Origin of the sequence: Halobacillus sp. BAB-2008 (assembly GCF_000328325.1) — a bacterium.
Taxonomy (GTDB): Bacteria; Bacillota; Bacilli; order Bacillales; family Halobacillaceae; genus Halobacillus.
The window spans coordinates 114004-171674 of the sequence record NZ_ANPF01000027.1; the positions used below are offsets into that span (position 1 = coordinate 114004).

A 57671-nucleotide genomic window follows, 5' to 3' on the forward strand; every position below is an offset into this window, starting at 1 on the left:
CTCATTGACTATAGCAATGGCCTCTATGGGAGCCGTGTGATAATTCTCGTAAAGCATTTCCACCACAAGCGCTTCCCTGCCCGTAAACATTTCTTCTTTCAGCTCTTCTATCACTTCCACTTCTATATCGGGAAGTTCCGTCTTCGCTTCGGATTCTCCTTCTTCCCCTTGAATGCGGGAAAGCAGGGATTGAAATCCAAGGTCTTTAAAGAAGTTACTGACTGCTTGGGAGGGATATCCCTCATACGCAATATCCTTAAGACCCACTTCAATCGGCGCTTGTCTCTCAATCGTCACAAGCTGCTTACTCATGAAAGCTTCTTCCTTATTGTCCTCCAATTTTTCTTTCAGCTTCTTCCCGCTCACCTGATCTATGTTCTCATACAGGTTCTCGAGCGTTTCAAACTGCTTCAACAACTTGACCGCTGTTTTTTCACCGACACCCGGTACTCCGGGGATATTATCAGAGCTGTCTCCCATAAGCGCTTTTAAATCAATGATCTGATCCGGTCTGACCTCCATTTTGTCCAGAAGGAAAGAAGGCGTATATGTATCGACATTTGTAATCCCCTTCTTCGTAAGACGGACCGTAATCTGTTCGTTGACCAATTGCAGCAGGTCTTTGTCACCGGAAATGACTTGGACATCCATTCCCTTCTCGCCGGCTTCTGTGGCAAGCGTACCGATGATATCATCCGCCTCATAATTTTGCAGCTGGTAACTGTGAACCCCGAATGTCTCGAGCAGTTCTTTCAGTACAGGAAACTGTTCCGAGAGCTCCGGCGGTGTCTTCTGACGGCCGCCCTTGTATTCTTTATACGTAGCATGGCGGAACGTGGTCTTCCCTGCATCAAATGCAACAAGTAAATGATCCGGTTTATCTTCTTCCAGTATTTTTAGCAGCATCGTCGTAAAACCATAGACAGCGTTCGTATAAACTCCCTTATCATTGTTCAGTAAAGGGAGAGCGAAGAATGCCCGGTAAGCTATACTATTTCCATCAATTAAAATGACCTTCTCAGCCATGAACTCACTCCTATTCTTAAAAACGGCGATCCGGGATCACAGGGGGCGACGTCATTCGTCCTGTCATCTCCATCCTATGTTACCCCATGGGCATGAATAAAACGCCTTTTTCTTCATTCTACCATGTTTATAGCAGAGAAGAAAAAGACGCCACCTTCCTGTTATTCGATATAACCCTGCAAGAGATCGGTATAAGGAGAATCCTGAGGGAGAATAATCGTCGTTTCTCCATCAATTGTCGTTTCATAGGATTCAAGGGTTCGGTAGAGTCGGTAAAACTCAGGGTCTTTGGAGAAAGATTCATTGTAAACAGCCGCTGCCTGCTGCTCTCCTTCCGAACGGATTTTCTCTGCATTTGCTCTGGCTGTCGACAACATCTCCTGTACTTCCCTGTCGACTTCCGCCCTGATTCTGCTCTTATCCGCTTCCCCCTCCGACAAATACTGTTGCGCTATCTTTTCTCTGTCCGTAATCATTTGGTTGAAGACAGCTGCTTCATTCGATTCGGGAAGGTCCGACCGTTTAATCCGGACGTCGTCCACGACAATTCCATAGTTGTCACGAGCCAGATATTCATTTACTTTCGATGTAATTTCATCATTGAGCACACCTCGGGAACTCTCTTCTTCGTTAATAATTTCCGAAAAGTCCATCTTTCCAAGCTCCGAGCGGACAATGGAGAAGATGAACTCACCCATTCTTGCTTCCGCACCGATTACCGTCCTGGCATTGGCAATCATTCTCTCCGGATCTTCAATGCTCCAAACGGCGTAATTGTCGATGATCATACGCTTTTTATCCAATGTGGTAATCTCTTTCTCTTCTACGTCGTACACCATCTTCTTTTTTGACAATGTCGATACTTCCTGAACGAAAGGAACCTTGAATTTGAGTCCGGGTGTTTCATGGATCTTCACAATATCACCAAATTGCCGGACTACTTTGTACTCCCCTTCCTTCGCAATAACAACAGAGCTTATTCCTGTTAAGAGAAGAAAGATGATGACAAGCAGAGCAACCCCCGCCTTCACGTATTTCCTTATATCTCTATTCTTCGTTTTCTTTTCGTCAAATATATCGTCCGTCAAGATGCACCCTCCTCTTCAGACTGATCCGCTTCCGGACTTTGCTCCTGCTTTTTCTCCTGTTGGACAGACCCATCAAGGACCGGTTGCTGCTGTAGCGGCAAATGCTTCATGGTATCCCCATCGTCGTTCATAATATATACGTTTGCGTCCGGTAATACACTTTCCAACGTCTCCATGACCAGCCGGTCTTTGGTGATATTTTCGTGACTTTCATACTCCGATAATAAAGCCTCGAACCTGGAAACGGCCCCGTTTGCATTTTGGATTCGTTCTACCTTATCCCCTTCGGCACGTTGAATAATTGCATCTTTCTCCCCGAGCGCTTCCTCTCTCATCTGATTGGCATACTTCTCCGCTTCGTTGACTTTGCTTTGTTTTTGTTCTCTGGCATCTGTAACTTTCGTGAAAGCTTCTCTCACTTCTTCATTCGGCAGATCCACCTCCTGCAGACGGACATCAATGATCGAGATGCCGACATCGTATTGATCCATCAAGGAAACGAGATTTTCACGCACTTGGTTCTCAATCTCGGCTTTCCCGGAAGTAAGCGCCTCATCAATTTGGCTGCTTCCGATTACCCCTCTTAACGAAGAAGAGGTGGCATTGAAAAGTACCTGCTCCGGATCTTCGGACGCGAATAAGTACCCAGTGGGCTCGGTAATCTTCCATTGAACGACAAGGTCTGCCTGTACGATCATGTCATCCCCTGTAATCATCGTAACTTTATCTGCCTCTTCTCCATCATTAAAACCGAAGTCCAGACTGAACGTTTCCTTCGATAATTTTTCGACCTCTTGTATCGGCCACGGCATCTTGAAATGAAGTCCTGGTTCGATGACCCCTTCTTCCGCCTTACCGAAGGTTAAAACGACCGCCTGCTCCGACTCATCCACCGTGTACCACGTAGTAATAAGTACAAGAATTAATAGACATCCGGCCAGTCCGAGACCAACCCATGTATAGAACTGCTTCATACTCATCCGGAATCCCCCTCACCTATGTATATTTTAGTTACGTTTTTGTTACAAAAAGGTTTCAAAACTAGTATATTTTTACCAAAAATTACAAAAAAAGCAGAAGCGAGGGAAGCTTCTGCTTAAAAGAGAAAACACCTTGGATGAAAGGGTTTCACTGGTATTATATCTAGATATTGTTAAAGTAATCTTATGCTTGTATTAATTTTCCGTAAACTTCTTCGGTATTTCTACATAAAAAGTCGTTCCTTCATCGACAGCACTTTCCACGCGGATATTTCCACGATGAGCTTCAATAATATGCTTCACAATGGCAAGCCCGAGACCGGTCCCCCCGGAATTTCTGCTTCTTGCTTTATCCACCCGGTAAAACCTTTCGAAAATCCGCGATATTTCCGACTCAGGAATTCCCACACCCGTATCCGATATAATTACGGTGACGGATTCCTCCTGCTCCTCCACGGAAAGTGCTACCCGGCCGCCTTCTGGTGTGTAGTTGACAGCATTGGTGATCAGATTCATAAATACTTGCTTAAGCCGGCTTGAATCACCTTCGATGAGAACTCCGTCTTTCCAATCCATAGATAAAATGTTCCCTTTTCTTCCAGCATGCTGTTCGACAATCGGACCTAAGTCCTGGAACAGCCGACCGACATCTACCTGTTCAATATTCAAGTGAAAGTCTTCGCGTTCGAGCTTAGAAAGGTCCAATAAGTCTTGGATCAAGGACTGCAGCCGGCCACTTTCCTTCAGGATAATCCTCAAAAACTGCTCCAGCATCTGCTCATCTTTCATCGCTCCATCTAAAAGGGTCTCCGAAAATCCACGAATGGATGTAATCGGAGTTTTCAGTTCATGAGAGACATTGGCTACGAAGTCCTTCCTTGTCTGTTCTAACTGCTTTAAGTCTGTTATATCATGGAAGACAAGAACGACACCCTTCCATTTCTGGTCCTCACTCAAAATTGGTGCACCGGTAACCTCCAAGTGCTTTCTGCTTATGTTAACCGGAAGAACGAAGGTCTCTCTCACGGTTTCTTCAAACATATATACACGCTGCACCGTTTCATGTATCGCCGTATATGGGATCGCATCATGGTACAGGTAGCCTACATATTGCTGTTTTTCACCACCGAAAGTTTCAAGGAACGCACGATTCTGCAAAAGAATATAGCCTTTTTCGTCTATCAGCACTAAGCCGTTCCCCATGTGATTGATAACAGCCTCCAGCTGATTTTCCTGCATGCCTTTCGTCTGGTTCACTTCTTGAAGATTGCGGGCAAGGATATTGATTGCCTGACTAAGTTCTCCCGCTTCACCGAAGTAACCTTCATATGTTCGAGCCCGGTAATCCCCTTTAGCCAGCTTTTTCGCAGCAGTAGTGGCCGCCCTTATCGGCCGAACATACTTACCAAACACATTAAATCCTATGATAAAGATGACCAAGAGGCCGAGAAACATCGTACAGCTGATCAGGAGCCATATATTCCGTGTAATGCTTGATAATGAATCGACTGGTGAAAGCAGCACGAGTGTGCCTTCCAAGTTGCTTACTTCAATAGTAGTAGGGTAGAAGAAAACATCCCCTATCAGACGACCGCTGTTGCTTATTTCTCCATTTGAAGGAACAGCTGAAAGAATCTTTTCCTTCTCCGCATTGGAAATAGAGTCTACGGCGTCAACGGTATCGATAATAATCTCCTCTGACTCATCCAGAAAGACGATGCCGGTGTCTAATTGTGAACTAAATTCTTCCAACTCATCCCGAGATACCTCACTATTTTCTGTAAAGCTCTCCAAATACGTTACAAAATAGCGGCTCTCCACTTCCACCCTGTCTTCCAGAATATTGACGAAGTATCCCCTGGTCAACTGAGCCAGCAACACGCCTAAACCGATCATGACGATGACAATTAAAATCGCATACGTCAAAAGCGGACGAGTACTGGAGGACATTTACTTCGGTTCCTCCATTTTATAGCCGAGCCCACGGATGGTTTTAATATAGACCGGCTTTTTCGTATCCGGCTCAATTTTCTCTCTCAGATGACTCACATGGACATCAACGATCCGTGTATCTCCCGCAAAATCGTAATTCCAAACAGAACGTAACAGCTGATCTCTCGACAAAACTCTGCCCAGATTCTTAGCCAGGTGCAGAAGTAGTTCAAATTCTTTAGGTGTACACGTCAATGCTTCCCCGTTCATAGTCGCTTCGTATTGTTCAGGGTAGATTGATAAGCTGCCTACCTTTATTTCATCATATACCTGGGTTGGTGTATCCCTGTCCATCCTTCTTAAAATTGCTTTTATTCGGGCAACTACTTCCCGCGGACTGAATGGTTTCGTCAAGTAATCATCCGCCCCGAGTTCCAGTCCCAGGACTTTATCAAACTCATCATCTTTGGCCGTCAGCATAAGGATTGGTGTTTGTACCTGCTTTTGCCTCAGCTGCTTGCAAACTTCCATCCCATCCATACCCGGCAGCATGATATCCAGAACAATAAAGTCGAACGCCGTATTCGATGCTTTTTCCAAAGCTTCGGTACCGGAGTAAGCAACCTCCGTCACATAACCGGCCTGCTCTATGTTATATTTCAATAAAGTCACAATCGATTCTTCATCATCCACTATCAATATTTTTTGTTCCAAAACCCTCACCCCAACCAGCATTTTTCTTCATCATACAACGAAGTTTACATTTTGAATACAGATCCTTACAAACTTTACTTAATCTTAATATACTCTTTGACACCTTTTATACTCAAAAAGAAAGAGCAGCCATGTAAAGGCTGCTCTTTCTGTCTTGATGAGAATAGCAAGACATCGTTTCCTTTTTCCTATTCTCAATAAAAATTTTCTAAAGACGTGGCATTCATAGAATGTGGTTCAGAAGGGGGGCGGACGACAAGCGAACCTTTGACGACTTCCTCCCCGTCCGTATCGTATCCATTCACGTGAAGCGTTATCGCTTCGCTGCGTTTGTCGATTTCCGTAATTTCTAATTGGAAGCGTACATCCGCATAATGGTAGACCGGTTTCGGATATTCGATGGAGTGACTAAGAATGTGGCTCCCAGGCCCGGGAAGGTGCATGGAAACAATCGACGATACCATACCAAACAGCATCACAGCAGGTACAATCGGTTGTTTGAACGGTGTTTGTGAGGCATAATCGTGCTGAACATATAAAGGGTTGGCGTCGTCGGTCAAGCCGAGGTATATCAACAAATCACGGTCTTCGATAGTAAAGGCGGCATTGTAGCGCTCCCCTACTTTTAGATCCTGAAGTTTCTTTCCAAGCTTTCTCTTTTTACCAAGCATCAGCAAACCTCCTCGTAAGCGTTTTCTTAAATGGGTAAAAAAAGGATCCGAGGGTTGGCCTCGAATCCCTTTGTGTTTATTCTAATACATTCAGCACACTTTTAACAGAATCCGCAGATTTATCAAGCTGCTGCTTTTCCTCATCCGTCAGTTCAAGTTCAAGAATTTCCTCAATCCCATTTCCTCCAAGGATAGTAGGAACACCAAGGTAGATACCGTCGTATCCATACTCTCCTTCCAGGTAAGCAATGGACGGAAGAATTCTTCGCTGATCTTTCAAGATAGCTTCTGCCATTTGCACCAAAGATGCGGCTGGAGCATAATAGGCACTGCCGTTTCCGAGCAGGCCGACGATTTCTCCCCCGCCTTTGCGCGTCCGTTCAACGATGGCATCCAAGCGCTCTTTCGAAATCAATTTTTCAAGCGGAATACCTCCGGCGAAAGAATATCGAATCATCGGGACCATATCATCCCCATGACCCCCAAGGACAAAGCCGGTAATGTCCTTGATGGACACGTTCAGCTCTTCCGCTACGAATGTACTGAAACGGGCAGTATCCAGCACACCCGACTGACCAATGACCCGGTTCTTAGGAAATCCTGCTTCCTGAAAGACGGAATAAGTCATAGCATCGACCGGATTGGTCAAAACGACGATAAAGCAATCCGGGGAATGCGCCACGATTTCCTTAGTGACGCTTTTCATTATCTTGGCATTCGTGCTGACAAGATCATCACGACTCATGCCCGGTTTACGGGCAATTCCTGCGGTGATGATAACAAGGTCAGAACCTTTCGTGTCCTCATAATTGGAGGTACCCGTAATGTCGGCATCAAACCCCTGAACCGGACTGGCTTCCAGCATATCCAACGCTTTTCCTTTCGTCGGATCTTCCATATCGGGGATATCCACGATGACGACATCACCCAGTTCTTTCTGCGCGAGCATCAAGGCTGTCGTCGCGCCGGTGAATCCCGCACCTATCACAGATATTTTATTTCTACGAATGGCCATAACGATCCCCTTCCTTTATGAGAGATTAACCCATATTCTTGATAAGCTCATCACCAAATGCAGAGCACTTCACTTCTGTAGCGCCATCCATCATACGTGCAAAGTCATACGTGACAACTTTGCTTGCAATCGTCTTATCCATAGACTTGGTAATCAAATCAGCCGCTTCTCTCCAGCCAAGGTGCTCAAGCATAAGAACACCAGACAGGATGACAGAAGACGGGTTCACTTTGTCCAAACCGGCATACTTAGGGGCTGTCCCGTGAGTCGCTTCAAAAATAGCATGTCCTGTTTCGAAGTTGATATTAGCTCCAGGTGCGATTCCGATACCGCCAACCTGGGCAGCAAGTGCATCAGAGATGTAGTCACCGTTCAAGTTCATAGTCGCTACGACATCAAACTCTTTCGGACGCGTAAGGATCTGCTGAAGGAAGATGTCTGCAATGGCATCTTTCACAATGATTTTACCTTCTGCTTCGGCAGCTTCCTGGGCTTTGTTGGCAGCTTCTTTGCCATCTTTCTCCACAATACGGTCATACTCAGCCCAAGTGAATACTTTATCAGCATACTCTTCTTCTGCTACTTCGTATCCCCAAGCTTTAAATGCACCTTCTGTGAACTTCATGATGTTTCCTTTGTGCACAAGTGTGACGCTCTTACGTCCTTCGTTCAATGCATAATCAATCGCTGCACGGACCAGACGCTTCGTACCTTCTTCCGATACCGGCTTGATACCGATTCCGGACGTTTCAGGGAAACGAATTTTATGTACACCCATCTCATTCTGAAGGAATTCGATGACTTTCTTCACTTCTGGAGAACCTTTCTGCCATTCAATTCCTGCATAAATATCTTCCGTATTTTCACGGAAAATAGCCATGTCTGTATCTTCCGGACGTTTCACTGGAGATGGTACTCCTTCAAAGTAGCGGACAGGGCGAAGACATGTGAATAAATCAAGTTCTTGACGAAGTGCTACGTTCAAGGAACGGATTCCGCCTCCGATTGGTGTAGTTAATGGACCTTTAATGGCAATTTTATAATCACGAATCGTTTCCAGCGTTTCAGCAGGAAGCCATTCGCCCGTGTTATCAAATGCTTTCTGACCAGCAAGAACTTCTTTCCATTCAATAGACTTCTCACCGTTGTACGCTTTATCTACTGCAGCTTCAATTACACGGCTGGCTGCTGCCCAAATATCCGGTCCGATGCCGTCTCCTTCGATGAATGGGATTACTGGTGTGTTTGGTACGTTCAAAGTTCCGTCTTGTTCTACTGAAATTTTCTGTGCTTGTGTCAAAATAAACCCTCCTAAAAATTTGTAACAATTTATGGATGGATCATCCATTTCTATCATACGTTAAATTAAGTTGAATAAAAAGTAGCGGGAGGCCGGTATTTAACCGGCATGCCTGATTATCTCTCTGCAATCGGAGTGTACGTTTGTCCTTTAGGACCGGTATATTCCGCGCGAGGACGGATCAAGCGGTTGTTGGAGTATTGCTCCAGAATATGTGCAAGCCATCCGGATACACGGCTTACAGCAAAGATCGGTGTGAAGATATCATGATCGATACCGAGGCTGTGGTAGACAGATGCAGAGTAAAAGTCTACGTTTGCAGGCAGGCCTTTGTTCTCCTTGATATATTCTTCAATTTTAATAGACATGTCATAGTATTTGGATTGACCGGTCAATTCAGTTAATTCCCGGGACATTTCCTTCAAATGTTTGGCACGAGGGTCTCCGGAGCGATACACGCGGTGTCCCATACCCATGATCTTTTCTTTGTTGGCAAGCTTCTCTTCAATGGCAGGAATGGCATTCTCAACACTGCCGATCTCTGTAAGCATCTTCATGACACGCTCGTTAGCTCCGCCGTGAAGAGGACCTTTAAGTGCACCAATGGCAGCTGTTACGCCTGAATAAACATCAGAGAGAGTAGCCACACACACTCGTGCAGTGAAAGTGGACGCGTTCAATTCATGGTCGGCATGAAGCACCAACGCTTTATTAAATGCGGTAACTTCCAACTCCTCGGGTTCTTTTGCGTTCAGCATATAAAGAAAGTTCCCTGCAAAACTGAGGTCTTTTCTAGGGGAGACAGGTTCCTGGCCGTTACGGATGCGTGAGAACGCGGTCACGACTGTAGGGATTCTTGCCTGGAGGCGGAGCGCTTTACGATTGTTCGCTTCCTCTTCCATGACGTCAGATTCAGGATCGAATAGTCCAAGCATCGATACAGCAGTACGAAGAGCTGCCATAGGATGAACCGTTGATAGATCATACGATTTAAGATGGTCAACGATCTCGGATGGAATATCCATGCTAGAGATCAGTTCTGATTTAAATGCATCTAATTCTTCTTGTTTCGGAAGCTTTTTGTTCCAAAGAAGATAAATAACTTCTTCAAAGCTGGAGTTATTCGCTAAATCATCGATATCATAGCCGACGTATGTCAACTTATCATCGATGATGGAACTGATGGAAGATTCCGTTGCGGTAATTCCTTCAAGACCTTTGGTTGATGATGACATATAATCTCTCCTTTTAAAAAAATTCCACTTGTCGAAAAGACAAGAAAACGCTTAAATTACTGTTGTCCCCTATGATTGGAAATCAACCCCAAGGCTAATTATAAAGTATTCTGAAGAGAATGTGAATTGAAACCGTTTAATTTGAAGGAATTTATCGAAATTTTATTCTTCATTTTATGGATAATTATGTAACAAAAAGGCTGAATTCCTCTGTATAACGGGTGTAGAGGAAGATTTAGGGAAAGGAGTGTTTTCTATTCGAAATCAGACTTTTCTCCTTGGTTTTATCCGATTCATCGTCGTCCTTCTTCTTGCTGCCGGGTTTGTGTACGTGACAACTTTCGTCTGGACATACTTATACCCCTTCCTGTTTGCAGTCCTGCTGTCCATAATACTACGCCCGTTCATCCTTCTCCTTCAAAGGAGACTTAGATTACCACGTGCTGCAGCGGTTCTGATTGTACTTGCCCTTGTAGGAAGTTTAGCGGCAAGCCTTGTTGCCTTGGTTATCGCCGAATTGATTAAAGGGATGCAGTACATCGCAGCCGGATTGCCGGAGTATTTCCATTTATTCTCTACTTATCTGACAGGCAAAGCCGTTCAATTATCCAAACAAATCATTGGTTCCTTCGAATCCCTTACCGGAAATTTGAATATGGATCAGCAGTTGAGTTTGAATACCTACTTGGATACCGTTCAGGAAAAGGTTACGGAGGGAGGGTTGACGGTCCTTAATGAGATTTTGGAAAGCCTGGGCGTATTATTAACAAGTCTCCCCACCTCTATCGCCATGGTCTTTATTACGTTTCTGGCAACTTTCTTCTTATGTAAAGATTGGGAAACCATCAGAACAGCTGTCTATACATGTACCCCCCCGGTACTCACCGCCAAGGCCTTTGCTTTTCGTAAAGAGTGGCACTATACTTGGACCGGGCTGATCAAAGCTCAATGTACACTTGTCCTAATATCGTCTGTTCTCACAGGTATTGGACTAACCATCATCGGTGCTCCCTATGTTTTACCGATTACACTCTTCACTGCTTTTGTAGACTTCATTCCTTACATTGGTACAGGTGTCGTTTTTCTCCCTTGGATAATCTTTCAGTTCTTCACAGGTTCCTATGGAATGACCATCGGTTTGATCATTGTCTACATGGTGGTCATTATTACAAGACAGGTACTTGAGCCGAAGCTCCTCGGCGATCACTTCGGCGTGCCCCCCATAATTTTATTAGCTGCGATGTTCACAGGTTTCCAGCTCTTTGGAGGGTATGGAATCATATTGAGTCCGCTGGTTCTAATGATCGTACAGACCTTGAATAAAACAGGACTGACTAAGGAAATAACCGCATTCATTAAAGGAGATAGACCTTGAATTTTTTCTTATAAAAAAACGGACGCCTGCAGCTTCTAAAAACACACTGCACAAACGTCCGAATATATATTTCAAAACTATGCTGTTATCGTCTGTATATCGTTACGGTACCTTTTTGAAGTGCTTTTTGAATCGCACCTCGGATGATGTGCTTGATCGGCCCTCTCGTCACGGGAAGCAGTAGACCGAAACCTGCTGCATCCGTAATAAAGCCGGGCGTTAACAAAAAAGCTGCGCCGATAAGAATACAAGCCCCGTCTAACAAGGCATCCTGAGGCATCTGACCTCTCGACATGGAAGTCTGGACGTTCCGGATCGTTTCAAGGCCCTGCTTTCTTGCAAGCCAGGCCCCAACGACACCTGTAGAGATGATAAGCAGAATGATCCACCAAGGTCCGATATAGCTGCCTGCCCAAACGAATAATCCGATTTCCAGTGCAGGAACAATTATTATTAATAGAAATAACCAACGAAACATAGGATCCTTCCCTTCTTCCCGACTTATACTTCTATTATACCGGGAATGATCTCCTCTATAAAAAGAAAAGGCAGAGAAGGTGTCTTCTCTGCCTTTATCTTCCTTTTACAGGACGCTTGCATGTCCTTCGTAAATGTCCCCGCGGGAACTGTCAATTGTAATATCAGAGCCATCTTTGATGATGTTCAATGCGTCTTGAACACCAACGATGACAGGAATGCCCAAGCTCAAGCCGACAACCGCTGCATGGGAAGTCAAACCACCTTCAAGGGTAACGATTCCTGCTGCTTTTTCTATAGCAGGCATCATATCTTTATCTGTACCATGAGTAACGAGGATATCGCCGTCTTCTACACGATCCAAAGCTTCTTTGGCATTGTTGGCTACGACAGCACGGCCATAGGCACTTTTCTGTCCTACACCCTGCCCTTTGACGAGAACGTCACCGATAACATGAACCTTCATCAAGTTCGTCGTACCACTTTCACCAACAGGCACACCGCCGGTGATGACAACGCGATCTCCGCGAGATGCAAGACCGGAGGCCAGGCTGTTTTCAACAGCTACATCAAGCATTTCGTCTGTGGAATAAGCACGGGATCCCATGACGCCATACACGCCCCAGACAAGAGATAGCTTACGGTGTACTTTTTCATCAGAAGTAATGGCTACAATCGGTGCTTTCGGACGGTATTTAGAAATCATACGAGCAGTATGGCCACTCTCCGTCGGTGTGACGATTGCAGCTGCATCCAAATTAATGGCTGTGTGTGTAACCGACTGACTGATCGCATCCGTGATCGTCATGTCACTGTGCTTGGAACGCTCTTGAAGCAGTTGGAAATGGTTAAGCGCCGTTTCCGTTTTGCTTGCGATATTGTGCATCGTCTGCACAGCTTCTACAGGGTAGTCACCGGCAGCTGTTTCGCCAGAAAGCATGATTGCATCCGTACCATCGAAAATGGCGTTAGCTACGTCAGAAGCTTCTGCACGTGTCGGGCGAGGGTTACGCTGCATAGAGTCAAGCATTTGAGTAGCTGTAATGACTGGTTTACCTGCTTCATTACACTTACGAATCAGCTGTTTCTGTACAAGTGGAACATCTTCGGCTGGAATTTCCACACCTAAATCTCCACGCGCAACCATCAGACCGTCACTGACTTCAAGAATATCGTCGATGTTGTCGACACCTTCCTGGTTTTCGATCTTAGGAATGATTTGAATATGAGAAGCATCGTGCTTTTCAAGAAGCTCTCTGATTTCCAGTACGTCGGAAGCACGACGCACGAAGGATGCCGCAATAAAATCTACACCCTGCTGAATTCCAAATTCGATGTCATTGGCATCTTTTTCTGTAATTCCTGGAAGATTCACGCTGACATTCGGAACGTTTACGCCTTTTTTATTTTTAAGAAGCCCGTTGTTAAGGACAGTCGTCTTGATTTCATTGTTTTCTTTATCTATTTCTTCTACCTCTAGTTCTACCAGTCCATCATCCAAAAGGATTTTGGAACCAGGGTGAACATCGTTGATCAAGCCTGTATAAGTGACGGAAAAGCGCTCTGCATCGCCCTCAATATCCTCCATCGTCACGTAGACCGTCGCACCTTTCTCAAGGTATGCTTCGCCATCTTTAAGCGTACGGGTACGAATTTCAGGACCTTTCGTATCCAATAGGATCGCTACTGTTTTGCCTGTAGCTTTGGAAGCTTCACGGATGTTGATGATTCGTGCTCCGTGCTCATCAAAGTCACCGTGTGAAAAATTCAGACGGGCGACGTTCATACCTGCTTCCATAAGCTGAGTTAATTTCTCTACTGATTCCGATGCAGGACCGATCGTACTCACGATTTTGGTTTTTCTAAACATATTTATTTCCTCCTCAGATGCCTCTTGCAAATTATATAGATAGTTCTTTGGAAAGGCGGTACATATCCATGTCGATAACGTGCTTTTGACCTAAGATATCTACGATATCATGATCGACCAATTGGTTCTTTTGAATACCTACCATGCGGCCTGCTTTTCCTTGAAGAAGCAGATCGACAGCGTACGCCCCCAGACGACTGGCAAGAACACGGTCGGCAGCACTTGGTGCTCCTCCACGCTGCGTATGTCCAAGAACGGTCACTCGGGTCTCGAGATCGGCAGCTTCATCAATTCGTTTACCGAACTCCATTCCGCTTCCTACTCCTTCAGCCAGCAGAATGATGGAGTGTTTCTTGCCCCGCTCATGTCCACGCTTAAGACGATCGATAACATCATCGAATTCATCCTCCACTTCGGGAATAAGAATACTTTCCGCTCCGTCGGCAAGACCAGCCCAAAGGGCAAGATCTCCGGCGTCACGGCCCATGACTTCGATTACATACGTACGCTCGTGAGAAGTCGCTGTATCACGAATTTTGTCAATTGCGTCTATAATCGTATTCAGAGCCGTGTCAAAACCAATAGTAAAATCCGTTCCCGGAATATCATTATCGATTGTCCCAGGCACACCGATGCAAGGATATCCTTTTTCGGTTAATTTTTTTGCCCCCATAAAGGTACCATCACCACCGATAGCTATCAAGCCCTCAATGCCATGTTTCTTCAATTGCTCAATACCTTTCAATTGGCCTTCTTCTGTCTTAAACTCTTCACATCGGGCAGAGTACAGTTTCGTTCCACCACGTTGGATGATGTCTCCGACCGAACCGAGTTCCATCTTCTCGATGTCTCCATCAATCAGGCCCTGGTAGCCGTATTTGATGCCGTACACTTCTACTTCGTGGTAGATAGCTTTCCTTACGACCGCCCTGATCGCGGCGTTCATACCGGGAGCATCTCCTCCACTGGTAAGCACTCCAATTCTCTTCATTCTTTCATCACCTCAAAAGTTCTTAGTTCTGTCCATAAACGCACATGGAAGGAAACATCCGTCCAAACGGACATGCACAGGCTATCCTCTAGTCTATACAACTGATTGGATCATCAACAATCCGACCATATGGTAACGTTACCATTCAGTTAAGATGTGAAAAGCCGCACATACGTGCGACCTTTTACATACGGACATGTTTTTCAACCATATCATTATAAATCAAGATGAGTGTAATCGCCAATATTTTTATACTTCACAAATCTTTCCTCCAGCAGATCTTCTTCCGATTTTCTGGATAGCTCCTCCAGCTCTTGCTTGAGGACGGCTTTAATTTGCTCTGCTTGTGCAGGAATGTCACGATGGGCTCCACCCCTGACTTCCGGAACAACACCATCAATCACTTCTAATTTCTTCAAATCATAGGAGGTAATTTTCATGGATTCAGCTGCTTCCTGAGCGAGACCCGAATCCTTCCAAAGAATAGAAGAAGCGCCTTCTGGAGAAATAACGGAATAAGTAGAGTTCTCAAGCATGAAGATACGGTCTCCAATTCCAAGCCCAAGTGCTCCACCGCTTCCACCTTCTCCGATGACGACACAGATGATTGGGACAGTGAAACCTGCCATTTCCATCAAGTTCCTGGCAATGGCTTCGCTCTGGCCGCGCTCTTCCGCTGCTTTACCGGGATAAGCACCTTTTGTATCAATGAAAGTAATGATCGGACGGTGGAATTTATCCGCCTGTTTCATTAAGCGAAGCGCTTTACGGTAGCCTTCCGGATGCGGCATTCCGAAGTTGCGGTGGATATTCTCTTTCGTGTCCTTCCCGCGCTGGTGGCCGATTACCGTTACGGGGGTCCCATCAAATTTGGCGATCCCACCAACGATGGCCGCATCGTCTCCATACGTACGATCCCCGTGCAGCTCGATGAAGTCTGTAAACAAATGATCTATATAATCTGTCGTCGTCGGGCGCTCCGGATGACGGGCCATTTGGACACGGTCCCAGGGAGCCATGCGATCATAAACGTCGCTTTCCAACTTCTCCAGCCGCTGTTCAAGTGTATCGATTTCATCGGTCAGATCCATTTCGCTGTTCTCCGTAAGACGTTTCAGTTCAGCGATTTTTTCTCTTAATTCAATAACGGGTTTTTCAAATTCTAAAACGTGCTTCACGATTCTTCGCCTCCTGCAGAATGGATGTCCAACACAGTTGTCAGTGTTTTCCTTAAATCGTGACGGTGCACGACCTTATCCAACTGGCCATGTTCCAACAGGAATTCTGCTGTTTGGAAATCTTCCGGAAGTTTTTCCCGTATCGTCTGCTCAATAATTCTTCTGCCGGCGAAACCAATTAAGGCTCCCGGTTCTGCAAAATTATAGTCTCCGAGGGAGGCAAAACTTGCAGAAACACCACCAGTAGTCGGGTGAGTCATGACGGATATGAATAAACCTCCATCTTTATGAAGCCGCTGAAGGGCTACTGAAGTTTTCCCCATCTGCATCAGGCTTAAAACGCCTTCCTGCATTCGAGCTCCACCGGATGCCGTAAATATGACGAAAGGAATTTTTTCTTTCCGTGCCTGCTCAATGGCATTCGTTATCTTTTCACCGACGACAGAACCCATGCTTCCCATTCGGAAACGGGAGTCCATGACCGCCACAGCTGTATGGAAACCGTTAACGGATGCTTTACCGGTGACTACCGCTTCATTAAGATCGGATTTTTTGCGGTCTTTTTCCAATTTATCTTCATACTCAGGGAACCCTAAAGGGTTATTGGATATCATATGCTTGTCCCATTCAACAAAACTTCCTTCATCAAACAAATGCTCAATTCTTTCATAAGCACTGATACGGTGATGATGGTCACAGTGTGGACAAACGTTCATATTTCGATTCAGTTCTTTTCTGTAGAAGATCTTCTGGCAGTTTGGACATTTCTGCATCAGACCTTCCGGTACATCCTGCTTTGCTTCCTGTCTGGGAATGGATGCGTATCTTTTTTTCTTGCTGAATATATCTCGTAGCAAGGTGATTCCTCCTTTGGGACAAAGCTTCCTCTTTACAATATACTGAAAGTCCCTTACGTAATATCACTGATTCTGTCGAAGGGAGTTCGACAAAATCATTACCTGAATAACTTAAGAATTTCTAAGGTGTCTTTACTCCGGAGAGCCTTAAGCAGGGCCAGGTACCAATCTTCCTTGAAATGCAGGTCATGGACCGTTCGGGTGAATCCGGAAATGAATTGCCACATGGAAAGCAGCAGCGGATGTTCACACCTTTCAAACAAATAAAGGAACAGAGCTTGATGGCGGGTTTCCAGGGATTGTATGTTCAAAATTTCTTCCATCTCAGCATAATGAATATGTGTAAGCCTGTCCTTCACGAGACATAACACTTCTTTCTCCAGCATCTGCTTCGCTGTAACGAGTTCATCTTTCGTTCTCGTCTCATTGAGTAAAAAATTGGATAATAGCTCTACCATATGATAAGGACGATAAGCTCTCATGAACGTGCCTTCGCCGCGTCTGGTTTCAATCAACCCAAGGAGCTCCATCGCCCGGAAAGCTTCTCTGATCGAAGACCTTCCTACATGGAGTTGTTCGCTTAACTCCCGTTCAGACGGCAACTTATCTCCGGGGCCCAGTTTATGCTCTTCGATGTAGGTTCTCAACTGATGAAGGACACCTTCGTAGACTTTTCCATGCTGCACTCGGGTCACGTTTCACGAACACCTCTCTTTAGCTTTCCCTTAGAATTCTATGTAACAGGAGAAAAGTTTACACTTTTCTCCTGTCCAAATCAATCTTCGTCTATTAAGGTGAGTTGTCTCGTCTTGTCTGCCACCTCTTCAGGATCGACGTGATGACGGGCTACACCGGACTCCATTGCCGCCTTCGCAACAGCTGCAGCAACAGCCGGTGCAACACGCGGATCAAATGGGGCGGGGATGACGTAGTCTTCACTTAATTCATCTTCACTGACAAGGGAAGCAATGGCTTCCACAGCGGCAATCTTCATCTTCTCGTTAATTCTTGTAGCTCGCACATCCAAAGCTCCACGGAAGATTCCCGGGAAGGCCAGCACATTGTTCACCTGGTTAGGGAAATCGGAACGGCCAGTCCCGATGACACGGGCCCCGGCTTCTTTGGCATCCTCCGGCATAATTTCCGGATCAGGGTTCGCCATTGCAAAAATGATGGCATCATCATTCATACGAGAGACCATCTCTTTAGACAACAGTCCGCCAACAGATACACCAATAAACACATCGGCATCTTCCATCACTTCTTCAAGACTGCCGTCCATACGATCTTTATTCGTAATCTTAGCAATTTCATCTTTCACATCATTCATACCGTACTCACGGCCTTCATATACCGCGCCTTTAGAATCACACATAATGATATCGCGCACACCGAAATGGTAAAGCAGTTTAATAATAGCTATTCCGGCGGCTCCTGCACCATTAGCAATCACCTTGATGTCAGAGAACTTCTTGCCGGTGATTTTCAGAGCATTCACCAGTCCGGCAACGGTAACGATGGCAGTGCCGTGCTGGTCATCATGGAAAATCGGGATATTGGTTTCTTTCTTAAGACGATCTTCAATAATGAAACAGTTCGGAGCAGCTATATCTTCAAGGTTGACGCCTCCGAATGTCGGTTCCATAAGCTTAACCGTCTGCACGATTTCATCAATATCGTTCGTACTTAGACATATAGGGAACGCATCTACTCCCGCGAAGCTTTTAAATAATGCAGCCTTCCCTTCCATGACAGGAAGAGATGCTTCTGCCCCGATATTCCCCAATCCGAGCACCGCTGAACCGTCACTTACGACAGCCACCATATTCCCCTTCATGGTATAGTCGTAAACTGTTTCCTTATGGTCGTAAATTTCCTTACAAGGTTCTGCTACCCCTGGAGAATACGCCAGGCTTAAGTCTTTGGAATTTCTTACAGGTACTTTAGAAGTGGTTTCCAGCTTCCCTTTGTTTACACGGTGTATATGCAGTGCTTCATCTCGCAAATTTGACACGTCGACACGCTCCCTTTAACTATTAATTGTACCGATCCAGGTGGTCAGACCACCATTAACTCCTTAATTATAACAGATGAATTTGGCGTGTAAAGAACTTCAAAACTTCGGACTGAGTTTTTAATTTTTCGTATCTTTGCTGTACTCTTTCAACGCTACGGAATCATCCCCGAAGTACCCCGTCAAGATCTCCATGCACTCAGGAGACGCAGACAGGTTGTACAATTCCCCCAACCTGTATGTCTTTCTTTCCTGTGATTTAAATATGAAGACCGGAATATTCCCCGGGAAATAGCCGGACACTTTTTTCAGTTTCTCCATTGCAATCGGTTCTGTCTCTTTGGTTACTTTAATGAACAGACGTTGCTCGGAAGCTGTCGGTTTCTCTTCGACATTGAAAACAGACGCTTCGTTGATGATCAACTGCTTTCTGCCGTTCCTTTCCTCGACTTTACCTGTAACCGTTACAAGCATCTGCTCTTGCAGCCATCGCTTTATATTACGGTAAGAATCAGGAAAAATAACCGCCTCCAGCTCTGTCGTTTCATCACCGAGCGTGGCAAATGCCATCGACTCTCCCCGTTTAGTCCTGATTTCCCTTATCGTCTCTACTACACCTGCTGTCTTGACCGTTCCTTTGATGTTAACGACCTTATTCAAAGAATTGATCCCTCTCTCCTGAAGCAGCTGCCGGTGGTGTTCCAAGGGGTGTTCTGACATATAAGTACCCAGAACTTCTTTTTCCATAGCCAAAAGTTTTAATGGAGGAAACGGGTCCACTTCTATCAGTTCCATTTCGAATTCATTTCCGAAGAAGCCGGGCTGGTCCTGGAATTCTTTAAATAACTCTCCCTGTTCCAGTGCCTGGTCGATACTTGCAAGCAGCGCCGCACGATTCTCATGGGTTTCATCAAAGGCACCCGCAAGTATTAACGACTCTATCACCCCGCGAGTGACGATCTTCGTCCGAACACGAAGACAGAAGTCATTCAAGCTGCGGAATCTTCCATTGCCTCTTTCTTCTACAACAGCCTGGGCCGCTTGATAGCCTACCCCCTTCACGGAAAGGAGGCCGATGCGGATGGCACCTTGTTCATCTTTTGCAACAATGTGACTGCGGTTGATCGAAGGAGGAAGTACCTTCAGTCCACTTTCTTTCGCCTCTCGCAAGTAAAGGGTGAGCTTATCCCTGTCACCTACATAAGAGTTGATCAGCTCTGCAAGGAAGTAAGAAGGGTAATGTGCTTTCATATACGCGAGACGATAGGATATCAGACTATAGGCGACCGCGTGACTTCGGTTAAATCCGTAGTTGGCAAATTTGACAATCCATTCGAACACCTGCCGGGCGACCGCCTCGGTGTAGCCGCGATTTCTGCATCCTTTTACAAACTTCTCCCGTTCGTCTTCTAGTATTCCGGACTGCTTTTTACTGATTGCTCTTCGCAGTAAATCCGCCTCGCCTAAAGAATATCCGGCGACCAGTTGCGCAACCTGCATAATCTGTTCTTGATAGACAAGGACACCGTACGTCTTGTCCAGAATCCCTTTCAAATCGGGATGTGGAAGTTCCATTGCCTGGTTCCCTTGTTTCCGCGATATAAAATCCGGTATATAATCCATAGGGCCGGGCCGATAAAGAGCGTTAACAGCTACGACATCCTCGAAATGAGAGGGACGAAGACGACACAGCACACCTTTCATTCCCTGGGATTCCAATTGGAAGACCCCGTTTGTACGTCCTTGTTCGAGCAGCTGGAACGTTTTCTCATCATCAAGCGGTATACGCTCTACAGAGAAACTGGAATCCCGGAACCGCTTTATTTTCCCCTCCATCTTCTCGATGAAGGTCAGGTTCCGCAGTCCAAGGAAGTCGATCTTCAACAATCCGACTTTTTCCAAGTCCCCCATGGCCAGCTGCGTCAATGGAATCCCGTTATGTCCGTCCATGAGTGCTGTATATTCCTGGAGCGGCCGCTCGCTGATCACAACACCTGCCGCATGGGTGGAAACGTGCCGCGGCAGCCCTTCCAACTTCGTAGCAATTTGAAAGAGTCGCTGCAATTTCGGTGAATTTCGGATGTAGTCACTCAATTCTTCTGAATCTCTCACGATTTCCGTGATCGTGGACGGTGCCGTTTTTGGTATTTGTTTTAATATGAAGGCTGCATCACTTTCATCAACCGCGAGAACTTTGAAGAGCTCCCTCAGGACACTTCGGACGGCGAATGTGCCGAACGTACAAATTTGAGCAACATGATCCGCTCCATATTTTTCAGCAACGTAGGCGATGACTTCATCCCTGCGGTGATCAGGGAAATCGATATCAATATCAGGCATAGTGATCCGTTCAGGATTCAAAAACCTTTCAAAGAGTAAATCATACTCTAACGGGTCGACTTGAGTAATATTAAGAAGATACGCCACCAATGATCCTGCTGCGGATCCACGTCCCGGGCCTGCGTGTATGCCCTGCTTCTTCGCATAAGCAAGAAAGTCCCATACAATTAGAAAATAATCGCTGAAATTCATCGATGTGATAACGGACAACTCTTTATGTAAGCGCTCTTCCGCCGCCTTGTAAGTTGCCGGGTATTTCTTTGCTAAAGCTTTTAAACAAAGTTCCTCCAGATAACGATCCGCACGGACGCCTCCAGGTGTTGGGTACGTGGGCAGAAGCTGCTGGTCGAACGAAAGTGCAAGGTTTACCCTCTCTGCAATCTCCTCCGTCGCTCTCAACACTCCCGGCCACCATTCTTGAAAATAGTTTTCCATTTCCTCCGGTTTTTTTAGATAGAAGCGCGCTCCTGCTGTTTCCCCTGAGAAGCGGGTATTCGCTTCTATAGCCTTCAAGCTTTCATATGCCGCAGCATCCTCTTTTTTCAGGTAACGGACGTCTCCAATTGCTACGACCGGGACCCCCTCCCTCTTTGACCACTCCTGGAGCGGTTGATGAAGCTGTCTTTCTTCATGAAGATCGAGATCCTGGATTGCCAAATAGAAATTATCCTCTCCTACCATATGCCGCCACCGGTTTAAGGAGTCCTTTATATGGTCAAACATACGACTGGCAATCGTCTGCGCCCAGGGGGACTGAGAGGTCAGCAGAACGACGATCAGACCGCTGCGCTTCTGTTCAAGCAGGTCCAGGGATACCGGCCGCCCTTCCAGCTGGATAGCGGAACTGAGCTGCAAAAGATTTTTATAGCCTTCGTTATTCTCTGCGAAAAGAAGGACAGGGTAGTGAAGGTCCTGATCCTCGATTCTCGTTTTAAGCCCGATTAGAGGTTTGATCCCCTTCTGCTTGCAGGCCCGGTAAAAGGAGACCGATCCACTCATCGTATTCTCATCCGTCAAAGCAAGCGATTGAAACCCCAACCTTTTTGCTTCATCTACAAGTTCGGGAATTTTCACCGTGCTTTCCATTAAGCTGAAACCGCTCTTTACATTCAAATGAGTAAAAGTCATTCACGAACACCTTCTTTCCACTAAATTATATCGATAAGAACAGGAGGATGAAAGCCTCCTGCATAATTGGACGGGCCGGGGAATATTTTTCAATATATGGATACTATTGCGTCTTTGAAATGAGGGACAAAATGGAAGATCGTCTGGTTATTTCGATGATACAGTGCTTCTTTATCGCTTTTGGAGTTATTGTAGGAGGGACAATCATCGGCAGCATCGGGAGTTATCTGACCGGAGAAGCTCCTCTTACCTCCATGTTCCGGATTGCAAAAGGGCTCAGGATATGGGCCATAGTCGCCGCTATTGGTGGAACATTCGATGCCATCAGCAATTTTGAAAAAGGGATATTCGATGGTTCTACCTTCGATATCTTCAAGCAAGTGATGATAATCGTCGCTGCCATGGGTGGAGTGAAAGCCGCTCTCCTTTTATTTGAATGGCTGCTAGGTGAAGAGGTGACGTGAATGCAGTTTCCTCCTTATCATAAAAAAAAGGAGTGGAGGCGTTTATTTGCCGGCATTGTATTAGGAGCGGTCATCGGCTATTTGTTTTTCCTTTATGTACATGGACAGCTCCAAGAAAAATATACAGAAGAATATATTGAAATGAATGCCAAGATGAACGAAATGGAAGCAAAGTATGAAGGGCTTCTAAAAAACCAGGAAGAAGATCCACAAGCGAAGCCGCTGAGCGTCAAAGACATCGCCGTATCCTACACCAATGCAAAGAAACTGAATATTGATTTGTTGACACAGCACGAATTAACAACCCTTGTTAAACAACAATTAGCGTCCATCCCCGGGAAAGATATTAAAGTCGTGGGTAGTCAAGTCGATCTGATGATCGCATCAGTGGAAAGTAAAAGTTATGCTGTTGACGACCTCTCCTATGAACTTAAGGTAGAACGCCTGGTCGTCTACGAAACCCTTTCGTTGAATCTAGAAATCATCATATCCCCATGAAAAGACAGGCAGATACAAAGAAGAGCAGCAAATCACTGCTGCTCTTCTTTGTATTGCCGGCATACGGATTCGAGCTCCGCTGCCAATTGTTCTGTTTCCTCCCAGGATGAAGCAGAAGCACCGGAAGCCATCGGATGTCCTCCGCCGTTAAATTTGGCTGCAACCCCATTTATGACAGGACCTCTGGAGCGAAGACGGACACGGATCGTATCTTCCTCTTCCACAAAGAAGGCCCATGCAAGAATACCTTCAATATCCCCGAGCAGGCCGACAAGCTGACTCGTCTCTGTGACTGTTACATCAAACTTTTTCAGTGTTTCCTTATCCAGGCGGATCGTGGAATAACCAGAAGCATGCCGTTCAAAATTTTGCAGGACATACCCTTTCAATCGAGCTACATTCAAAGGAGTTTTGTACATTTCCTTAAATAAAGCTGGTCTGTCAAAGTCAAATCGAACCAGTTCCGCCGCATAGCCGAGCGTCTTGTTTGTTGTACTGGGGAACAGGAATCGGCCGGTATCTCCGACAATCCCCGCGTATATAAGCCGGGCTGAATTGTCATTTAACCGCAGACCTTCCTCTTGATTCTCTTTATATAATTGATAAATCATTTCGGAAGTAGAGCTGGATGACGTATCAACCCACTGTATGTCGCCATATTTATCCACTTCGGGATGGTGATCGATTTTAATAAGCGCCGCCCCGCTGTCGTATCTAGCATCGTCGATTCTCGCTTGATTGGCAGTATCACACACGATTACCAGTGCTTCCTCAAACGCTTCATCCGGAACAGCATCCATCGTTTGGAGATAGTTAAGAGACGGTTCACCCGTTCCAGTCACATAGACTTTTTTCTCCGGAAACGATTCTTTAATAATCCCGGCAAGCCCTCCTTGAGAGCCGTAAGCGTCCGGATCTGGGCGGACATGACGGTGAATAATGATGGTTTCATATTTCTTAATCTGTTCGACTATTTGTTTTGGCTTACTCATAAGCGCCTCCCTCTCTATCTTCCTCACAATTAAACCATAGATTTCCACCTGACAGGTAGCTATTCCCAACAAAAAACGCTACAATAAAGACAAATTAATCTAATCAGGAGTCGATCATGGATGATTATTTTTCCGATTCTCATATTGGTTTCCTTTGTTCTTTACCTGTACTACAAAGTGATGATATTCCGGACAAAAGACCCGCTGACCCAGGAATACTTGAACAGCAAATCCCGGGTTTTCCTCGGAAGTTTCATTTTCTTTTTCGGTATTAACCAGTATGTATTTTATCAGACCAAGCTGTCCTTGTTTATAGGAATCGTTTTTCTTCTACTCGGTATCTTTCAAACGAGACTCGGCTGGAAAGCAAGTAAACATTACCAGGCGGAATACCGAAAACATGAAACACCAACCGCCCCTTGAGCCAAGGCCGCTGTCAACATACAGCGGCTTTTTCTCATCTATCAATTAATTGGGCCATGAGCAAGGCTTTTCCAACAATTGCCTTCCCTTGGTGGACCTCTACATCCACCTTAGCGAATTTCCGACCGACTTCTAATATCTGCGGACTTATTTCAATTTCGCTATCGATCTGAACCGGTTTGATGAAATAAACGGATATATTCTCAACGACAAGGTCCCCTTTTTTATGTTTCCGAAGCAGCCTTGAGGAGGACTCTGTAATAAGCGATATAAAGACGCCATAGGACATCGTGCCGAGCTGGTTGGTCATTTGGGGTGTGACTTTTGTCTTCCACTTTACAGGCTCACCTTCTTCCGCCTGTACTTCCATACGGTTTGTGGCAAGGTCGTCGATGGTTTCACCAACCTGTGGCTGCCGTTGTATATGCTGGAGAGCCTTCAGCACGTCCTGCCTGGAGATGATTCCCTGCAGTTTCTGAGCAGCATCTACGACAGGCATCAACTCGATTCCTTCCCATACCATTACGTGAGCAGCATTGGCAAGCGATGTTTTCGGATGGACGGTCATAGGGTTCTTCGTCATCACCTTGTCAATTTTCGTATCGGCACTCTTTCCTATTACGTCTTTGGAAGTGACGATGCCGACCACTCGATTTTGAGAATCCACGACGGGGTAACGGCTGTGTTTTGTTTCTTCGTTCAGGTCATGCCAGTGATCAACGCTGTCCGTCGTCTTTAAAAACTTAGAATCCTCGTAGGCTGTATAAATATCATCCACCAATACGATTTCCTTTTTGATCAGCTGATCGTATATCGCCCTGTTGATCATCGTTGCGACGGTAAATGTATCGTAACTGGTTGAAATGACAGGCAGCTTCTTTTCATCTGCAAGCTTCTTAACCGCATCGCTCGTATCGAAACCACCGGTTACCAATACTGCAGCACCCTCCTGGACGGCCAGTTCATGAGCATTCGTACGGTTCCCCACGATAAGAAGAGACCCTGCTTCTGTGTATCGCATCATGGCTTCCAGCTTCATCGCGCCTATAACGAACTTATTTAGTGTCTTGTACAGCCCTTCTCTGCCACCAAGCACCTGACCATCTACAATATTTACAATCTCAGCAAACGTGAGCCGCTCGATGTTTTCTTTCTTTTTCTTCTCGATTCGGATTGTACCCACGCGTTCCATTGTGCTGACAAGATCCTGGTTTTCCGCTTCTTTAATTGCCCTGTATGCCGTTCCTTCACTTACGTTCAATGCTTTAGCGATTCCGCGCACGGATATTTTGCTTCCAACGGAGAGTGATTCGATGTGTTCAAGAATTTGTTCGTGCTTTGTAGCCATAACTCACCATTCTTTCTAACTGTACCAGTCATTTGTTTATTATTGTTATTATACAACTGATACAGTACTTCCGCAATTTTTCCCACAAAAATCCAAATAAAAAACCCGTTGCACAAACTTCTAACTAAAACAGCCATCTGTCCGAAAAGTCGACAGATGCTGTTTTACGGCCTTTATATTGTAATTTCATCTCCAGGTTCAAGCACTGTTCCTTTTCCAGGTTGCACCTTGTTCGCAAAACCTTTCCCATCCTGCTCAATTAACTCAAACGTGTTGTAATGGATTGGAACGACCTGTTTTGCTTGGATCCACTCTGCTGCCGTCAACGCATCTTCCGGCCCCATGGTGAAATTATCACCGATTGGAAGAAAAGCCAAGTCGATATCATTTCTTTCACCAATCAATTTCATATCAGAAAACAAGCCGGTATCACCTGCATGGTAGATCGTTTTCCCGTCAATCGTTAATAAAATCCCCATCGGCATTCCTGTGTAAACGATCGTACCGTCTTCTTCCGTATAGGAAGAACCGTGGAAGGCTTGCGTGAACTTCACATGTCCAAAGTCGAATTCATGACCTCCGCCGATCGACATTGGATGGGTGTCGACTCCTTTATTCCCCAAATACTCTGCTAACTCAAAGGGAGCCACGATTTTAGCACCGGTGCGCTTTGCTATCTCCACCGTATCCCCGACGTGGTCGTTGTGCCCGTGCGTCAGAAGGATGACGTCTGCTTCTACTTCGTCTGCCTTTAAATCTGTATTCCCGTTCCCTGAAATGAATGGGTCGAACAGGATCGTCTTTCCATTCGCTTCAACCTTGATAACTGAATGTCCATGATAGGATACTTTCATTCTCCAACACTCCTTCACCATTATTGTTAAGTCGGATTACAGTCAGGCCTACTACCTCACGGGGGATTTTCCCTTTCTCTTTCCTTTCAAAACACCAGGGATCCCTGGGTGGAAAGTCAGCGCTCCCTTATGTAATCGAAGCTCCAATGACAAGCGCCAGTCCTATAGAGACCCCTACAGAAATGATCCCCACTGCCGTATTATTATTCTTCAACTGCGTCTCTACAGAGAACTTTCTAGTGAAAAGCTCGAATAACACATATGCGACCATTTGCAATACGACACCGAACGCTCCCCATATCAACGTATCCCATACAGTAAGGCTGTGATAAATAGCGAACGAAAGAACGATACAGATTCCGATCACTTTTCCAGCAATGGACAACGCCACTGCTTGATTTCCCTCTTTCACTTCATCCCAGTCCTTGTATTGTCTGGTCATCCATTCAAAGATGACTAACCCTATGACTACGACTGCAATGGCAATTGCAAAGTAACCCAGTGTAATTAAAAATGGCTCCATGAATATCTGCCTCCTTTTATTTCCCTACTCCGGGGCCGCCCCCGCGATTATTCGAACTTCTGATTGATCCGGCGCCGGAACCAGAATTGTAGCTTCCATAACCGCCATAACAATCTCCAGCTGCCTGACAGGAAGAACGGCGCTGATCATACCAATTATTTGAACCCAGCATCCGATTAAGAAGGTATCCGGCGAATAATCCATTGAAGAAGCTCGGTGAGTAATTATTCCTTACGAACTCATCGGAAGCTATTTCCATGGTTACAACCCCTGGTTCTTCTTCACTCTCTTGTATGATGACAAAGTCATCATCATATACAAGAACCTGTTTCCCATCCTGCCTTTCACTAATTTCCTCCGGGGGAATCGCTTCTGACAAGGCATCTGCTGTTTCCGGCAAGGATAATTGGCGGGTCGCATACACCTCTGACGTACCTTGATCCGTATTCACTACATCCAATAAAGGAAAATTGTTTCGAATCAATACTTCTGCAGACTGCGCATCCGAATTTTCAATATCTTCCAGAATTTCCGAACGATCCGGTTCTTCAGGAAGGTTCTCATAAGTACTTTCGGCAACAGACCCCGACATCCCTCTTTGTGCATCCCCGCTGTTAAAAAGATTAATAATGACAGCAAGTGCGATGATACCAATGAAGATGAGACCGGTATAATTCTTCACCCTATCTCCTCCTTTCACAAAAAACAGCCGTGCCTAACTAAGATTCAGTTAGGCACGTTCTGTCTTATTCTTTATTCATTTTACGCTTCAAGGCTTCGAGTTCGCTATCCACATTACCCTTATCATCAAGCGCTTCGAATTCATCATCAAGAGAACGGCTGGCAGATGTCATGTCATCGCTCGTTTCCGCCTCCGCCTCAAACTGCATGACCTTCTCTTCCATACGCTCAAATCCCTGACGTGATTCGTCCCCTCCGATACTGGACATCGTACGGTTCATCTTTGTCCTTGTCTTCGCCGATTCTGCACGTGCTTTCAGTGAGTCTTTCTTCAATTTCATTTCCTGATATTCTTTCTTCATGTCATCGAGCTTTTCTCTAAGCGTATTGGCATCCTGCTGCGCACGTTCCCAGGAAGCTTTCAACTGCTCTGCTTGTTCCTGGTGGTTGTTCTTATCTTCTAAAGCGCGTCGTGCCAAATCTTCGTTACCTGCTTCCAGCGCTTTTTCCGCCTGCTTCATCCGCTTATCAGCTAATGCCTGAGAGTCATCGTACTTACGCTTTAACATTTTCTCGTTCGCAATCTGCTTGGCTACAGCACTCTCGGCTTCCCGAATATCGTTCTCCATATCGCGCATGAACTGATCCAGCATTTTCACCGGGTCTTCTGCTTTATCCAACATCGCATTCAATTCCGATCCAACCACTGTTTTCACTCGCTTGAAAAATTTAAACATTCTAGTTCCTCCTTATTATTTCGAACCTGCAATAATTTTTATTTCGTATGGTTCAATATCATATCCTGCACTTGCTTCCACTTCGCTGCCCCAGGACTCCAGACTCAAGTAAGTCTCCTCATCTTCCGAAACATACTCCGCATACCTCGTCGTCCTTCCGTTTATGTTTTTACTTCTTCCTTCACCGGTGACACGCGCTTCGCCTTCCTCGTCCTTATAGAAAGTCTTCCCCTCATGTGTCAGCTGCTTCGGGTAAGGCATTTGAACGGGCATCTGAACGGTTTCATAGATCCCCAGTTCCAATTCATCATCCATTTCAGCAGCGAGCCATTTGGTCGTATCCCCTTCGAGAAGTTGATAAGAGAACCATTCATATGATCCATCTCTATACGTGATTTTACCTACTACTTCATAGTCTGCCAAATCGTAGGTGATGATATCCCCGACCTGTATGTTTAAGACCGTTCTTTCTTCTACGCTTGATTGCTGTTTTTCTGTTTTTGAAAAAAGCCTTGAAAAGAAACCCAAATCCTCACCTCTCCTTCTTGCTTTGCTCCTGTGTACTATACGTACGAATGAACGTTTCAAAGGTTTCACTCTTTTTAAATATTTTATCGTATTTCCGTCTTTATCTAAATCAATAACTGCTCTTCATTTTTTTTTCGTTTTTTTCCCCTTCTTCAACCTTTGTTTTTTCTGAAAAGAGCGTATAATCAGAAAATATATTTCTACTTGAGGAGCTGACATTAAATGAGAGCATTAGCAAAAGCAAGTCAATTCGTAAGCAGTACCTTCGCCCTCTGGGTCGTTTTATTTGCGGCATTATCCTTTTTTCTGCCTTCCGGTTTCACATGGATCGCTCCTTATATCGTTCCGCTTCTCGGAATCATCATGTTCGGAATGGGGCTGACCCTCTCCAAAAAGGACTTCCAAGAAGTGTTCAAGCGTCCCAAAGACGTTGCCATCGGAGTCGGGGCTCAGTTTGTACTCATGCCGATCCTTGCATTCCTACTTGTAAACATTCTTCCTGTTTCTCCGGAAATCGCGGTAGGAGTCATCCTCGTCGGATGCTGTCCTGGAGGTACATCCTCCAACGTCATGACTTATTTATCCAAGGGGGATACCGCACTTTCTGTAGCCGTCACCTCTGTATCGACGCTGCTGGCACCATTCCTGACTCCGTTTTTAATCTGGGTCTTCGCAAGCCAGTGGCTGTCCGTATCGGCGTCTGACTTGTTTATATCCATTGTAAAGGTGGTACTCGTACCTATTCTGCTGGGATTGGTAGTGAAGGCTGTTTTGAAAGAGAAGGTGGAAGCGGGGGTTAAAGCACTGCCGCTCGTATCTGTCGTCAGCATCGTAGCCATTGTCGGTGCGGTCGTGAGCGTCAACCAAGCACAAATCGCTCAAACCGGAGCTGTCATTTTTGCTATTGTTTTTCTTCACAATATACTCGGGTACGCGGCAGGTTACGGGCTTGGCAAGCTGTTCCGCATGAAAGCACCTCAAAAACGCGCCATCGCTATTGAAGTCGGAATGCAGAATTCCGGACTCGGAGCATCGCTCGCAGCTGTCCACTTCAGTCCACTTGCAGCTGTACCTAGTGCCATCTTCAGCGTATGGCATAACATTTCCGGACCGATCATTGCGACGATTTTTCGGAAACAACAAGAGAAGAAAGAGCCAAAGGCGGAGAACTTTCACAAATCAGCGTAAAAAAAAGAAGCAGGGAATGGTAAATTCCCTGCTTCTTTTTTATTATGCATGCAATAGATCCTCTGGCGGCGTATAATCCAACCCCTGGGAGTCAGCTACGGCTTTATAAGTAAGATATCCATCCACTGTATGCAGGCCCTTCTTCAACGCTTCATTCTCTCTCAAGGCCTGCAAATATCCCTTACCTGCCAGTTGGAGCGCATAGGGAACCGTGACGTTCGTCAACCCGATTGTAGATGTTCTGGGAACTGCTCCAGGCATGTTCGCAACGGCATAATGCAGCACGCCGTGCTTTAGATAGGTTGGATCGTCATGTGTCGTAATTCGATCCGTCGTCGCGAAAATACCACCTTGGTCGATAGCTACATCAACGATTACCGACCCTTCCGGCATCGCCTTAACCATTTCCTCCGTTACCAGCTTAGGGGCTTTCGCTCCGGGAATTAATACAGCTCCAATGACTAAATCGGACACTGCCAGGGATTCCTGGATGTTCAGTGGATTGGACATGAGTGTCTGAATTGAATCCCCGAATATATCATCCAATTGGCGAAGGCGCTCGGGATTGACATCAATAATGGTTACATCCGCTCCCAGACCAAGGGCGATTTTGGCAGCATTCGTGCCGACTACGCCTCCTCCGATAACCGTCACCCGGCCCCTTGGGACTCCTGGTATTCCACTTAAGAGAATGCCCTTGCCTCCGTGGGATTTCTCAAGAAACTGAGCACCGATTTGGGAAGCCATTCTTCCTGCAACCTCACTCATCGGAGTCAGTAAAGGGAGGGAGCCGTTTGCAAGCTGGACAGTCTCGTAAGCGATGGAAATGACCTTGCTGTCCATTAAAGCACGAGTCAGCTCCGGTTCCGGCGCCAAATGCAGGTAGGTGAACAAGATAAGGCCTTCTCTGAAATAATGATACTCTGCAGGCAGAGGCTCTTTCACCTTCATCACCATTTCCTGATCCCATGCTTCTTTTGCAGACGGGACGATCGTCGCACCTGCTTCCTGGAACTGTTCATCCGTGAAGCTTGAGCCATACCCTGCTCCTGTCTCGACGTAAACGTCGTGACCCGCTCCTGTCAAACTGACGACACCAGCAGGAGTCATTGCAATCCGGTTCTCATTATTCTTCGTCTCTTTTGGTATTCCGATCTTCATAAAGATCGAACCTCCTGTCTAAATTAAATACTTCCCCTTTCTTACCGATGTCGGTGAATGACATCTAAACCACCAGTCACTTCGTAAATGGATCCTGTAATCATATCTGAATCTTCCCTGCAGAGAAAATCAATGGTTCTGGCTATATCTTCTCCTGTACCCGGTCTGCCGATCGGTGTTTCTTCGTCCGAAACTTTCCTGCTTTCTTTTATAGAAGCTTCCTTCCATTCTCCCACAATGTTACCGGGACAAATCATATTGGATGTGATGCCGTATTCCGCTTCTTCAAAGGCGATGGTCTTTGTTAAAGAAACAAGTCCGACTTTTGCTGCAGCAAATGCAGAACGATAAATCCACCCAGATGCTGCATTCGCACCTTGAAAACCATAATTTATAATTCGACCGAATCCTTGATTCCTCATGTGCGGAACCGCTTCTTTCATCAAATAGAAGACAGCATCAAGATTCCCTCTGATCATAGCATCCCACTCTGCCTCTGAATAATCCATCAATTTCTTTCGCTCAAAAATATATGGACCTGCATTATTGATTAAAAAATCGATTCTTCCAAATTGACTAAACGCTTCCTGAATAACAGACTTTACATCTTCTTTATGCGTAACATCAGCCCGAATCAGTTGTATTCTCTCTTCCCATTCTTTAAAGTCATTCCGTAACGATTCGGCTTTTTCTGTGTCATTTAAATAAGTGACTGTCACACTATGACCGTTCTCCAGCATCTTTTCTGTGACTTTCCGCCCTAACCCTTTCGTTCCTGCTGTAATGACTGCATGTCTCCTAACCATATTCCTTCCTCCTCTTCCGTCAAAACGTTCTATGTAAGCCATTTATATGACTTCGACTCAGGGGATGAGTAAAATGTTTGTGAACCCTGATCGCACTGCTTACAGAGTTCTTTCCAGCAGGGGATATCTTTTGCGGGGCACCTTACCTTTAACAGGTGCTTACCTTTTACTTTACTATAAATACCCCCATCCCATCATTGTTAATGCTTCCGAGCAGGTTGAAATTTCTTTTTCCTACTCTGTACCCTTTTGCTGACAGAGATAAATCCCCCGCAACTAAAGTGCGGGGGATTGTTTCTGTTTATTTACCTTTTCTACCCGATTGATACGTTTCATTAAGTGGCGCCGTCTCTTCCTGCTGTCTTTCATTCTCGCGTTCCAATGGATTGATCGGTTTTTTCTTCACCTTTATCACCTCGGTAAATAATGTTCGCAAAATTCACATTTTTATACATGGAAGAATGGTCTAGAGAAGCTTCCTGCGTGATATAATGAAAATAATTACAAGGAAGGGGGCATCAAGGCATGACGTTTGAATATAAAGATATTGTGGTTGCAGTGGATGGATCGGAAACGGCAGAGGTGGCATTCAAAAAAGCGATCGACATCGCAAATAGGAATGATGCAAATCTCGTTTTGTCCCATGTTGTAGATACAAGGGCTTTTGCGACTGTGGAGGCCTATGACAGATCATTGGCGATCCGAGCAGAAAAGTATGCTTCCGAGCTTTTGGAAGAATATCGGGAAAAAGCATTGAAATCCGGTGTAACCAATGTAGTCGTCCATATTGAATACGGATCACCAAAGGTGAAGATTGCCAAAGATGTCGCTCCCAAATTTCATGCGGACTTAATTATATGCGGCGCTACAGGATTGAATGCCATGGAAAGGTTTTTCATCGGTAGTGTTTCCGAACATATTACTCGGTATGCAAAATGTGACGTACTGGTCGTACGGGCAGATGAAGATAAAAAATAGACAAAAGAGACCGGTAGTAGACCGGTCTCTTTTCCTTATGTATCTTTCTTCAACTCATTTACCACGTGATTTAACTCAGGAAGAATCAGGCGTTCCATTGCAAGCTTCACAGCACCTGTCGAACCAGGCATCGCAAAGACCGCTGTTCGCTTGATAACTCCCGCCGTTGCACGGGACAAGATGGCGGCGGAACCGATATCATCCGTAAAGCTGAGCATCCGGAATATCTCTCCGAATCCCGGCATCCCCTTATCAAGCAATCCATCCACGACCTCTACCGTGACATCGCGCCCGGCAATACCGGTCCCCCCGTTCAAAAGAATGACATCGATGGAAGTCTCTTCCACGCCTTTATGAATCCAGGAAGCGATCGCTCTTTTTCATCCTTCACGATTCCATAGTCAGAAGTAACATGTCCTGCCTCTTCCAGTCCTTTCATGATCAACTTCCCACTTTTATCCGTTCGCTCATCTCTCGTATCACTTACGGTGAGCACAAGGCAACGGATAGATTCTTCCGTTTTTCTCCTATGTTCATGTACCGCCATCTTCAATCCTCCTCCTTCTCCAGAATAAATCTGTATTGATAGAACTTCATCGCAAACTCCGTCACCTGCTTCGTCAAGTGAAAATTGGAATATGCGCCGATTGCGATACTGATGAACGGAAGACCCTGGATCAGCTTTTTACGGAACATGAGGATGAACAAGGACTTAAAACATTGTTTTAACGGCTGCTCCAGCCATCCCTCATCCGTCAGGCTGTCATTTCCCTCGTAAATGTAAGGATGTCCCTTGCTTTTTATTTCTTTCACAAGATCGTCCCAGGCGGCCGCCTTCAACCGTTTGGGCAGCGTGGCTGCATGGAAGACCTTAAGGGAGACCATCATTTCATACGGATGATTCATTTCATGACCGAATGTCAATCCAATTAATTGAACCGCCCGAAGGTTCATGAACATCATGAGTGGATAATCCACTCCTAAAAAAAGCCATCCCCCGGTCCCGGTCAACCCACCTTGCGCGAAAGAATAAAAACGGCCTCGTGTCGTTTGCTGTTCAGCGATATACGTCAGCTGGTCAACGGTAAGCCGCTCCTTCATGTCAGAAACGCGTTCAATATTTTCATCGAATACACGCCCCACGGTCAGAATGCGCTCCCTCGCTTCATGCTGATAAGAGGTACCTTGAAGAAAGGCATGCGTGTGAAAGAACCAAGTATCCAGCTGCGTAAAGAACTTCCTGCGCACAACCGGATTCAGCGATAAGAAGCTCTGACGGATCCACTCGTCATAGATACTCTCAAAATCATTAGGTTGATATTGTTCATATTGGGCAAGCCAACTATCCAGTTCAGAAGAAATTCGGTTATAGGACACGACGACACCCCCTGTATTTTCACTACTTTCCATTTATTGTAGACCTAAAGGATAAAAAAAAGCAACGGCTCTTCTAGTCATAGAAGGACCGTTGCGAAAAAACATTATAGACCTTTTTCAACCGTGTCACGTGCAATCATGACTTCCTCGTTCGTAGGAATGACCATGACTTTTACTGGTGAGTGTGGATAGTTAACGAAAGCTTCCGAACGTGTCTGGTTTAAGGATGGATCCCAGTATACGCCCATGAATTCCAGCCCTTTCAGGATACGTTCGCGCATCGTAATACTATTTTCTCCAACACCGGCAGTGAAAATGATTCCGTCTACTCCATGCATACGCGCAGCGTAAGAGCCGATATATTTATGGATACGGGTAACGAATACTTCCAGCGCCATTTCTGCACGCTCGTCTCCTGCATTCGCACGCTTCTCCACATCACGAAGGTCGCTGGATACACCGGAAAGTCCCAGCAGGCCACTTTCCTTGTTCAGGACGTTCATGACTTCATCCGCAGTTTTACCTGTCTTTTCCATAATAAACGGAATCAAGGCAGGGTCGATGTTACCGGAACGCGTTCCCATCGTCACCCCTGCAAGTGGAGTGAAGCCCATAGATGTATCGATGGATTTCCCGCCTTCGATAGCGGCAATACTTGCCCCGTTACCTAAGTGACAGGAAAGCAGGCGAAGTTCCTCAACAGGACGACCGATCATCTCTGCAGCACGCTCGGATACGTATTTGTGAGAAGTTCCATGGAACCCGTACTTACGAATGCCGTAATCTTCATAGTATTCGTAAGGAAGGCTGTAAAGGAACGATTGCTCCGGCATAGACTGGTGGAACGCCGTATCGAATACAGCTACGTGAGGCACGTTTGGAAGTACTTCACGGAACGCCTTAATCCCCGTAAGGTTTGCCGGGTTATGAAGTGGAGCCAAATCAGTAATATCTTCAATTTCCTTAACGATTTCATCTGTGATCAGAATGGACTCGTTAAAACGCTCTCCACCGTGAACAACTCGGTGACCAACACCGTTAATTTCATCCAATGATTTAATGATACCGTTGGCTGTCAATTTATTTAGAAGAATCTTAACTGCTTCTTCGTGGTCAGGAATATTCGTGACCGTTTTATCTTTTTCCCCATTGAATTCAATAGAGAAAATCGCATCATCCAGCCCGATACGTTCAACAAGGCCGACAGTGATGACTTTCTCTTCAGGCATTTCAATCAATTGGAACTTCAATGATGAGCTACCTGCGTTAATAGCAAGAATGTTATTACTCAATGTTGCTCAACCCCTTAAATTTAGGTTCGTAACTTTCTACCATTACTATTTAATCACCCGATCCTGCCAATTTCAAGGCGGTTACGTGATGATAACGTTTACTTCATATATTCATTATTTTCTCACAATTCTCCGGCTTTATAAGCATCAAACCACCCGTTCATCTGAGAGAGGATATCCGCCATGGCGTTCGGATTCTTGAAGGAAGGCAGCTTCGCAAGCAATGCCTGCTTCGGTGCTTTGGTTTCTTTCCCTTTCTTCTGAAGAATAAGGATGCTCTTTCCGTGTTTTTCGTCTTTGAATAAGGAATCAGACAGTTGCAGCATCCCGACGATATGGGCATGTTCACGCAGATAGGCGTTCAAGGATTTGGACTGATCGCTGTCAAACAGGAAGTTTGGAACGATAAACATGAGATAGCCGCCGTCTTTTGTATAGCTCATTCCCTGCTCGATAAATAGGTGATGGGCATAGGAATGGCCCTCCTCGGCTTGGAGTTCGAACCTTTCTGCGTTAACATCATCCGGATAATATCCGACAGGCAGATCTGCTAACACAAGATCGACCGGTTCCATTAAGAAAGGTTTGAGACTGTCCTGGTGGAAAAACTCAATTTCATTCTCCTGAAGGTTGGCATTAGCGACAGCCAGTTGGACCAATGTAGGATCCACTTCACTGGCATAAGCCGTCAAAGGCATACCGAGCTGATTCATGACGGATGTAAGAAGGTTCCCGCTCCCTGCGGCCGGGTCAAACAGCTTTAATGCTTCTTCCCCATCAAATAACTTTGTAGCAAGGTACCCGAGGAACATTGCTACAGAGTCAGGGGTAATTAAATGCTGCTGCTGGGTAGCACCTTTCATCCCTTTCAAAATGGCTAGTTGGACCGCTTTGCGGACTTCCTCTTTTTCAAAATCCTCTTTTTTCACCTTCACCAATTCATTGGTAAGAAAGGTTTGCAGACTGTCCCCCATATCATCGAAGGGTTTGCCATTGAAAAGGACGTCCATTGTTTCCGCAATGGCTTCAAGGTACGTAATGTTCATATCTTCAGAAATGGTCGTAGCCGTATCATCTACCCATTGAAACAGTTTCTCCACTTGTGCTTGCTTCATCATCATTCTCCTTAACTATCAAGAGTTTTCACAGAAAATCGGCGCACCTTCTTTCAACGATCGAGAAAAGTGCGCCTCCCTTCTACCAACGTATCCACTTTCATGGTTGTCTATATCAACCATATCGAAATATGGCCGGCAATTCAACAACGAGAAACTTTACGGATTTGCGCGAAAATTGTGTACGTTTTCAAGAATGAAATGATAAAATATAGGCAAGGTTACTACATAGAAGGAGGAAGTTCCATGACTGATCAAAGAAGAAATCTCTATTTTTATTATCATAAAAAGGAAGAATTAACAGATAAACTGGAGAAACTGTTCCAGTTGGCGAGAGACAACGCGTTTCATATCGTGGAAGATTCCAAAGACGCCAACATCATCATTTCTGTCGGGGGAGACGGCAATTTCCTTCAGGCGGTCAGGAAAACGGGCTTCCGTCAGGATTGTCTTTATGTAGGGATTCGTACGAAGAGCGAAGCTGGTTTGTACTGTGACTTTCACATCGACGATCACGACGAAATGATTGCTTCTATGAAGAACTCGGAAGTAGAAGTAAGAAGGTTTCCTCTCATTGAAACGACCGTCAATGATGAATCGACGTTCCTTTGCCTCAATGAGTGCAGCGTACGTTCCACACTTATTAAATCGATTGTTATTGATGTTCACATCGACGATCTACACTTTGAAACATTTCGAGGAGACGGGCTGATCATCGCTACCCCTACCGGCAGTACAGGATACAATAAATCGACAAAAGGAGCGGTCGTCGATCCGAAACTTCCCTGTTTCCAAATCAGCGAGCTTGCTTCTTTAAACAACAACCGCTACCGCACCTTAGGCTCCTCATTTATCCTCAGCGGGGAAAGAACTTTGCGGCTGGATGTACGCCAGGACGGGAACGATTTTCCGATTATCGGCATGGACAACGAAGCATTCTCGATTCGCAACATCCAAGACATTACCGTAAGTTTAAGCGATAAAGTTGTTAAAACAGTGAAACTGAAAAATAATACCTATTGGGACCGCGTCAAACGCACGTTCCTAGATTGACCAAAGAAAAAAGAACGATCAGAAATCCCTGATCGTTCTTTTCTTATCTGTCGATTTTTTTCGTCACCTTTGATACATGATCTCCCCGTCAACGACCGTCATCATTACGTTCGCGTCCGCCAACTCATGCGGTTTCAATGCGAACAGGTCTCTATCAAGAATGGTGAAATCCGCTACAAAACCCTTCGCAATCATTCCCTGACTATTTTCTTTATGAATGGCCTGGGCACTGCCCTTCGTATATAAAGAGACCGCTTCATATACAGATAGCCTTTCTTCGGTTTGATAAACCTCGTGATCATAAGTCGCGCGGCGATCCACTGCTGCTCGAATCCCAAGCAAGGGGTTGATCTCTTCAATCGGTGCATCCGAGCCGCCGGCACATTTGATTCCTGCATCAATCAAGGTCTTCCAAGCATACGAAGTCTTCATACGCAGGTTTCCAAGACGATCGATCACCCACGGAAAGTCCGAGGAAACGAAAGTCGGTTGTAAATCAAGGACGACATTCAATGACTTCATCTTCTCAATGATTGCAGCATCTAAAATTTGAGCATGGATAATCCGATCTCTTTCTCCTGTCTTCAGCGGGTTACGCGCAATAGCGTCGACTACAGCTTCCACAGCTCCGTCCCCGATAGCGTGAACGGCAACAGGCATGGACCGCTTTCTTGCTTCTGCCACCAATCCATCCAACTCTTGTTCCGAATGGATGGCTACTCCGTAATTTCCGGGATCATCTGCGTACTCTTCCTTGAGCCATGCCGTTCTGCCACCGAGAGCACCGTCTGAAAAGATCTTCAACGCACCAAGCTCCACGAAGTCTGTCCCTTTTTTAAAGCCGAGATTCTCTTCATCCACCTGTTCAATGACGCCGTGATGAATAAGCAGGTGAGCGCGGAATTTTGTTTCCTCCCCATCGATAACGTGAAGGAAAGCATCGAACGTTTTACGGAAGCCTCCGTAATAGTTCAAATCTTCACTGTGACCACCAACCAGACCATTCGCATGCATATCACTTACAGCAAGCTGTGTTGCCTTCTTTAAATATTCAGGGCTGACTGCAGGCATAGCTCCTTTAATCAGCTCCTGCGCTTGATCGTGAAAATACCCGGTCGCCTTTCCGTCCTTATCCCGGACGATGACACCCCCCTGAGGATCAGGAGTCTTGTCATCGACGCCGGCCGTATCCATGGCATACGAATTAGCAAGTAACGCATGCCTGCAAACACGCGTTAACATGATCGGGTGATCCGAAGAAACCTCATCCAGCTCGTCTCTATGTATAATTCGTTTGTCTTCCCACTGGTTTTCGTTCCAACCATCACCGATGATCCATTCTCCTGCCGGTACCTGCTCCGAGTGAAGCTTCAACGCTTGCTTCACTTCTTCCGCCGACTTCATAAATGAAAGATCAAGCCGCATTAACCTTTCCCCGTGACCGATAATATGAAGGTGGCTGTCCGTGAATCCAGGATACATCACCGCACCTTTCAAATCGTGCTCTGTCTCAATCTTGTCTTGATACGATCCATAAAGATCCTGCGTATCGCCAGCTGCAACGATAACGCCATTATGACTAATAACGGCTTCCACCCATTCGCCTTCTTGTTCCATCGTATAGATTTTCCCACCATACCAAAGTTCCATCAGATCACTCCTCCTGTTCTATTACTATCTATATCGTCCCGGAAGAAAACGAGAACTCCCCCTTATAATAACCCCCGCTTTACAGAAGCGGGGGAAGGTGCAGAGGTCAAAATAGTTCATCGAATTCTTCCAATTCCTCATGCTTATATTGAGCTGTATCTATGACATAAGACTCGGTGAGGGCTTTCTCAATATCCTCTGTGAAGTCGACATTCGATTCATAATAATTCGCCTTCTGGCGATTCGGTTTCGTCTTTGGTGCTTTCGGTACAAAGACGGTACAACAATCTTCAAATGGACGGATGGAGATATCATACGTGCCTATTTTTCGTGCAATGTCTATGATTTCGAGTTTGTCCATCGCTACGAGCGGACGAATAACAGGATAATTCGTCACCTCATTAATAGCACTCATGCTTTCCATCGTCTGACTCGCGACCTGACCAAGACTCTCTCCTGTCGTGATAGAAAGAATATTATTCTGCTCGGCCACCCTCTCACTGATCCGCATCATCATTCTACGCATGATTGTCATACTGTATCCTTGTGGCATCTCGCGTTGAATTTTCTGTTGGATAGCAGTGAAAGGAATCACATGTATCTTGATGTTTGTCCCGAATTTGGATAGTTCCTGTGCAAGTTCAATCACTTTTTGTTTAGCTCGATCACTGGTATATGGAGGGGAGTGGAAATGAATCGCGTCGATAGCTACTCCACGCTTCATCGTCAGGTACCCGGAAACCGGGCTGTCAATTCCTCCAGACAGCATCAACAAACTTTTCCCTGTCGTTCCTACAGGCAAACCTCCAGCCCCAGGATACACCTGGGCTGTAATATACGCTCCTTCATGGCGGACTTCTACTTTAATATCCACATCCGGGTCTCGCACATCCACGGTGACACCTTCTGTATTTCTTAGAATATGACCACCCAGGAGCGGATTAAGCTCCTGAGAGGGAATCGGAAAGGTCTTATCCGTCCTTTTGGATGAGATCTTGAATGTACTCGCATTTTCTGCATCTTGGAAAGCAAGGAGGACAGCTTCTTTTAACTGTTCTTCATCCTTCTCGACTTTCACGGCGAAACTTAAGCTGTGGATGCCGAAGACCTGTTGACAGGCCTGCATCACTTCCTGGGGATCAGCACCGTTCAATAGAACATACATACGCCCCTGCGTCTTCTCTATTCTAGTCACACGAAAATCTTTCAACTTGCTGATTAAATTCCTTTGGAGCTTCTGTTCAAATGCCCGCTTGTTCTTTCCTTTTAACGCCATCTCTCCGTACCGAATCATAATCCGATCAAAGTTCATGGATGCTCACCTCATCGTTGCTTTTAATTTATCTATCGTAGTAAATAATGCTGTCAAAAACGTTTCCACTTCCTGCAATGTATTCAAATAACTTAAACTTACCCGTAAAGCCGATGTCGTCCGTTCATAATCCATGTTGCACGCTTTTAACACCGCACTAACGTCCGGCTGCTTGGAAGAACAGGCTGACTTAGTGGATATAAATATATCCTGTTCGCCGAGAGCATGGATCACTACTTCCGGCTTGAATCCCGGGATGGAGAAATTAATAATGTGTGGAGCGCCATCCTCCGGGGAATTCACCTTGCAGTCATCCCTTTTGGAGAGCTCATTAACGATCTTCGTTCTCAACAAGGAAAGCCGTTCCGATTTACTGTCCCGGTCTTCCATCAACAATCGTAATGCCTTTACAAAGGATACAATTCCTGGAAGGTTCTCGGTTCCAGCCCGGAATTCCACCTCCTGACTCCCACCATGGAGGAGTGGAAAGAGAGTGACATGACTCCTCACCACAAGGGCACCGGTCCCTTTCAAACCATGGATCTTATGTCCGGAAACCGTACAAAGGTCAATCCCCCATTGCTGTATAGGCATATCTACCTTGCCCAGCCCCTGAACATGATCGACGTGGAAGAACGTTTTCGGACGATCCTTAAGCAAGGCTCCTATTTCTTTTATCGGCTGCACTGTTCCAAGCTCATTGTTCACAGACATAATACTGACTAGAATTGTATCGGACCGCAGGCTCTCTTTCAGTTCCTGCACGTTAACCTTCCCGTCCCGCCCTACATTTATATAAGTAACGTCAAAACCCAAAGATTCCAAGGAACGGAATGCTTCCAATACAGAAGGGTGTTCAACCTTCGAAGTAACCAGGTGTCTTCCACGAGCCTGGTGTTGAAGCGCTATACCTTTGACCGCCATATTGTTGCCTTCCGTGCCGCCTGAAGTGAAAACAACTTCGTTCTCCCCTATTCCCAGGAGAGAAGCGGCCTGCTTCCTGGAATGATGGAGCAGACGTTCGGTTTCACTACCAAAACGGTGGACAGAGGACGGATTAGCGTAGTATTGATCTGCTACTTTCCGATAACTATCCAATACATCCGGCAGTGGATGAGTAGTCGCGCTATTGTCTAAATAAATCATGGGAATTGACTCCTTTTTATCAAATTGCAGTCCATAATTGTACCATAATCTCAGGGTAATGAAAACCGCTGCACCGTATCATCCCATCACCACAAAATAAAAGCACCCGCTTCAGCAGGTGCTTCGTCAACTGTTATCTGCAACAGAAACTTGCAGTTCCAATGAGTTCAATACTGTATCGATACTGACCTTACCGTCTTTCTGCATATCTTCTGTCCACTCTTTCGTGAGCATCTGTTTTCCGAGAACGGTGTTGTGCTCGACCGCCTCCTCGCCGGAACTTACATACCGCCGGGCAAGCTCTTGAGAGCTGACCGCTTTATCCTTCATTTGCGGTGCATGCATGCTGTGATTGCTCGCTGTCCTATCATCTGCGCTTTCAGGCATCCAAAGATAAACAGCCAGAACACCGAACCAAACGAGGCACATTCCGGCGCCCAGTCCGGCAGCCAACCACTTCTCTTTCATAGGCTCCACATCCTAAACCATCACTTCTTCTTCCGCGTCGATTTTAGCCATTGCCTGAGGATCGACCTCTTTCACTGCTCTCGCAGCCTCGTTCAAAGCTTCTTCGTAATGATACGTTCGGAACTTCTCCTCCGCTTCCAGCAGCTTGGCAGCGAGGAGCGGGTATTTGCTTCTGTAGCGGTTGCCGTATTGAATCACACGTTCAGCCAATGCAGCTTTCTCCATCACCGACTCGGCATCTTCATTTAATCGTTCTGTCATCTGGACTGCCTCCTCCAGCTTCTCAAGAACGAGCGGCATATCCAACGGCTGTTGTTCAAGATTCAGAAAGACCTCATCGATCTTCTCACTTGCAGCCTTCATATCTGCATAAATAGACGTCGGTATTCCAGGTATATTGCTCCGCTTCAAGCGTCGATGTGTCTCCAGGAGCAGATCTTCCATCCTGCCGAGTTTCTGCTTCGCCTCACGTTCATCTTTACGAAGCGTTTGGACCCGTTCATCAAAGGATTCATGCTGCTCTTTTAACTCCTTCAACTGCTCCTGAACCTGCTTCAACTCATCACGAAGTTCAACGAAAGCTGTTTCCCCGTCATCCCTCTTATAATCAATGCTCATCATCTTCTTAGCAAGCTGACTAAAAGCATGCTTCAGCCCGCGATATGTTTCCGTATCTCCATCTTCCAGCTGGTAAGTTGTCTGCATCTCATCCAGCTCACTTTCGGTGGAAACGATGACTCGTTCGAGGTCTTCCAGCTGATTTTTAAGGGGAAGGAACTGCTTCTCCACATGATGATGTGCTACCGCTTCACTTTCCAAAAGCTGATACATCTCTTGAATTCTTGATTCTATCTCTACAACCGTTTCTTCTACACCTGACTGGTCTGCTTGCTCCATTTTCACTAACTTGTCCGCGAGAAGGCTCTCATAGTCGTGGACTTCCGGGAGAAAATCGAAATGTTCAATTCGATATCCATCGGCTTTCATATCTTCCATTCCACTCTTCAATTCTTTCAACTGCCCCGGAAGTTCCGTCTTTACCTTCTTAAAACGATCCGGGAAGGATTCAACATCTTCCTGAAGTGCGGAAATCTCTTCACGCGCACTTTGCACGAGAGCGTTTGCCTCCAAATAATTCCCTTGTTCCGTTAAACGCTCGAACTCAGCTAATTTTTCTTTAAGAGCATCGACACGCTCTTCAAAGATCCGTACAGCCTTTCCGTACTGGTGCCTGTTTTGAATCAGGATTTTCGTCAGCTCTTTTAATTCCGGTTCAATCGCTTCAATCTCCTGCCTGCTCTGTTTCTCTGAGTCAAGGAGATTTTCCAGTTCCTGCAGCATACCGTCGATATCTTCCTCGACAGAGATCAGCTTCCTCTCCGTCTGCTGAATGGTCGTTTTCACTTTTCTGTACCGATAGCGGTCAGCAGCTTCCTCGGCATCAAAAAGGTCTTCTTCCAAGCTTGGCAGTTCTACGGTGAGGATCCGATCCCAGCGCTCGCGCCACGCTTCGAACTTCTCCTGCGTTTCACCGGAGAGGTTCAAGTTCTTAACCTTGGACAACTCTTCGCTCACTCGACGGTTCATGATTTCCATCTTCCAACTCTCCAGGCGATCTACTTCATCATAGACTCTTTTCCGCCAGATCATCCCTATGATGAAAAATGCCACTAGTAGTAATATAGCCCCTATGACGAACTTCATAAATAGCCTCCTTACCCTGACTGTACAACGGATTAATTACGTTCCGATATATGTTTTTATTGTTTATAATGATACCATGTAAATCAACTTTTTGGCTAAATTATTTCAAAAATATCTACTTATTGACAAAAAATTCTATCACAAAGGAGAAACCACTTATGAAAGATGGACATATTCACTCCCCTTACTGCCCTCACGGTACATCTGACAGCTTAAAAATGTACGTGGAGCAGGCAATCGAACTAGGCTATCAATCCATGACATTCACGGAACACGCCCCTCTCCCCGCTACCTTCCAGGATCCTGTTCCGGAAAAAGACAGCGGTATGAAATTGGAAGATTTAGAGGCCTATTTACATGCGGTTGATGTAGTGAAAAATGAATACAGTGGAGATATACTGGTGCAAAAGGGGCTGGAAATCGATTATATAAAAGGGCATGAGTCAGAAACGACAGCTCTGCTGGATACGTACGGACCTTCTCTCGATGACAGCATATTATCCGTCCACTTCCTCAAAGGCAGTCAAGGTTGGTACTGTATTGATTACAGTCCGGAAATGTTTCAAGAAGCCGTTAAGGACTTCGGAGATCTCCAACAGCTGTATGCGGCATACAACCAGTGTTTGATTGATTCTGTAAGGGCTGATTTAGGGCCATGGAAGCCCGGACGAATCGGTCATATGACGTTGGTGAAAAAGTTTCAGGAGCTGTATCCCGCCCCTGAAGGATGGGAAACTCTGTCTTCCCACGTTCTACATGCTGTTAAAGATTGCGCCATGACGCTTGACTATAACGGTGCCGGGTTGAAAAAGGCCCATTGCAAAGAGACCTATCCGCCGGTGGAGATCGCAAGAAAGGCCTATGCTATGGGAATACCTCTTATATATGGATCTGACGCACACCAAGCCGCTGCTCTCGGCCAGGGACTGTCGGACATTTCAACCCAGCTTCTTACACGTTAGAGATCATCTGGACGGACTTACGTTCTTCCATAAGCTCACTATACACACGGACGAAGTGGTCGATAGAAGCTTCTGTAATGAACGGGTCTTTAAACTCCTGCGGCATCATAAAGGGAGCATTTAATAAACCCTTCCACTGAAGGAGGCAGATTTTTTCCTTAAAAGTGATGTCCATTTGTGAGCTCTTGCTGAATAAAAGCTGGCTGAACAAATGGTTTTCCTTCGCAAGATACGTCACAAGCATCTCCCGTGCAAATACAGTATTCAACGATAATTCTCTGTACAGCAAACAAGATAGTTGATAATGGGATTGCTTATAATGTAGAATTTTTTTCACTAATTCATTCATGTTATTCTCAGCAACAGAGGGCTGCTCGCTTTCCAGCATTTCCAAGTAAGGTTCGAAATAACTGACGGCGAGAGATTCAAACAGACCTTGTTTACTTTTGAAGTAATAATGGATTAACGAGACATTGACATCGGCCGCCTTGGCTATATCGCGTACAGAGGTGCCATGGAAACCGTTGCTGTAGAAAAGACGGCAAGCGACATCTAAGACTTTGTCACGAGTTACATTCTGTCGGTTCATTGCTTTTCCCCCTCTGGGAATAAATTCTCCACCTTTGTGGTTATTCCTGCCGGTAATCGTGCACCAAATCCCGACAGATCGCTCCTTGATTTTGTCGAATCTATTGAATATGGAGGTAATATTGTGTTTCAAACATCTATGTACACTGGAACGAAGCAGGAAAATTATGATCTATTAAACAAACAATTAAAAGCATTAATTGAGGATGAATCCGACGCAATTGCCAACTTAGCCAATGCTTCTTCTCTTCTCAACCAATTCCTTGAGGATGTGAACTGGGTTGGATTTTACCTGTGGAAAGAGGACCAACTTGTATTAGGGCCGTTCCAAGGCCTTCCTGCCTGTGTCAGAATTCCGGCGGCCAAAGGGGTCTGCGGGACTGCTGTATCCGAAGGCAAAGTGCAGCGAATCGCTGACGTCCATGCTTTCCCTGGTCATATCGCTTGTGATGCCGCCTCCCGTTCTGAGATCGTTGTTCCTATTTACAAAGATGGGGAGGTCTATGGGGTCCTTGATATAGACAGCCCGTCTGAAGACAGATTTGATGAAGTGGACGAAGAGAAGTTAACAAACTTTGTTGAAACACTTCAACAGTTCCTTTAATGAATAAGAAGAAAAGCCGCCGTAACAGGCGGCTTTTCTTTGTATCATGGTTGGATATGCTGATGAATGATCACGTTTTTCCCCATTTCCTTCCCCTTATACAAAGCAGCATCGGCTACTTGGACTAACTGCTTCTGCCCAGGAGCTTGACCGCTTTTCTTCCACGAAGCAATTCCGCACGAAACCGTCACGGATGGACGCGTATGCTCTTCCACATCCACTCTGATCGTTTCTGCATAATCATAGGCTTCCTGAGCAGTCAAATCCGGAACATACAAAGCCAACTCTTCTCCACCCCATCTGGCAGCCACACCGACGTCAGCTGTGCAGCGCTTAATGATTCTCGCCACTTGACAGATCACCTCATCCCCGATCTGATGGCCGTAGGTATCGTTAACCGCTTTAAAATCGTCAATGTCAAATAAAAGGAAGTGTCCGCTGTCATCCTTCTCTATATGTGCTGCTACTTTTTGGTCCAAGTGGATTCTTGAACTTAATTTCGTTAAATAATCCGTAACGACCGTCTGCTCCAGTTCTTCCCGAAGAATAGAATTCGCAAAAGCTAGTGTGGAATGATGGACAAGCGATTTCAACAGTTTGAACGACTCGAAAGAAAATATACATGGTTCCCTGTGCATGACGACGGCGAGCCCGCTGATGTGATCATGGTCTGTCATCGGAACAGCCATTACTGATCGGAAATCTGAGGAAATGGGGGTGTTCATCGTTGTTACATCACTGATGAATAAAGGACCACTCTCTTCCACCATGACACGTTCGACTTCCTCAAGGAAATCCTGCGGGTCATTCATGGTAAAATAGCTGGAACTGCCCTCAAGCACCTGATAGCCTCCCCCTTCAAGGAAAGTAGCAAATCCCACTTCATCCGCCTGGAAAGAGGATTCAATTTCTTCTGATATATAAGAGATTTTCTCATTCAATCGGATATTGGAATTCAATTTTTTGGAGGTGGCGTTGATTAATTTCAAGTCATTATTCAGCTTACGTGACTGTTGATAAAGCTTCGCATTCTCCAGAGCGTTCCCTGCCGTATTTGCAATCAATAAAAAGAATTCAATGTCTTTCTTTGGAAAATACAGATAGTCAGGAGCTGCTACCTGAAGCACTCCATACACCCCCTGCTTGCCCTTCAGGGGAGCATAAAGAAAAGAACGTCCCTCCTGCAGCCGGTCTTCTATTTGAAGTTCGCCAGTCAGATACGCCTGCGTGCTTGCCTCTGAACCGGCTTCCTTATCGTAACGCAGTTCCTGTACGGGAAGGTCGGACTTGGTCGTATAATCCTGGGAAAGCAGCAGGTTATAAGAGAATTCCGGATATACTTTTCGCAGGGTAGCGACAATCTCACTGAGAACTCCGTCCGTATCAATGGAAGAATGAAAATGGGAGGTTACTTTATACAGCAGTTCGTATTTACAACGTTCTTCATAAACCTCATAGTAATCCTCGACCTGCTTCAGGCATTTCAGTACCTCTCTGGACAACCGCTCTTCCCGTTTCCGTTCCGGCATTCCAGCCCCCCGCACTCCGATTACGATAAAACCATGGAGGTGATCTTCTGTTTTCAAAGGAATGATGGAGAAGGAAAACTCCGGTTCGGATACAACCCATTCCGCAAGAAATTCCCTGGATTTCATTTGCCCGTCCTCATCTTCCACCTCTTCCTTGGAAAAATCCGTTCGTATCGCAAGCGGCTCTGCATTCGGTTCTACATGAAGGCGATAACGGCCTTTCCAGTCATCCCAATAATAAATTGCTCCATAATCCGCACGCAAAAATCGTTTCATCTCTCCAGCCATTGCCTGGACAAACCGCTCAAAGGTTTTGGCTTTACCAGCAACGGCCATTTGAAACAACCGGCTCTGCAACGGAATCAATTGATCATCCAACTGTGAATCAATTATCATTTAAGTTCACCTTACTTCCTCCGAATGTATTAGTTATATTTTACCACTACTTTTATCACAATAAATAGTTTGAGTGCGCAAATTTCAAATGTTTTCCTATCCTCGCATAAATCTCTCCTCATACGGTCCGTAATTCAGCGATATCCTCTTGACTTCCTGTCGAAATAAAATTATAATGGTCGTTGTGTAAAATAAATGGCAGCCTATGTGAACCGTCATTGTTATCATTTTGTTCCTCTACTACGAGGTGCATCGCGTAACTCTCTGCTGCTGGGGCGAAGGTGCATGAAAACATAATGAGCAGTGGAACGAGGGACACACTGTTTTTATTTTATGCAAAATAAAATAAAAAAGGAGGAAATTCCTATGGCACGATATACAGGTCCAACCTGGAAAAAATCACGTCGCTATGGCATTTCTTTAAGCGGAACTGGTAAGGAGCTAGAAAAGCGCCCTTACGCTCCTGGACAACACGGTCCAAACCAACGTAGAAAAATATCTGAATACGGTCTTCAACTTCAAGAGAAGCAGAAGCTTCGTTTCATGTACGGCTTGACTGAGCGTCAATTCCGCCGCATGTTCGAAGAGGCTGGTAACATGAAAGGGATCCACGGTGAAAACTTCATGATCCTTCTTGAATCCCGTTTAGATAACCTTGTGTACCGTCTCGGTCTTGCTCGTACACGCAACCAAGCGCGTCAGCTTGTAACTCACGGTCACGTTGTTGTTGATGGTGGTCGCGTTGATATCCCATCTTACCGCGTAGCTCCTGGTCAAGTGATCACACTTCGCGAAAAATCTCAAAAGCTTAACGTTGTCGAAGAGGCTATCGAAGTGAACAACTTCGTACCAGAATATCTTACTTTCGACGCGGACAAGCGTGAAGGAACTTACACTCGCTTCCCTGAGCGTTCTGAGCTTCCTTCTGAAATCAACGAAGCACTTATCGTTGAATTCTACTCCCGTTAATAGATTAACGGATACCAAAAAGAGCAGCACCGGATTTCCGGCGCTGCTCTTTTTTATACCCTAAACTCCCCGCCTTTTAGTGAAAAAAACTCCCGACCTGACGGCCGGGAGTTTCATCATTTATCCTTCGAAACGGATTAAGAAATATTTCTTCTTCCCGCGGCGGATAATCGTAAATTTGTCTTCGATACGATCCGCTTCCCCGATCGCATGCTTCAAATCCTGGTTACGCTCTCCATTAATATAAATCGCACCGTTACCGATATCTTCACGTGCCTGACGCTTGGAAGAAGCGATGCCCGCATCCACAAGCAAATCAAGAAGCTGCGGATCTTTAACCTCAGAAGTGTAGGCAGGTACATCCTTGAATCCCTGCTCGATTTCTGTACCAGTCAACGCTTTGATATCTCCGCTGAACAAAGCTTCGGTAATACGCTCTGCCTGCTTCAATGCCTCTTCGTCATGAACGAGCTTCGTCACTTCTTCTGCTAGGCGGCGCTGAGCCGTACGCTTCTCCGGGTGCTCCTGCACTTCTTTCTCCAGTTCTGCAATTTCATCCATAGACAGGAAAGTGAAAGATTTCAAGAAACGGATTACATCGCGATCATCACTGTTGATCCAGAACTGGTAAAACTCGTAAGGGCTCGTTTTCTTCGGATCCAGCCAAACAGCTCCACCAGCCGTCTTCCCGAACTTCGTCCCGTCCGCCTTTGTCATCAGCGGAATCGTCAATCCGTAAGCTTCTATCTCCTTCTCTCCGGCAGCTGTACGACGGAGCAGTTCCAGTCCTGCAGTAATGTTGCCCCACTGATCGCTGCCTCCGACCTGTAATGTGACATTCTCTTTCTCATGAAGCACTTTAAAGTCAAGAGATTGCAGTATCATGTAGGTGAACTCCGTGAAACTGATGCCGTTTTCGATTCTGGACTCTACGGAATCTTTGGCAAGCATGTAGTTGATTCCGAAATGCTTCCCTGTGTCACGAAGGAAATCAATAATGGAAATTTGAGCAAGCCATTCATGATTGTTGCGAGCAACAGCTGCGTTCTCCCCTTCATCAAAGTTAAGAATCTTCGCAAGCTGATTTTTGATAGATTCGCTGTAACCGAGAACGACTTCCTCACTGTTCAATTGACGCTCTGTCGAACGGCCGCTTGGGTCTCCGATCATACCTGTCCCCCCACCGACAAGAGCGATTGGGCGGTGTCCCGCCTGCTGGAATCGCTTCAGCGTCAAGATCGGAAGCAGGTGACCGATATGAAGGGAATCAGCTGTCGGGTCAAACCCGGTGTACAACGTCACCTGTTTCTCTTCCAAATGCTTTTTCAAACCTTCTTCATCCGTAATCTGATTGATCAGTCCACGGTTTTGTAAATCCTGTAACAAATCCATAGTGTCTCCTCCATTCTCTACTGTGGCTGCGTGGGGCGCTTACGTCGGAAAACACAAAAAAGACCTCTCCCCAAAAAAGGGACGAGGTCTTATCGCGGTACCACCCTTGTTGCACAACAACAGCTGTGCCACTTGTATCCATAACGGCTGTTCACCGTCTCCTGATTCACACCAGGAGATGCTCCGGATCGTAATTCAACAAACAAGTATGCACTGACTTCCACCGACCGTCAGCTCTCTGCAGCAGGGACTTGCTGTTTACTTCAATCGTTCCACGCGCTTCTATTCAACTATGTTCTCTATTTTTATCATATCGTCATGAAAAATGCAACTGCACCTTCGAGCGAATGATGTCCTAAGATGACGGGGTGTGTTATAATATGGGTGGATTTTTTAGGAGGTATTATTATGTCTGATAACCCAAAGAAAGGTCGAAATAGAAAGAGTTTCCGTACCCTGTGGGAAGAAGGAGCCATCCAGAAGAAGACCAGGATCACTTATGATGTCGTTTGGAACGTCATCCTGTTCTTCATCATCATCGGTGTCGTCGGCTTATTCTTCGCAGGAGGCGTCGGTGCCGGCTATTTCGCTTCTCTCGTCAAAGACGAGCCGTTGAGAAGCAAGGCCGACATGACGGATACGATTTATAACTATGCCGAAACCTCGACGATGTTTTTCAACGATGAGTCGGAAATCGGTGATGTCAGCTCCGATTTGTATAGAGAAGAAGTCTCCCTCGATCAAGTCAGCGATCATTTGAAGAACGCGATCATTGCAACAGAGGACGAAAACTTCAACCTACACAAAGGAGTTGTCCCAAAATCTGTCATGCGCGCGATCGTCCAGGAAGTGACTAATTCCTCTGTCAAAACCGGAGGAAGTACATTGACCCAGCAGCTTGTGAAAAACCAGATCCTGACGAACGAAGTTTCCTTCGAGCGGAAAGCAAAGGAAATGGTACTCGCTCTGCGCCTGGAGAAATTTATGAATAAGGACGACATCCTGGAGGCCTATCTGAACATTGTCCCGTTCGGAAGAAATGCAAACGGGCAGAACATCGCGGGCATCCAGACAGCTGCTCAAGGTATATTCGGCATTAACGCGGATGAACTGTCGCTCGCCCAGTCCGCTTATATTGCCGGGATGCCGCAATCCCCTTTCGCGTATACACCGTTTTATAATGATGGATCGATTAAAGAAGAAGAGCTGCTTCAACCCGGCATCAACCGGATGCATGAAGTGCTCGAGCGGATGCTTGACGGTAGATATATCACCAAAGAGGAATACGACAAGGCGATGGCTTTCGAAATAAGTGGGGAGACGTTGACCGAACCTAAGACAACAGCCAACAGCGCCTATCCTGCCATCAACCAGGAAATTCAAAAACGGGCAAAAGAGAAAATTAAAGATTATCTGTTGAAACAGAACGGCCATACAGAGAAAGATTTGAAGGAAGACGAAGCACTTGCCCAGGAATATGAAGAGCTTGCGGAACGCGAGCTGAGCTCGGGCGGGTACAAGATTCATACGACGATTGACAAAGAAGTCTATGAATCTATGCAAAAAGTACGGGATGCATACACAAAATCCAATTGGCCATTGGGAAAAAAGACGGTCTATAACGAAAAAGGAGAGCCGTACAAGATAGACAGCCCTTTACAGCTCGGAAGCATCATCATCGAAAATTCAACCGGGAAGATTTACGGCTTCATCGGCGGCTATGATTTCGATAAGAACCCTTATAATCACGCCACCCAGGCACGGAGATCGAACGGTAGTACGATGAAACCTCTTCTTGTTTATGGTCCAAGTTTCGACACGGGAGCCGCCCAGCCCGGCTCCGTCATTGCCGATGTACCATACACCTATAGAGATCAGCCCGGTAAAGAGGTACGGAACTTCTCCCGTGGGCATAAAGGCTTTGTTTCAGCAAGGTATGCACTTGCCCAGTCTTATAACGTACCAGCTGTCAAGCAATACAACGAAATAAGAAATATAAACCCGGTGAAGAATTACTTAGATAAAATGGGTATGAAAGAGCACTTGGCTGAAGGAGACTACAGAAACGAGTCCATGGCCCTTGGTGGACTTACACATGGCATCACCGTAGAAGACAACGTCAACGCCTATGCCACGTTCGGGAACATGGGTAAATTCGTAGATGCCTATATGATCGAAAAAATAGAGAAAAAAGACGGCGACGTCATTTATCAGCATAAGAAGCAGGAAACCGACGTCTTCAGCCCGCAGGCCGCTTACCTGACGATCGACGTCATGCGCGATGTCCTCGACTACGGTACCGGATCACGCGTCAAAGGATTGATACAGAACCGTGGCGTTGACTGGGCCGGTAAAACGGGTACTTCCCAGGCGACAAAAGACTCGTGGTTTGTCGCGACCAATCCGAACGTAACCGTGGGCATGTGGACAGGATTTACTGAAGGCAACATGCAGGGGATGAATTACAACCAGCGGACGCAAGGATTATGGGCCGACGTCGTCAACGCCGCTTCGGAAGTCGATCCGGAGCTGATGATTCCGAAAGATAACTTCCAAAGCCCGGGCGGACTTGTAACGAGATCCTATTGCGCAACATCTGGGCTTCTCACCTCTGATCTTTGTTCTTCCGTCGGACTCGCTGCCTCTGATCTTTATGATGCAGACTACGCACCGACGAAAACAGACGACAGCCTCGTGAGCGGCAATTTCGTCCGCGTGAAAGGCAATTTGGTTCAAGCTGGACCGAATACTCCAAAAGAGTTCATTCTTGACGGCGGCGGAGTCACACTCAGCCCGGAATTTTTGAAGGAGAATGGATACACAAGCCCTGCCGTATTACGGGCATTGATTCCGAATAACGCCAAATGGAACAAAGTCGGGCTTCCGTCTTCCGATGCCATCGGTTCGACGAAATCCTCGATTGATAACGACGGGAAGGCGCCAAGTGCGCCCGGGTCCGTTTCCGTAAGTGGATCAACCCTGAACTGGCAGGCTTCCGGAAGCAGCGATGTCGTGGGGTACCGTGTTTACACGGCTGCCTCCCCCGGCGGATCCTTTTCTCTCATCGGAAGCACAGCTTCCACCTCCTATAAATTTTCCGGAGACGGCGTCTACGCCGTGAAGGCAGTGGATTATTTCGGACAAGAGTCCTCCCTATCTTCTCCGGTAACCGTTGGAAACCCCAGCGCGGAACCAGAGCCGGAGCCGAAGCAGGAAACCGAAGAGAGTGAACCGCAGAACGAAGAACCTGCTGAGCAGGAAGAGAATGATTCATCCGAAGAATCACCGGCAGAAGCAGATACGGAGAACACGGAAGAAGCTGCTGCGGACGAAGAAACACAAGAAGAAACAGAAGATGCTCCTCAAGAAGAGAATCAGGAGGAAGAGACACCGGAAGAATAAGGATATGGAACGAAAAGGGAGCTCTCTCCATAGGAGGAGAGCTCCCTTTTTGGTTTCCAATTTAAAAGTTATACTTTTCATGTATAATGAAGACAACAAGATTCTATTAATTTTTCAGGTGGTGACGGAATGAACCATGAAAAAACCTATTATCGTGAAACGATCGATACGGAGGAAGGTCCCGTGATCGTGGAAGGTCCCCTTTCTTCTCTGGACTTGTCGTCCTACACCTTCCACGAACAGCTGACCGCTTTCCGCCCCGCTCAGAAGCAGTTTGAAGCAGTCAAAGAAATCGCAGATTTTGACGAAGGCCGAATCATCATTGCCAGACACAACGACATTATCGTCGGGTATGTTACATACCTTCACCCCGATCCTCTGGAACGCTGGTCGGAAGGTGGCATGGAGGACCTGATAGAACTGGGTGCGATCGAAGTCATCCCTTCCTTTCGAGGTTACAGGGTTGGCTCCCGACTGCTTAAAGTTTCCATGATGGATTCGTATATGGAGAACTACATCATCATCAGTACCGAATATTACTGGCACTGGGATTTAAAAGGAACCGGCCTCAATATTTGGGACTACCGAAAAGTGATGGAAAAGATGATGGCCGCAGGAGGTTTGACCCCCGCCCCGACCGACGATCCCGAGATCATATCCCACCCGGCCAATTGTTTAATGGTAAAGGTAGGAAGGAACGTTCCCGAAGCTTCTATAGAAGCCTTCGATCGTCTCCGTTTCTTAGCAAGACATCAATACCGCCAGATGAGGAGGTAGCTGTATGTTAGTAGAAGAAATAATGAAAAAAGAGGTTATTACGCTCCCCCCTTCCGAAACGATTGAAAAGGCGATGAAACTGCTCCATCAGCATCATATCCGCCATCTTCCAATCGTGGACGAAGAGAATAAGGTGATCGGCATTGTGTCAGATCGCGATGTCCGCGATGCCAGTCCTTCCATTTTCGACGAAGACAGCAATCCCCAGGAATGGAAGAAGCCGATCCATACAATCATGACATCACCGGTAACGACGGTTCACCCCCTTGATTTCGTCGAAGAGACGGCCTCCATCTTTTATGAGCAGGAGATCGCTTGTGTTCCTGTAACGAGAGATGATAAGCTCGTAGGCATTGTCACAGAAAAAGACATGCTGTATACAATGATTCAACTGACCGGTACGAATGTGCAAAGCTCCCAAATAGAGATTAAAGTCATCAACAAGCCTGGGATCCTGCCGCAGGTGATGGCGGTATTCGGAAAGCGAAAAGTGAACATCAGCTCCGTCCTGATTTATCCGTATAAGCCCGACTCTTCTTATAAAGTAATTGTCGTCCGCATCCAGACAATGAATCCCCTTCCAACCATCGAAGATTTGACGAAAGAAGGCTACGATGTCCTGTGGCCTAAATTACCGGGGATGTCTGTATGAGCTGCCATGCCGGATTTGTGTATTCGGACGATTTCACTACCTACCATTTCCGTGAGGACCATCCCTTCAATCAATTACGGGTGGTTATGACCAAGGATCTGTTGGAGAACATGGATGCATTGAAATCAAAGGATATTATCCAACCGCGGATGGCTACAGAAGAAGAGCTGGCGCTCGCGCACAGTAAATCCTATATACAGGCTGTCAAGAAAGCCGGTGAAGGAAGACTCGGAGATGAAGAGGGTTTGGAATACGGCATAGGCACAGAGGACACACCTATTTTCCAGGGAATGCACGACGCCTCCCGCCTGTTGGTTGGAAGTACATTGTCCGCCATCGACGCTGTTATGGAAGGACGGGTCCAGCACGCTTTGAACCTTGGAGGCGGTCTCCATCACGGCTTTGAGCGGAAAGCTTCCGGCTTTTGCATTTATAATGACGGAGCTGTCGGCATTAAGTACCTGCGTCAAAGATACGATTGCAAAGTGCTGTATGTCGATACCGACGCCCACCACGGAGATGGGGTGCAGTGGGCTTTTTACGACGATCCAAATGTGTGTACGTTCTCGATCCATGAAACGGGGCGGTACCTGTTTCCAGGCACAGGGAATGTGAACGAACGCGGACTGAAGGAAGGATACGGTTACTCCTTTAACCTACCCATCGATGCTTTCACAGAAGACGAATCATTCTTAACTAATTATGAATCCGCTTTCAGAGAAATTGTTGATTACTTCCGACCAGACGTCATTGTTACGCAGAATGGGGCAGACGCCCATTTCCTCGACCCTCTTACGCATTTATGTTCAACGATGAAAACCTATGAAACCATTCCAAAGCTGGCCCATGAGCTCGCACATGAATTTTGCGACGGGAAGTGGATTGCCCTTGGCGGAGGAGGCTACGATATTTGGCGTGTTGTTCCACGAGCATGGTCCCAGTTATGGCGGATCATGCAGGAGGGACAGCCCTTTCACGGGGACATCCCGGAAGCGTGGGTCACCCAATGGCAGAAGAAAGCTCCCGTTTCCCTGTCTTACACTTGGCACGATCCTGACGGCGGATACAAGCCGATTCCGCGGAAACAAGAAATCACCGAAAAAAATGCCAAGCTGCTTGAAAAAATGTTACAGCTCATTCATAACCAGAAAAAATACAATCCATCCTAGAAGGAACAAGAAAGGCCCCTAATTATTAATAGGGGCCTTTCTTCTGGATGCCGGGAAACTTGAGCCCGAAAGAAAATTAATGCGGATAAAACCCCATGGATACATAGGGATAAGCTCTATCTTACATAAGGGATGCAAAACCGTTCCGCTTGCTGAAGATGACTTCTTCAGATGCAAGGGGCGGATGGTCAGTCGGATGCCATTATAAAAACAAAAAGCCACTACAAAAGTAGCGGCCCGGGAAGTCAATTACTGCCTTCATATTCAGGATCCAGTATGACAATTTCGACACGGCGGTTCTTACTCCAGTTCGCCTCTGAATCATTCGGAGCAATCGGCCTCGTTTCTCCATAGGCGACCGCAGTGAACCTCTTCGGATCCAGCGTCTCGGTTTGATCCAGCAGGTACCGTATCACACTGCTGGCTCTCGCTCCGGAGAGTTCCCAATTGGAAGGGTAACGGAAGGAAGAAATTTGTCTGTTATCCGTATGCCCCTCGACTTTGACAAAGTTCGGAATGTTGTCAAGCAGCGTACCAACCTTCGAAAGAAACGGCTTGGCGCCATCCAGCACCTCGGCACTACTCGTCTCGAACAGCAGTTGTTCTTCCAAAACGAGTACCACCCCCCGCTCTGTCTGAGTAGCGGATATGATATCACCTAGTTCATTCTCTTCTATATACTCATCCACTTCTGCTTTCAATTCTTCCAGGTCTTCCGTTTCGGCATCCTTCTTCTCTTCCT

At 46.1% G+C, this 57671-nt stretch carries 52 protein-coding genes, 1 pseudogene and 1 other annotated feature (2 of these 54 only partly in view); of the genes and pseudogenes, 14 read left to right on the plus strand and 39 right to left on the minus strand.

Annotated features, from left to right (window positions below):
• From polA to citZ, 9 genes are all read right to left on the minus strand, one after another.
• Positions 1 to 1026: the 5' end (the start) of a DNA polymerase I gene (gene polA / locus D479_RS07280; protein WP_008635298.1), read on the minus strand. The gene continues 1614 nt to the left of window position 1, outside the view; only the first 1026 of its 2640 coding nucleotides appear in the window; the start codon lies at positions 1024 to 1026; the stop codon falls past the left edge of the window.
• A 161-nt stretch (positions 1027 to 1187) separates the two neighbouring features.
• Complete coding sequence (locus D479_RS07285) at positions 1188 to 2114, minus strand: protease modulator HflC (RefSeq protein ID WP_008635300.1); 927 nt, start codon at positions 2112 to 2114, stop codon at positions 1188 to 1190.
• Positions 2111 to 3094 (minus strand): FtsH protease activity modulator HflK, encoded by a 984-nt coding sequence (gene hflK / locus D479_RS07290; protein ID WP_008635301.1) that lies wholly within the window; start codon positions 3092 to 3094, stop codon positions 2111 to 2113. The genes D479_RS07285 and hflK overlap by 4 nt, the downstream gene beginning before the upstream one ends.
• Positions 3095 to 3289: 195 nt before the next feature.
• Positions 3290 to 5044, minus strand: a complete 1755-nt coding sequence (locus D479_RS07295) for an ATP-binding protein (RefSeq protein ID WP_008635303.1) — start codon at positions 5042 to 5044, stop codon at positions 3290 to 3292.
• Positions 5045 to 5740, minus strand: coding sequence for a response regulator transcription factor (locus D479_RS07300; RefSeq protein ID WP_008635304.1), 696 nt, complete (start codon positions 5738 to 5740; stop codon positions 5045 to 5047). It lies immediately after the preceding gene.
• A 194-nt stretch (positions 5741 to 5934) separates the two neighbouring features.
• Complete coding sequence (locus D479_RS07305) at positions 5935 to 6411, minus strand: MaoC/PaaZ C-terminal domain-containing protein (protein WP_008635316.1); 477 nt, start codon at positions 6409 to 6411, stop codon at positions 5935 to 5937.
• 76 nt (positions 6412 to 6487) lie between these two features.
• Complete coding sequence (gene mdh / locus D479_RS07310; RefSeq protein ID WP_008635317.1) at positions 6488 to 7426, minus strand: malate dehydrogenase; 939 nt, start codon at positions 7424 to 7426, stop codon at positions 6488 to 6490.
• 25 nt (positions 7427 to 7451) lie between these two features.
• Positions 7452 to 8726 carry an NADP-dependent isocitrate dehydrogenase gene (gene icd, locus D479_RS07315; protein ID WP_008635318.1) on the minus strand — a complete coding sequence of 425 codons (1275 nt, stop codon included), beginning with the start codon at positions 8724 to 8726 and terminating at the stop codon, positions 7452 to 7454.
• A gap of 116 nt (positions 8727 to 8842) precedes the next feature.
• Complete coding sequence (citZ, locus tag D479_RS07320; RefSeq protein ID WP_008635319.1) at positions 8843 to 9961, minus strand: citrate synthase; 1119 nt, start codon at positions 9959 to 9961, stop codon at positions 8843 to 8845.
• Between the two features lie 247 nt (positions 9962 to 10208).
• Here citZ and ytvI point away from each other — a divergent pair, with 247 nt between their 5' ends.
• On the plus strand, positions 10209 to 11336 hold the full coding sequence (gene ytvI, locus D479_RS07325; RefSeq protein WP_008635320.1) for a sporulation integral membrane protein YtvI: 1128 nt from the start codon (positions 10209 to 10211) through the stop codon (positions 11334 to 11336).
• An 85-nt stretch (positions 11337 to 11421) separates the two neighbouring features.
• Here ytvI and D479_RS07330 read toward each other — a convergent pair whose 3' ends face one another.
• The 8 genes from D479_RS07330 to dnaE all read right to left on the minus strand — a co-directional run bounded on the left by D479_RS07330 (position 11422) and on the right by dnaE (position 22191).
• On the minus strand, positions 11422 to 11814 hold the full coding sequence (locus D479_RS07330) for an FxsA family protein (RefSeq protein ID WP_008635321.1): 393 nt from the start codon (positions 11812 to 11814) through the stop codon (positions 11422 to 11424).
• Positions 11815 to 11919: 105 nt separating this feature from the next.
• Entirely contained in the window at positions 11920 to 13683 is a 1764-nt protein-coding gene (gene pyk / locus D479_RS07335) for a pyruvate kinase (RefSeq protein ID WP_008635323.1), read from the minus strand.
• Between the two features lie 31 nt (positions 13684 to 13714).
• Positions 13715 to 14674, minus strand: a complete 960-nt coding sequence (gene pfkA, locus D479_RS07340; protein ID WP_008635324.1) for a 6-phosphofructokinase — start codon at positions 14672 to 14674, stop codon at positions 13715 to 13717.
• A gap of 215 nt (positions 14675 to 14889) precedes the next feature.
• Positions 14890 to 15852: an acetyl-CoA carboxylase carboxyl transferase subunit alpha gene (gene accA, locus D479_RS07345; RefSeq protein ID WP_008635326.1), complete on the minus strand. Its 963-nt coding sequence runs from the start codon at positions 15850 to 15852 to the stop codon at positions 14890 to 14892.
• The gene (gene accD / locus D479_RS07350; RefSeq protein ID WP_008635329.1) at positions 15849 to 16709 is read right to left on the minus strand and encodes an acetyl-CoA carboxylase, carboxyltransferase subunit beta; all 861 of its coding nucleotides are present in this window, start codon (positions 16707 to 16709) and stop codon (positions 15849 to 15851) included. The genes accA and accD overlap by 4 nt, the downstream gene beginning before the upstream one ends.
• 98 nt (positions 16710 to 16807) lie before the next feature.
• On the minus strand, positions 16808 to 17404 hold the full coding sequence (locus D479_RS07355; protein WP_008635331.1) for a GntR family transcriptional regulator: 597 nt from the start codon (positions 17402 to 17404) through the stop codon (positions 16808 to 16810).
• An 80-nt stretch (positions 17405 to 17484) separates the two neighbouring features.
• Positions 17485 to 18723 carry a malic enzyme-like NAD(P)-binding protein gene (locus D479_RS07360; RefSeq protein WP_008635333.1) on the minus strand — a complete coding sequence of 413 codons (1239 nt, stop codon included), beginning with the start codon at positions 18721 to 18723 and terminating at the stop codon, positions 17485 to 17487.
• A 120-nt stretch (positions 18724 to 18843) separates the two neighbouring features.
• Positions 18844 to 22191 carry a DNA polymerase III subunit alpha gene (dnaE, locus tag D479_RS07365; RefSeq protein WP_008635342.1) on the minus strand — a complete coding sequence of 1116 codons (3348 nt, stop codon included), beginning with the start codon at positions 22189 to 22191 and terminating at the stop codon, positions 18844 to 18846.
• A 131-nt stretch (positions 22192 to 22322) separates the two neighbouring features.
• On the opposite strand from dnaE, the gene D479_RS07370 reads away from it, so the two are divergent.
• The gene (locus D479_RS07370) at positions 22323 to 22655 is read left to right on the plus strand and encodes a YtrH family sporulation protein (protein ID WP_008635344.1); all 333 of its coding nucleotides are present in this window, start codon (positions 22323 to 22325) and stop codon (positions 22653 to 22655) included.
• Complete coding sequence (gene ytrI, locus D479_RS07375; RefSeq protein WP_008635346.1) at positions 22656 to 23153, plus strand: sporulation membrane protein YtrI; 498 nt, start codon at positions 22656 to 22658, stop codon at positions 23151 to 23153.
• 32 nt (positions 23154 to 23185) lie between these two features.
• Here the strand turns inward: ytrI and D479_RS07380 are convergent, their stop codons facing one another.
• Entirely contained in the window at positions 23186 to 24145 is a 960-nt protein-coding gene (locus D479_RS07380; protein ID WP_008635347.1) for a bifunctional oligoribonuclease/PAP phosphatase NrnA, read from the minus strand.
• 120 nt (positions 24146 to 24265) lie between these two features.
• Here D479_RS07380 and D479_RS07385 point away from each other — a divergent pair, with 120 nt between their 5' ends.
• Positions 24266 to 24568 carry a YtpI family protein gene (locus D479_RS07385; protein WP_008635349.1) on the plus strand — a complete coding sequence of 101 codons (303 nt, stop codon included), beginning with the start codon at positions 24266 to 24268 and terminating at the stop codon, positions 24566 to 24568.
• Positions 24569 to 24602: 34 nt separating this feature from the next.
• On the opposite strand, the gene D479_RS07390 is transcribed toward D479_RS07385, so the two are convergent.
• The 6 genes from D479_RS07390 to D479_RS07415 all read right to left on the minus strand — a co-directional run bounded on the left by D479_RS07390 (position 24603) and on the right by D479_RS07415 (position 29239).
• The gene (locus D479_RS07390) at positions 24603 to 25916 is read right to left on the minus strand and encodes a CBS domain-containing protein (RefSeq protein ID WP_008635351.1); all 1314 of its coding nucleotides are present in this window, start codon (positions 25914 to 25916) and stop codon (positions 24603 to 24605) included.
• Between the two features lie 173 nt (positions 25917 to 26089).
• Entirely contained in the window at positions 26090 to 26770 is a 681-nt protein-coding gene (locus D479_RS07395) for a metal-dependent hydrolase (RefSeq protein WP_008635352.1), read from the minus strand.
• Between the two features lie 127 nt (positions 26771 to 26897).
• The gene (locus D479_RS07400) at positions 26898 to 27293 is read right to left on the minus strand and encodes a DUF350 domain-containing protein (RefSeq protein ID WP_008635354.1); all 396 of its coding nucleotides are present in this window, start codon (positions 27291 to 27293) and stop codon (positions 26898 to 26900) included.
• Between the two features lie 16 nt (positions 27294 to 27309).
• Positions 27310 to 27975, minus strand: a complete 666-nt coding sequence (locus tag D479_RS07405; protein ID WP_008635356.1) for a DUF4247 domain-containing protein — start codon at positions 27973 to 27975, stop codon at positions 27310 to 27312.
• A gap of 64 nt (positions 27976 to 28039) precedes the next feature.
• Positions 28040 to 28711 (minus strand): PspA/IM30 family protein, encoded by a 672-nt coding sequence (locus tag D479_RS07410; protein WP_008635361.1) that lies wholly within the window; start codon positions 28709 to 28711, stop codon positions 28040 to 28042.
• Positions 28712 to 28726: 15 nt separating this feature from the next.
• On the minus strand, positions 28727 to 29239 hold the full coding sequence (locus D479_RS07415) for a DUF4178 domain-containing protein (RefSeq protein ID WP_008635362.1): 513 nt from the start codon (positions 29237 to 29239) through the stop codon (positions 28727 to 28729).
• A gap of 222 nt (positions 29240 to 29461) precedes the next feature.
• Between D479_RS07415 and D479_RS07420 the strand changes: the two genes are divergently transcribed.
• A complete protein-coding gene (locus D479_RS07420) occupies positions 29462 to 30427 on the plus strand; it encodes a bile acid:sodium symporter family protein (RefSeq protein ID WP_008635365.1) in 966 nt (321 codons plus the stop codon).
• Positions 30428 to 30469: 42 nt separating this feature from the next.
• On the opposite strand, the gene ald is transcribed toward D479_RS07420, so the two are convergent.
• On the minus strand, positions 30470 to 31588 hold the full coding sequence (ald, locus tag D479_RS07425) for an alanine dehydrogenase (protein WP_008635377.1): 1119 nt from the start codon (positions 31586 to 31588) through the stop codon (positions 30470 to 30472).
• A gap of 41 nt (positions 31589 to 31629) precedes the next feature.
• Entirely contained in the window at positions 31630 to 32436 is an 807-nt protein-coding gene (locus tag D479_RS07430) for an SDR family oxidoreductase (protein ID WP_035387963.1), read from the minus strand.
• A gap of 483 nt (positions 32437 to 32919) precedes the next feature.
• Between D479_RS07430 and D479_RS07435 the strand changes: the two genes are divergently transcribed.
• Entirely contained in the window at positions 32920 to 33372 is a 453-nt protein-coding gene (locus tag D479_RS07435) for a universal stress protein (RefSeq protein ID WP_008635381.1), read from the plus strand.
• A gap of 35 nt (positions 33373 to 33407) precedes the next feature.
• Here the strand turns inward: D479_RS07435 and D479_RS07440 are convergent.
• The 4 genes and pseudogenes from D479_RS07440 to D479_RS07455 all read right to left on the minus strand — a co-directional run bounded on the left by D479_RS07440 (position 33408) and on the right by D479_RS07455 (position 37156).
• Positions 33408 to 33919, minus strand: a pseudogene (locus tag D479_RS07440) (MogA/MoaB family molybdenum cofactor biosynthesis protein).
• 2 nt (positions 33920 to 33921) lie between these two features.
• Positions 33922 to 34749, minus strand: a complete 828-nt coding sequence (locus D479_RS07445) for an EcsC family protein (protein ID WP_008635388.1) — start codon at positions 34747 to 34749, stop codon at positions 33922 to 33924.
• Between the two features lie 104 nt (positions 34750 to 34853).
• Positions 34854 to 36041 carry an acetate kinase gene (locus tag D479_RS07450; protein ID WP_008635391.1) on the minus strand — a complete coding sequence of 396 codons (1188 nt, stop codon included), beginning with the start codon at positions 36039 to 36041 and terminating at the stop codon, positions 34854 to 34856.
• A 122-nt stretch (positions 36042 to 36163) separates the two neighbouring features.
• Complete coding sequence (locus tag D479_RS07455) at positions 36164 to 37156, minus strand: class I SAM-dependent methyltransferase (RefSeq protein ID WP_008635392.1); 993 nt, start codon at positions 37154 to 37156, stop codon at positions 36164 to 36166.
• 246 nt (positions 37157 to 37402) lie between these two features.
• Between D479_RS07455 and D479_RS07460 the strand changes: the two genes are divergently transcribed.
• The gene (locus D479_RS07460; protein ID WP_008635394.1) at positions 37403 to 38209 is read left to right on the plus strand and encodes an NAD kinase; all 807 of its coding nucleotides are present in this window, start codon (positions 37403 to 37405) and stop codon (positions 38207 to 38209) included.
• Between the two features lie 63 nt (positions 38210 to 38272).
• Here D479_RS07460 and D479_RS07465 read toward each other — a convergent pair whose 3' ends face one another.
• The 5 genes from D479_RS07465 to ezrA form a co-directional block, all read right to left on the minus strand.
• Complete coding sequence (locus D479_RS07465; protein WP_008635396.1) at positions 38273 to 39859, minus strand: amidohydrolase; 1587 nt, start codon at positions 39857 to 39859, stop codon at positions 38273 to 38275.
• Between the two features lie 106 nt (positions 39860 to 39965).
• Positions 39966 to 41171, minus strand: coding sequence for a tRNA uracil 4-sulfurtransferase ThiI (thiI, locus tag D479_RS07470; protein WP_008635398.1), 1206 nt, complete (start codon positions 41169 to 41171; stop codon positions 39966 to 39968).
• Positions 41172 to 41177: 6 nt separating this feature from the next.
• On the minus strand, positions 41178 to 42317 hold the full coding sequence (locus D479_RS07475; RefSeq protein WP_008635399.1) for a cysteine desulfurase family protein: 1140 nt from the start codon (positions 42315 to 42317) through the stop codon (positions 41178 to 41180).
• 126 nt (positions 42318 to 42443) lie between these two features.
• The gene (locus D479_RS07480) at positions 42444 to 42785 is read right to left on the minus strand and encodes a hypothetical protein (RefSeq protein WP_008635400.1); all 342 of its coding nucleotides are present in this window, start codon (positions 42783 to 42785) and stop codon (positions 42444 to 42446) included.
• Between the two features lie 12 nt (positions 42786 to 42797).
• On the minus strand, positions 42798 to 44489 hold the full coding sequence (ezrA, locus tag D479_RS07485) for a septation ring formation regulator EzrA (RefSeq protein ID WP_008635401.1): 1692 nt from the start codon (positions 44487 to 44489) through the stop codon (positions 42798 to 42800).
• A 158-nt stretch (positions 44490 to 44647) separates the two neighbouring features.
• Between ezrA and hisJ the strand changes: the two genes are divergently transcribed.
• Complete coding sequence (gene hisJ / locus D479_RS07490) at positions 44648 to 45451, plus strand: histidinol-phosphatase HisJ (RefSeq protein ID WP_008635403.1); 804 nt, start codon at positions 44648 to 44650, stop codon at positions 45449 to 45451.
• On the opposite strand, the gene refZ is transcribed toward hisJ, so the two are convergent.
• Entirely contained in the window at positions 45441 to 46040 is a 600-nt protein-coding gene (refZ, locus tag D479_RS07495; protein WP_008635414.1) for a forespore capture DNA-binding protein RefZ, read from the minus strand. The genes hisJ and refZ overlap by 11 nt on opposite strands.
• A 123-nt stretch (positions 46041 to 46163) precedes the next feature.
• Here refZ and D479_RS07500 point away from each other — a divergent pair, with 123 nt between their 5' ends.
• Entirely contained in the window at positions 46164 to 46643 is a 480-nt protein-coding gene (locus tag D479_RS07500) for a GAF domain-containing protein (RefSeq protein ID WP_008635418.1), read from the plus strand.
• A 44-nt stretch (positions 46644 to 46687) separates the two neighbouring features.
• On the opposite strand, the gene D479_RS07505 is transcribed toward D479_RS07500, so the two are convergent.
• Complete coding sequence (locus D479_RS07505; protein WP_008635419.1) at positions 46688 to 48568, minus strand: sensor domain-containing diguanylate cyclase; 1881 nt, start codon at positions 48566 to 48568, stop codon at positions 46688 to 46690.
• A gap of 366 nt (positions 48569 to 48934) precedes the next feature.
• Here D479_RS07505 and rpsD point away from each other — a divergent pair, with 366 nt between their 5' ends.
• The gene (gene rpsD, locus D479_RS07510) at positions 48935 to 49537 is read left to right on the plus strand and encodes a 30S ribosomal protein S4 (protein ID WP_008635420.1); all 603 of its coding nucleotides are present in this window, start codon (positions 48935 to 48937) and stop codon (positions 49535 to 49537) included.
• Between the two features lie 120 nt (positions 49538 to 49657).
• Here the strand turns inward: rpsD and tyrS are convergent, their stop codons facing one another.
• Positions 49658 to 50929, minus strand: coding sequence for a tyrosine--tRNA ligase (gene tyrS, locus D479_RS07515; RefSeq protein ID WP_008635421.1), 1272 nt, complete (start codon positions 50927 to 50929; stop codon positions 49658 to 49660).
• A gap of 74 nt (positions 50930 to 51003) precedes the next feature.
• Positions 51004 to 51213 (minus strand) — a binding site (T-box leader).
• Between the two features lie 124 nt (positions 51214 to 51337).
• Between tyrS and D479_RS07520 the strand changes: the two genes are divergently transcribed.
• The 4 genes from D479_RS07520 to D479_RS07535 all read left to right on the plus strand — a co-directional run bounded on the left by D479_RS07520 (position 51338) and on the right by D479_RS07535 (position 56929).
• On the plus strand, positions 51338 to 54331 hold the full coding sequence (locus D479_RS07520) for a transglycosylase domain-containing protein (RefSeq protein WP_008635426.1): 2994 nt from the start codon (positions 51338 to 51340) through the stop codon (positions 54329 to 54331).
• 129 nt (positions 54332 to 54460) lie between these two features.
• Entirely contained in the window at positions 54461 to 55108 is a 648-nt protein-coding gene (locus tag D479_RS07525; protein WP_008635429.1) for a GNAT family N-acetyltransferase, read from the plus strand.
• Positions 55109 to 55112: 4 nt separating this feature from the next.
• Positions 55113 to 55760 carry an acetoin utilization AcuB family protein gene (locus D479_RS07530; protein WP_008635431.1) on the plus strand — a complete coding sequence of 216 codons (648 nt, stop codon included), beginning with the start codon at positions 55113 to 55115 and terminating at the stop codon, positions 55758 to 55760.
• Complete coding sequence (locus D479_RS07535) at positions 55757 to 56929, plus strand: acetoin utilization protein AcuC (RefSeq protein WP_008635433.1); 1173 nt, start codon at positions 55757 to 55759, stop codon at positions 56927 to 56929. The genes D479_RS07530 and D479_RS07535 overlap by 4 nt, the downstream gene beginning before the upstream one ends.
• 245 nt (positions 56930 to 57174) lie before the next feature.
• Here D479_RS07535 and motS read toward each other — a convergent pair whose 3' ends face one another.
• Positions 57175 to 57671, minus strand: partial view of a flagellar motor protein MotS gene (gene motS, locus D479_RS07540; protein ID WP_008635436.1) — the 3' portion only. The gene runs 286 nt beyond the window's last position; the window shows 497 of its 783 coding nt (coding positions 287-783); the start codon falls outside the window, past its right edge; its stop codon occupies positions 57175 to 57177.

Coding starts and splice junctions, on each gene's coding strand:
- D479_RS07435 (WP_008635381.1), top strand. CDS start 32,920: ATGACGTTTGAATATAAAGATATTGTGGTTGCAGTGGATGGATCGGAA.
- D479_RS07410 (WP_008635361.1), bottom strand. CDS start 28,711: ATGTTTAAATTTTTCAAGCGAGTGAAAACAGTGGTTGGATCGGAATTG.
- D479_RS07525 (WP_008635429.1), top strand. CDS start 54,461: ATGAACCATGAAAAAACCTATTATCGTGAAACGATCGATACGGAGGAA.
- D479_RS07400 (WP_008635354.1), bottom strand. CDS start 27,293: ATGGAGCCATTTTTAATTACACTGGGTTACTTTGCAATTGCCATTGCA.
- D479_RS07465 (WP_008635396.1), bottom strand. CDS start 39,859: ATGGAACTTTGGTATGGTGGGAAAATCTATACGATGGAACAAGAAGGC.
- D479_RS07420 (WP_008635365.1), top strand. CDS start 29,462: ATGAGAGCATTAGCAAAAGCAAGTCAATTCGTAAGCAGTACCTTCGCC.
- hisJ (WP_008635403.1), top strand. CDS start 44,648: ATGAAAGATGGACATATTCACTCCCCTTACTGCCCTCACGGTACATCT.
- D479_RS07460 (WP_008635394.1), top strand. CDS start 37,403: ATGACTGATCAAAGAAGAAATCTCTATTTTTATTATCATAAAAAGGAA.
- mdh (WP_008635317.1), bottom strand. CDS start 7,426: ATGGCCATTCGTAGAAATAAAATATCTGTGATAGGTGCGGGATTCACC.
- D479_RS07430 (WP_035387963.1), bottom strand. CDS start 32,436: ATGGCTTACATAGAACGTTTTGACGGAAGAGGAGGAAGGAATATGGTT.
- pyk (WP_008635323.1), bottom strand. CDS start 13,683: ATGTTTAGAAAAACCAAAATCGTGAGTACGATCGGTCCTGCATCGGAA.
- pfkA (WP_008635324.1), bottom strand. CDS start 14,674: ATGAAGAGAATTGGAGTGCTTACCAGTGGAGGAGATGCTCCCGGTATG.
- tyrS (WP_008635421.1), bottom strand. CDS start 50,929: ATGGATTTGTTACAGGATTTACAAAACCGTGGACTGATCAATCAGATT.
- hflK (WP_008635301.1), bottom strand. CDS start 3,094: ATGAGTATGAAGCAGTTCTATACATGGGTTGGTCTCGGACTGGCCGGA.
- D479_RS07395 (WP_008635352.1), bottom strand. CDS start 26,770: ATGAAAGTATCCTATCATGGACATTCAGTTATCAAGGTTGAAGCGAAT.
- D479_RS07480 (WP_008635400.1), bottom strand. CDS start 42,785: ATGAAAGAGAAGTGGTTGGCTGCCGGACTGGGCGCCGGAATGTGCCTC.
- D479_RS07380 (WP_008635347.1), bottom strand. CDS start 24,145: ATGAGTAAGCCAAAACAAATAGTCGAACAGATTAAGAAATATGAAACC.
- rpsD (WP_008635420.1), top strand. CDS start 48,935: ATGGCACGATATACAGGTCCAACCTGGAAAAAATCACGTCGCTATGGC.
- D479_RS07330 (WP_008635321.1), bottom strand. CDS start 11,814: ATGTTTCGTTGGTTATTTCTATTAATAATAATTGTTCCTGCACTGGAA.
- thiI (WP_008635398.1), bottom strand. CDS start 41,171: ATGAACTTTGATCGGATTATGATTCGGTACGGAGAGATGGCGTTAAAA.
- ezrA (WP_008635401.1), bottom strand. CDS start 44,489: ATGAAGTTCGTCATAGGGGCTATATTACTACTAGTGGCATTTTTCATC.
- dnaE (WP_008635342.1), bottom strand. CDS start 22,191: ATGACTTTTACTCATTTGAATGTAAAGAGCGGTTTCAGCTTAATGGAA.
- D479_RS07305 (WP_008635316.1), bottom strand. CDS start 6,411: ATGCTTGGTAAAAAGAGAAAGCTTGGAAAGAAACTTCAGGATCTAAAA.
- refZ (WP_008635414.1), bottom strand. CDS start 46,040: ATGAACCGACAGAATGTAACTCGTGACAAAGTCTTAGATGTCGCTTGC.
- citZ (WP_008635319.1), bottom strand. CDS start 9,961: ATGTCATCATCAACCAAAGGTCTTGAAGGAATTACCGCAACGGAATCT.
- D479_RS07370 (WP_008635344.1), top strand. CDS start 22,323: ATGGAAGATCGTCTGGTTATTTCGATGATACAGTGCTTCTTTATCGCT.
- D479_RS07385 (WP_008635349.1), top strand. CDS start 24,266: ATGATTATTTTTCCGATTCTCATATTGGTTTCCTTTGTTCTTTACCTG.
- D479_RS07475 (WP_008635399.1), bottom strand. CDS start 42,317: ATGATTTATTTAGACAATAGCGCGACTACTCATCCACTGCCGGATGTA.
- D479_RS07530 (WP_008635431.1), top strand. CDS start 55,113: ATGTTAGTAGAAGAAATAATGAAAAAAGAGGTTATTACGCTCCCCCCT.
- ytrI (WP_008635346.1), top strand. CDS start 22,656: ATGCAGTTTCCTCCTTATCATAAAAAAAAGGAGTGGAGGCGTTTATTT.
- D479_RS07455 (WP_008635392.1), bottom strand. CDS start 37,156: ATGAAGCAAGCACAAGTGGAGAAACTGTTTCAATGGGTAGATGATACG.
- D479_RS07505 (WP_008635419.1), bottom strand. CDS start 48,568: ATGATAATTGATTCACAGTTGGATGATCAATTGATTCCGTTGCAGAGC.
- D479_RS07295 (WP_008635303.1), bottom strand. CDS start 5,044: ATGTCCTCCAGTACTCGTCCGCTTTTGACGTATGCGATTTTAATTGTC.
- D479_RS07390 (WP_008635351.1), bottom strand. CDS start 25,916: ATGGCTACAAAGCACGAACAAATTCTTGAACACATCGAATCACTCTCC.
- D479_RS07520 (WP_008635426.1), top strand. CDS start 51,338: ATGTCTGATAACCCAAAGAAAGGTCGAAATAGAAAGAGTTTCCGTACC.
- ald (WP_008635377.1), bottom strand. CDS start 31,588: ATGAAGATCGGAATACCAAAAGAGACGAAGAATAATGAGAACCGGATT.
- D479_RS07535 (WP_008635433.1), top strand. CDS start 55,757: ATGAGCTGCCATGCCGGATTTGTGTATTCGGACGATTTCACTACCTAC.